We start from the raw sequence: 55736 nt of genomic DNA, 5'->3' as shown, positions 1-55736 counted from the left end.
TATCATGCTTGCCGCTGTACTGGCTGAAGGTAAAACCGTGATAGAAAACGCCGCCAAGGAACCTGAGATTATTGATGTTGCCACATTGCTCACCAGCATGGGCGCAAAGATCAAAGGTGCGGGAACCAATGTAATCAGAATCGACGGCGTAAAAGAGCTGCACGGATGCAGGCATACGATCATTCCGGACAGAATTGAGGCGGGCACCTTTATGATCGCCGGCGCCGCGATGGGGAAAGAAGTCATTATTGATAATGTCATACCGACTCACCTGGAGTCTTTAACGGCGAAGCTCAGGGAAATGGGTTTTCACATTGAGACGAGTGACGATCAGCTTCTTATGCTCGGCGGGCAGAAGCAGATAAAACCGGTCGACGTAAAAACGCTTGTTTACCCGGGATTCCCGACTGATCTTCAGCAGCCGATGACATCTCTGTTAACGAGAGCCAGCGGCACGAGCGTCGTAACCGACACCATCTACTCGGCCCGATTTAAACATATAGATGAGCTGAGACGGATGGGGGCCAACATGAAAGTGGAAGGCAGGTCGGCCATTATCACCGGTCCGGCCGAGCTTCAGGGCGCAAAAGTAAAGGCGAGCGATCTGCGTGCAGGCGCTTGTCTGGTCGTCGCCGGGCTCATGGCTGACGGCGTAACCGAAATTACCGGTCTCGAGCATTTAGACCGCGGCTACAGCAATCTTGAGAAAAAACTTGAAGGTCTGGGCGCCACAATCTGGCGGCAAAGGCTGACGGACGAAGAGATAGAACAGCTCCAAAATTCATAGAAATGCGGACTTTTGAGAGGAGATCGTGTTGAAATGGAAAGAAGCTTATCGATGGAATTGGTTCGAGTCACTGAAGCGGCGGCTTTAGCATCTGCCAGATGGATGGGCCGCGGGAAAAAAGATGAAGCTGATGATGCGGCGACAAGCGCAATGCGTGACGTGTTTGACACGGTGCCGATGAAAGGCACGGTCGTGATCGGGGAAGGCGAGATGGATGAAGCGCCGATGCTTTACATCGGCGAAAAGCTCGGAAACGGATACGGCCCTCGCGTCGATGTCGCCGTCGATCCTCTTGAAGGCACAAACATCGTAGCGAGCGGCGGCTGGAATGCGCTGACGGTGATCGCGGTCGCCGACCATGGAACACTGCTGAACGCCCCGGATATGTATATGGAAAAAATCGCGGTCGGTCCTGAAGCGGTAGGCTGCATCGATATTGAAGCGCCTGTCATTGATAACTTAAAAGCCGTTGCGAAAGCGAAAAACAAAGACATTGAAGATGTCGTGGCAACCATTTTAAATCGTGACAGACACGAAAAAATCATCTCTGAATTGCGTGAGGCGGGCGCCAGAATCAAACTGATCAACGACGGTGATGTCGCGGGCGCCATCAATACGGCCTTTGACCATACGGGAGTAGACATTCTCTTCGGTTCAGGCGGGGCTCCTGAAGGCGTGCTGTCTGCCGTTGCGTTAAAAGCGCTCGGCGGCGAAATCATCGGCAGGCTTCTGCCGCAAAGTGCGGAAGAGCAGGCCCGCTGTGAGCGAATGGGCCTTGATGTATCCAAAGTGCTCCGGATGGAGGACCTTGTGAGAGGGGATGACGCCATTTTTGCCGCAACGGGCGTCACGGACGGAGAGCTGCTGAAAGGCGTTCAGTTCAAAGGCTCCGTCGGCACGACTGAAAGTCTGGTCATCCGGGCGAAATCAGGAACGGTCCGATTCGTTGACGGAAGACACAGCCTGAAGAAAAAACCAAATCTTGTGATCCGGCCATAAATAGAGAAAAGCGGGACGGAAAGTCCCGCTTTTCTTTTGCAATAAAGAGTCAACCCTATCATTTATATGTCAAAGCATTATTTAAGTTGAATAATTTTTTGAAATGAGGTAAAAATAAAGAGTGCTGCGATTTTTCTGTGTCATTCCTTCTTTTGAGTACTGGGAAATTTTCAAATTCTACCGCATACAGACGATATAAATATTGATCTTCTCAAGTTTTTGTCCTCGCTTCCTTCAAAACTCATTAAGACATTCCTTTTTTAAAAAAGCGCCGATCATGGGTGGAAGTGTTACCGATAGAAGTTCCTGAACGTTTTATAAAAGAATGTGCTTTGGCGGAATCATGCGAAGCAGCCGATTTGAATGAAAACAGCAATACATTGACTATGAAAAGCGTGGTGTTTTTATGAAAGACGTATCTATTTCCTCTTTGGAAAATATGAAATTAAAAGAACTATATGAACTGGCCAGACATTATAAAATCTCCTACTACAGCAAACTGACTAAAAAAGAATTAATCTTTGCCATTCTGAAAGCCAACGCCGAGCAGGAGGATCTTCTGTTTATGGAAGGCGTGCTCGAAATCATCCAATCGGAAGGATTCGGCTTCCTCAGACCGATTAATTACTCGCCAAGCTCAGAAGACATCTACATTTCTGCTTCCCAGATCCGCCGCTTTGATTTAAGAAACGGTGACAAAGTATCCGGCAAGGTGCGTCCGCCGAAAGAAAACGAACGCTATTACGGACTTTTGCACGTTGAAGCGGTAAATGGAGATGATCCGGAATCTGCGAAAGAGCGCGTCCATTTTCCTGCGCTGACTCCGCTTTATCCGGACCGCCAAATGGTGCTTGAGACGAAACCGAATTATCTCTCAACAAGAATTCTCGATATGATGGCTCCCGTCGGTTTCGGCCAGCGCGGTCTGATCGTGGCGCCGCCGAAAGCCGGTAAAACCATGCTGTTAAAAGAAATCGCTAACAGCATTACGACAAATCAGCCTGACGCTGAATTGATCGTTCTCTTAATTGATGAAAGACCGGAAGAAGTAACGGATATTGAACGTTCCGTAGCGGGCGATGTCGTCAGCTCGACGTTCGATGAAGTGCCGGAAAATCACATTAAGGTAGCGGAGCTTGTGCTTGAACGGGCGATGCGTCTCGTTGAACATAAAAAAGACGTTATCATTCTGATGGACAGCATTACCCGCCTGGCACGGGCCTACAACCTCGTTATCCCGCCAAGCGGACGTACGCTTTCCGGCGGGATTGACCCGGCTGCGTTCCATCGTCCGAAGCGCTTTTTCGGTGCCGCGAGAAACATTGAAGAGGGCGGCAGTCTGACCATTTTGGCGACGGCGCTCGTAGACACGGGCTCCCGGATGGATGACGTCATCTATGAAGAGTTTAAAGGAACGGGTAACATGGAGCTTCACCTTGACCGTTCTCTTGCGGAAAGACGGATTTTCCCGGCGATCGATATCCGCCGCTCCGGCACACGGAAGGAAGAGCTGCTCGTGCCGAAAGAGCATCTTGACCGTCTATGGGCGATCCGCAAATCGATGTCTGATTCTCCGGACTTCGCAGAGAAGTTTATGAGAAAAATGAAAAAAACAAAAACGAATCAGGAATTCTTCGATCTGATCAACCAAGAATGGAAGCAGGCAAACCTTTCATCATCAGCCCGCCGCTGATAAAAAATGTATTTGCAAATGCAGTAAATGACTGATATAATTCTCTCATATGCGTTCCGGATTACTCCGGAATAATAACTCTGTTTCCACACGGGATTCAGGGCGGAAGGAGATGGATACAATGAAAGCAGGAATTCATCCTAATTTCAAAAAAGCAACAGTTAAATGCGCTTGCGGAAATGAATTTGAAACAGGCTCAGTAAAAGAAGAGGTACGCGTTGAGATTTGCTCTGAATGCCACCCATTCTACACTGGACGTCAAAAATTCGCTTCTGCTGATGGTCGTGTTGATCGCTTTAACAAAAAATACGGTCTTAAGTAATAATAGATTTTACAGGCAGGCAAGAATTGCTTCTTGCCTGTTTTTTATGTCCATAAACAGGAAAAAAAGGGGAGCGGATAGCCTATGTACATAATGAAGCAAAGCGGATGGCTTGAGCTGATATGCGGCAGCATGTTCTCTGGGAAATCAGAAGAGCTGATCCGCAGAGTGAAAAGAGCGACATATGCGAAGCAGGAGGTCAAGGTGTTCAAACCTGCCATTGATAATCGCTACAGTGAGGAGGCCGTCGTTTCTCACAACGGCACATCCATGACAAGCCACGTCATCTCGTCTTCGGCTGAAATATGGGATCATATCAGTGAAAGCACGGACGTCATCGCGGTAGATGAGGTGCAGTTTTTCGGCGAATCGATCATCGGCGACTTATCCTCGCTTGCGGATAAAGGCTATCGTGTCATCGCGGCCGGACTTGATATGGATTTCCGGGGAGAGCCTTTCGGCGTGGTGCCGAATCTGATGGCGGTTGCCGAATCGGTGACGAAGCTGCAGGCGGTCTGCTCCGTTTGCGGGTCGCCGGCAAGCCGTACGCAGCGTTTGATTGACGGGAAGCCCGCTTCCTATGATGATCCGGTCATTTTAGTCGGCGCATCGGAGTCATACGAAGCGAGATGCAGACATCATCACGAAGTGCCGAAAAAAACAGACTGATAAATAACCCTTTTCATGAAAACACCGGTAAAAAATCCGGTGTTTTTTTGACGTTTTTTCAAAAATTGTAGTTAAATAACTTAAAAAAGAGTATGAAAAAATTAAGTAATTTTCATCTCTTGAATTTTCATTTTTACAGGCATAAAATGACTAAGTAATGTAAATAGTTATGAGACATTGTTCGAATAATTGTCAAAAAAAGATATAGCAGATCGCGATCACACTAGCCAAAATGGGTAATTACTTAACTTTGTTAACTATTTGAAGAAAGAAGGAGATTTTCTTGAATAATATTAAAGTAACGAAGGAAGGCAACTTAGAAACTACTTTAAGAGGAAAAGAAGTTCTATCTATCCCTACTTTAAATAAAGGTGTTGCGTTTTCAGCAGAAGAAAGAAAAAGCCTTGGATTAGACGGGCTGCTTCCTCCGACAATTCTGTCTCTTGATGAGCAGGCAAAACGCGCATACGAGCAGTTTCAAGCTCAGCCGGACCGCCTTCGCCAAAACGTGTATTTGAATGATTTGCAAAACCGTAACGAAGTTCTTTTCTTTAAATTGCTTCAAAACCATCTTCGTGAAATGCTGCCGGTTGTTTACACACCGACTGTCGGTGAAGCGATTCAAGAATACAGCCATGAGTACAGAAGACCTCAAGGGATTTACCTTTCTATCGACAACGTGGAAGGGATTGAAGAGGCATTTGAAAACCTTCATGCCACTGCCGGAGATATTGATCTGATCGTTGCGACAGACTCAGAAAGCATCCTCGGAATCGGTGACTGGGGTGTAGGCGGTATCAACATCGCCATCGGTAAATTAGCGGTATACACAGCTGCCGCCGGTATTGACCCAAGCCGTGTTATTCCTGTCGTTCTTGACGTCGGTACGAACAATGAAAAACTTCTGAACGATCCTTTATACATCGGTAACCGCCATGAACGTATCCAAGGCGAACGTTACGAAGCTTTCGTTGACGCTTATGTAAAAGCTGCGCTTAAATATTTCCCTAAAGCCCTTCTTCACTGGGAAGACCTTGGAAACAAAAACGCGCGCAATATCATGAAGAAATACAACCATGAAATTCTTACATTCAATGATGACATTCAAGGAACAGGCGCGATTACGCTTGCAGGTGTGCTTGCGGCTATGAAGAAAACAGGCGCGTCTATTAAAGACCAGCGTGTGGTTGTCTTCGGTGCGGGATCTGCCGGAATCGGAATCGCTGACCAAATCCGCGACACTATGGTGCTTGCCGGTCTTTCTGAAGAAGAAGCCAACAAAGCGTTCTACACAATGGATTACAGAGGCTTGTTAATTGAAGGTATGGAAAACATTCTTGATTTCCAAGAGCCGTACCTGCGCACAGCTGAAGAAATTAAAGATTGGAAACGCGATGAAAATGGACAAATTCCTTTCATTGAAGTGATCCGTCAAGCGAAACCGACAATCTTAATCGGTACATCAGGCCAAAGCGGCGCGTTCAGTGAAGAAATCGTCAAAGAAATGGCAAAACACGTTGAGCGTCCGGTCATCATGCCGATGTCTAACCCGACACCGCTTGCTGAAGCCGTTCCTAGCGATCTTTTCAAATGGACTGACGGCAAAGTGCTTGTGGCGACAGGAAGCCCGTTTGACAATGTAGAGTACAATGGCATTTCTCATGAAATCGGACAATCTAACAACGCATTCGCGTTCCCTGGACTTGGTCTCGGTTCAATCGTTGTAGAAGCGAAAGTGATTACTCCTGCAATGTTTGCGGCAACTGCTGACGCAATCGCAGAAAGCGTTGATTTTGAAACACCGGGTGCAGGCCTTCTGCCGAGCATGAGCGACTTACAAGAAGTTTCAATTAAAGTTGCGATCGCCGTAGCGGAAACTGCCATTAAAGAAGGCGTGGCAAACCGCATTCCTGAAAATGTAGAACAAGCCGTTCTTGATGCAATGTGGAAACCGCAATATAAACAAGTTGTCGCTAAATAATTTTTACGATTAATTTTACAGTCCGAGGGAAAGCTTTTATGTAAAGGCTAAAGTATACGGACATTAAGGATTTGGAGGAGAACATTTTGAGCTTCTTAGATATTTTAATCCTCCTGGCGCCGATCTTTTTCGTGATCGTGCTGGGATGGTTCGCAGGTCGCTTCGGAAGTTATGACGCGAAGTCAGCAAAAGGGGTAAGCACCTTAGTTACGAAGTACGCGCTTCCGGCGCATTTTATCGCAAGTATTTTAACCACTTCAAGAAGTGCGTTTTTATCACAGGTTCCTTTGATGGTCGCTTTGATCATTGGGATTGTCGGATTCTTTATCGTCATTCTGTTGGTTTGCAAATTTATCTTCAAGTATGATTTAACGAATTCATCTGTATTTTCTTTAAACTCTGCACAACCGACATTTGCTTTTATGGGTATTCCCGTACTAGGAAGCTTATTCGGAGCAAGCGAAGTAGCGATTCCTATCGCCGTTACGGGTATCGTGGTTAACGCCATCCTTGACCCGCTTGCGATCATTATCGCTACTGTCGGTGAGTCATCTAAGAAAAAAGACACTGAAAACGAGAACTTCTGGAAAATGACTGGTAAGTCTATTCTTCACGGTCTTTCCGAACCGCTTGCGGCTGCACCGCTTATCAGTATCATTCTGGTACTCTGCGGTGTAACACTCCCTGGCTTGGGAGAAAAAATGCTTGATCAGCTCGGAAGCACAACATCAGGTGTTGCGCTCTTCGCCGTCGGTGTAACTGTCGGTATCCGCAACATTAAGCTCAGTCTGCCGGCTTTCGGTATCGCTTTGTTAAAAGTTGCCGTTCAGCCTGCGCTGATGTACTTGATCGCTCTTGCAGTCGGACTTCCGGCTGACCAGATCACTAAAGCGGTATTGCTCGTTGCATTCCCTGGATCTGCGGTAGCGGCGATGATTGCCACACGTTTCGAAAAACAAGAGGAAGAAACTGCGTCCGCGTTCGTGATCAGTGCGATTTTATCTCTCATCTCACTGCCGATCATCATTGCGCTGACTGCATAATGAAAAGCTCCCTGTTTCAGGGAGCTTTTTTGATTAGAATTGAAATTTAAAAGGCGAAAATCTCGTTTTTTTTCTGGGTTTCTTATGTTCTGAAGAAGCGGCTGTTTCTGAGAGGGGAGCTGTCTGGGCAAGTTCCTGGATGCGGGAGGCCAATGTCTGCAATTCGGTATTGAGGTCGTCAATTTCCCGCCTGTGCTGAAGAAGCTGATAAGACACCCCTTCATCCGCCTTTTGTTTCAGCTGGCGTTCAAGCTCCTCTATCCTTGAAAGCAGATGGTTCTCACCTTGTTTCTCTTTCGTGAGAATGTCCAGTTTGCGCTCCAGCTCTTCCAATCTTTGTTCAGCGCCGCCATTGATTTTCGGACGCTGCAAAATGAAGCCCGTCCGTTTTTTCAGCTGCCGGGGCACTTGAACGTCCAGAAGGGCAGTGCCTTCAGAAATTTGCCGTTTGACCGATTTCAGCACATCAAGATCCTCAGGTGTGAAGGAATAATGTCCGAGTTCATTCCGTTCAGCCGGAAGATTCAGCTGCTTGACCCACCTTTGCACCGTTTTTGCGGAGACGCCGAGCTCTTTCGCGGCCATGTTTGTATTCATGATCACATACCTCCTTTTTGCTAGGTATTCGACCATGAGGCGGCGTTCCCTTCATGTTAGACAAAACAAGAAGGAATTCGCCAAAGAAAGCGGCATTTCTTCAAAAAACTTACGCTTCATACAATTCAAGCGGAAGCTTGTCGGGATCAAAGAAAAAGGTAAACCGTTTCCCCGTCAGCGGATCGGTTCTGATCGGTTCTGTGCCGACGCCCTTTTCCTTTAACTCTCTGACGGCTGCTTCAAGATCGTTTACGGTGAAAGCGAGATGCCGGAGACCCGCGGCTTCCGGTCTGGTCGGCCGTTCGGGCGGATCGGGAAAGGAAAACAATTCAATCGCGTACGCGCCGTCCAGCGCAAGATCAAGTTTATAAGATTCCCGTTCCTTTCGGTATGTTTCTTTTATAATGCCGAAGCCGAGAATCTCGGTGTAAAAAGCTTTCGACTTTTCATAATCAGAGCATATGATTGCTATATGGTGGATGGATTTCAGCATATCCGCCCCTCCTTTTTTGCTTCAGTATAACAGAGGCGAATTGCTTTTGACTGGCGATAAGCCCTATACTATAATGAGAATGTTACGCACAGGAAAACAGAGGTGAAGACCGTGTTAGACCGTTTACAGTCAATTGAACAACGATACGAAAAATTAAATGAGCTTTTAAGTGATCCGGAAGTGGTCAACGATCCGAAAAAGCTTAGAGAATATTCGAAAGAGCAATCTGATATACAAGAAACCGTTGAAGTCTATAGACAATACAGAGACGCATCAGAACAGCTTGCCGATGCGAAAGCGATGCTTGAGGAAAAGCTTGATGCCGATATGAGAGAAATGGTGAAGGAAGAAATCTCCGAACTGCAGGGAGAGACGGAAACCTTATCAGAGCGTTTGAAAGTGCTCCTCATCCCGAAAGACCCGAACGATGACAAAAACGTAATCATGGAGATCCGCGGAGCAGCGGGAGGAGAAGAAGCCGCGCTGTTTGCGGGAAATCTCTACAGAATGTACTCCCGTTACGCCGAAATCCAAGGCTGGAAGACTGAAGTCATGGAAGCAAACGTGACCGGAACGGGCGGTTATAAAGAAATCATCTTTATGATTACGGGAAAAGGCGCATACTCCAAGCTGAAGTATGAAAATGGCGCGCACCGCGTACAGCGTGTTCCGGAAACGGAATCAGGCGGCCGTATTCATACATCCACGGCGACGGTGGCGTGTCTTCCTGAAGCGGAAGAAGTAGAAGTGGACATTCACGAAAAAGACATCCGCGTCGATACATTCGCATCAAGCGGACCGGGCGGACAAAGCGTAAACACGACGATGTCGGCCGTACGCCTGACGCATTTACCGACTGGTGTTGTCGTTTCCTGTCAGGATGAAAAATCTCAGATTAAAAACAAAGAAAAAGCGATGAAGGTGCTCCGCGCCAGAATCTATGACAAATTCCAGCAGGAAGCTCAGGCTGAATATGATCAGACCCGTAAATCAGCCGTCGGTTCAGGCGACCGTTCCGAGCGTATCCGCACATACAATTTCCCGCAAAACCGTGTGACGGATCACCGCATCGGCCTGACGATTCAAAAGCTGGATCAAATCCTGGAAGGCAAGCTTGATGAAGTGGTTGAAGCGTTAATCGTAGAAGACCAGTCAAGCAAGCTCCAGCAGGCGGAAAATTAAGATGAAGACCGTTTTTGAAGCCCTAAGCTGGGCTTCTTCTTATTTAACCGAAGCGGGAAGAGAAAAAAACGCGGCCGAGCTGCTGCTGTTAAATGATACCGGAATGGATCGGAGCAAACTTCTCGCAAGTCTGCAGGAGCCCGTCGGCGAGGACGAGCTTTATCGATTCAGACGGCACGTGGAGATGCATAAAGAAGGTATTCCGATTCAATATATTATCGGGAAAGAACAGTTTTACGGCAGGGAATTTTTTGTGAATGACGATGTTCTCATTCCGCGTCCGGAAACGGAAGAAGTCGTCTTTCATCTGCTGGACAGACAGAAGCGGGCATTTTCCGAGGCAGAACGACTGAACGTCATTGATATCGGTACGGGGAGCGGAGCCATTGCGGTGACGCTCGCGCTGGAATGCGGACATTTTTCAGTATCGGCTTCGGATATTTCAAAAGAAGCGCTGCAGGTGGCGGAAAGAAATGCGCAAAACCTCGGAGCGGACGTCTGTTTTTTGCAGGGAGATCTGTTAACTCCTTTTATTTCATCAGGGAAAAAAGCGGATATTATTGTTTCCAATCCGCCGTATATTTCTGAAGAAGAAATGGCGGATTTGTCGGATATCGTCCGTTTCCATGAGCCGCTTCATGCTCTTACGGACGGCGGTGACGGTTTGAAATTCTACAAGCGGTTTATGGAGGAGCTGCCTCTTGTCATGAAAGATAAAGCGCTTGTCGTCTTTGAAATCGGATATAATCAGGGGAAAGCCGTGAAAGACCTGTTCCGTCATTCCTTTCCGAATGCGGAAGTGGAAGTCGTACAGGACATCAACGGAAAAGACAGAACCGTATCCGCGGTCATCACATCATGAAAAAAGCCCGCCGGTGACGCACACGGCGGGCTTTTGTTACAATGGAAAGAAAATGAAAGGGGCATCCGCCTTGAAAAAAGCGTTCGCCTTCGGATGTATACTCGCCGCCGCAGCTTATGCGGCGGGGGTTGTTCTGCCGTTTGGCGTTGATATCATTTTCGGCGCCGTTACGGCTGTTCTTATCGTCACAGCGATCATCGTTTCCGGGTTGGCCGTAAGCGGAGCGGAGCAGCGGGCCAATTATCATTCTGAAACAGAAGAAGGACGGCACGCCCGTTTAAAGATGGCCGCCGTTTTCTTTTGCGCCGCTCTCCCTTCAGCCGGCTGTCTGCTGATTACGCTTCTGTAGCCGGATTTTGTCTTTGCAGCAATACGGAATCCCATACCCAATAGACGACGGCTGTTAAAACCGCAAAGATATAAAAGGCTGAATTAGAAAACAGAGATTGGCCTGACGGCTGCAAAAGACCGAAGATGATCCCGTTTGCAATGAATGACACCCCTAAATAATAAAGAAAATACAGCGGATGAAATCTCTTCGGCTTTTTATTCAGAAAGTATTGAAGCGGCAGTGCAAAAATCAAATAAGGAAACAAAAAATAAAACGCCATCGAAATGAAAGCCGCGATAATGAATTGATGAACATACAAAATAGAATAAATGACAGACATACATGCCGCCGACAGCAGCACGGTGTAATTATATTTCATCTGAAAACCTCCTATCAAAATAATATCGTACCATATTTTGAATCTGTCAATGCAGATTATCAGCTTGCTAGATTTTTTTCTTCCCGCCGGTTTAAACCTTTTCCGTCATGTCCATAATGGGACTAGATAAAAAAAGCACGGAGAGGAACGGTGGGGACCGATGAAACAGACAATGATGATCTGCATATATATTTTTCTTTTATTATCAGGAGCGCTTGCGGGTTTGACAAAAGAAGAAACGGCGCGGGCATCAGCCGATGAGCCCGTCGTCATACCGGATGAAGCGATCCGGCTCAGAATTTTGGCCAACAGTGATAACGATGAGGATCAAAAGCTCAAGCGCCAGATCAGAGATGCTGTAAACAAGCAAATCACGGACTGGGTGAAAGATATCACTTCCATTGAAGAAGCGCGGCGGCTCATTCGTTCGAAGCTTCCTGAAATTAAAGAAATCGCCAAACAAACGATGAAAGAAAAGGGTGCGCATCAATCCGTTTCAGTTCAATTCAATAAAATCTCGTTTCCGACAAAGCTCTACGGCAATATGGTCTATCCGGCCGGAAAATATGAAGCGATTTTAATTACACTCGGCAATGGCGAGGGCGCCAACTGGTGGTGCGTCTTGTTTCCGCCGCTGTGCTTCCTTGATTTCTCAAACGGCGAAGCGGTGAAAGATCAGGAAGACGGCGGACAGAAGCAGGAAGAAACGCAGAAACAGACTAAAAAAGTGCTGGATGACGTAAAAACAAAGGCTGATAAAGCGAAGAAAGAAAATAAAGATGACGATGATACCGAAGTGAAGTTTTTCCTCGTCGATTGGATTTCAGATCTATTTTCCTGAAGTAAAAGGCATAAATCCGGATTCGATTCATAGATTGGAAGAAAGAGTTGATCGAAACGGAGGGAAATATATGTTTTATCAGCTGAGAGTGGCAAGAGATCAAGATACGGAGGCGCTGGAGGCCTTTTTGAAAAAGGCTGATACGGCACATGCGGAAATCGATCAGCAGATCAGCCGGTTTATCGTACTGGAAGACAGCGAAAAAATGATTGCCGCCTGTCTCGGGATCGAAAAATTCAGCGGCGGAAAAGGGCTTCTCCGTTCACTCGTCATGTCGGACAGGCTGAATCAAAGCCATATCGTTACACTGTTTCAAAGTATGGATGTGCTGTGCAAAAAACATGAGATTCAAGATGTCTACTTAGTCGCCAATCAGCCCTCATCTGCTGAGTTTCTGAATGTGATGGGATTTGAAGCGTGCGCCGATGCGCCTGATGAACTGTATACGTCCGAACATTTCCGCAACTCGTTATGCACAGAAGGTTCGTTTTTAATGGTGAAAACCTCTGCCTGATCTAACTTATACACAAGGTTATCCACTTATTAAAAAGTGTTGTCCACAGTTTGTGGATAACGCTTGTTTTATTAAAGGACATCTTTTATACTTTCAAAAGGAATACACGAGAGAAAATAAAGTTTTACCGCTTTAAAATAAGGAGTTTGGTTATACATGAAAACAAGAAGATGGTTTGTGGATTGTTCCGCAGAATTATCCACAACCGATCCCCAAATTACACAAGCCGCGGAATTGCTCCGGCAGAATGAGGTTGTGGCTTTTCCGACAGAAACCGTTTACGGACTGGGCGCTAACGCTGAAAATACGGAAGCCGTAACGAAAATATATGAGGCGAAAGGAAGGCCGAGCGATAACCCGCTGATTGTGCATATATCCCATATCAGCCAGCTTGATCGTTTTATCAGCCATATTCCTGAGACGGCGAAAAAGCTTATGGAGCTATTCTGGCCGGGGGCGCTGACCCTTGTCCTGCCGTGTAGGCCCGGTGTGCTGTCACCCCGTGTCACCGCGGGACTTGAGACGGTAGCGGTCAGAATGCCTGATCATCCGGCAGCATTAGCCCTCATCAGCTCGGCCGGACTGCCGATCGCCGCGCCGAGCGCCAATTTATCAGGAAAACCGAGCCCGACGAAGGCCGAGCATGTAGCTCATGATTTAAACGGCCGTATTGCCGGTATTGTGGACGGCGGCGCGACGGGAATCGGAGTGGAATCAACCGTTCTGTCCTGTACGGGGAAACAGCCCGTGCTGCTTCGTCCGGGCGGCGTGACAAAAGAGCAGATTGAATCCGCCGCCGGTCCGGTTCTTGTGGATAAAGGGCTGACCGAAGAAGATGAGGTTCCTATTTCTCCCGGTATGAAATATACACATTACGCGCCTTCTGCGCCGATGGCTATTGCCGACGGCGGCGCCCGGAGAATTCAAGAACTGGCAGACGCATATAAAAGCCGGGGAAAACGAATCGGTATTTTGACAACAGAAGAGAACGCCGATAGTTACCAGGCTGATTATATCAAGGTCTGCGGCAGACGCGCCGACCTTGAAACAGTGGCGTCCGCCTTATACGATGCGCTCCGCAGCTTTGATGAAGCGGAAGTGGATATGATTATTTCTGAGTCCTTTCCCGATACCGGAGTGGGGCTCGCCGTTATGAACAGGCTGATGAAAGCCGCAGGCGGCACCGTTATCCATTAACTTGTTCTACCCCTTATCGGACATGCATAAGCTAAACAAGCGGGCACGTCCAAGGGGGTTTTTATTCATGTCGAATCTATTCATCGGGGAACTTGTCTCCTTAAGCATCATGGCATTTGCTTTGGGGACGGATGCCTTTTCCGTCGGGCTCGGAATGGGAATGATTCAGCTGAAGAAAAAACAGATTTTTCATATAGGGGTTGTCATCGGGCTGTTTCATGTCATGATGCCGCTTGTGGGAATGGCGGCCGGGCATCTGCTGTCCGGTTTTCTGGGGATGCTCGCCGTTTACATCGGCGGATCTCTTCTTTTCATTTTAGGGGTGCAGATGATGGTCGCCGCGTTTAAACAATCGGACGGGCCGCTCATATCTCCGGCAGGCTCGGGACTGTTGCTGTTTGCGGTCGGTGTCAGTCTGGACAGCTTTTCTGTCGGGCTCAGTCTCGGGATGAACGGCTCCAATCCGTTTCTGGCCGTTACGCTGTTCGGGGTCTTCAGCACCGTTTTAACATGGGCGGGCCTTTTGGCGGGAAGAAAGGTGCAGTCGTGGCTCGGCTCCTACAGCGAAGCGCTTGGCGGAGCCATTTTGATCGGATTCGGGCTGAAACTGCTTTTACCGATATAAATAAGATACGTAAAAAAAGAAACGAAGATGCCGTTTCTTTTTTCTTCATTTATAATAGGCAGTAAGAGGTGACGGACATGAAAATAATCTTTGTTTGTACAGGCAATACGTGCCGCAGTCCCATGGCTGAGGCTCTTTTTAAATCCATAGCAGAAACGAAAGGGCTGGATGTCAGCGTAAGCTCGGCCGGCGTATTCGCGTCTCCGCACGGAAAAGCGTCGGCTCATGCCGTAGAAGCGCTGTTTGAAAAACGGATCGCCCTCAATCACAGTTCATCTCCCTTATCGGAAGAACATATCGAGACGGCCGACCTGGTGCTGGCGATGACCGAACAGCATAAACAGCTGATTGAAGGCCGATATCAAAACAGTCAGGGCAAAGTTTTTACCATTAAAGAATACGTGACGGGGGAAAGCGGCGATATCTCTGACCCGTTCGGCGGTCCGCTTGATGTTTATAAACAGACGCGGGACGAACTGGAGGAGCTGCTGACCCTTTTGGCTGATCAATTGCTTGACGGGAAAAGCAAGTAATCTGTCAGAAAATCTGCAAACAGGTCATTTGCAAAACGAATGTGAAAGAGTAGAATGAAATCAACGGATTTCGTAATAAAAAGGACAAGCACACTGGGCTGTCTTCGCCCAGCCACACCTAGGAGGTAAATGAATGAAAGTAGCTATTGCGTCAGATCACGGCGGCGTCCATATCCGCGAAGAAATAAAAAGTCTTTTGGATGAATTGCAGATTGAATACATTGATATGGGCTGTGAATGCGGCGCCGGCTCTGTCGATTATTCAGACTACGCTTTTCCGGTAGCGGAAAAAGTGGTGAACGGCGAAGCTGACAGGGGAATTTTAATTTGCGGCACAGGCATCGGCATGAGCATCTCCGCAAATAAGGTAAAGGGCATACGCTGTGCGCTTGCCCATGACACCTTCAGCGCAAAAGCGACGCGTGAACACAATGACACGAATGTTCTTGCGATGGGCGAACGCGTCATCGGCCCGGGGCTGGCGCGCGAAATCGCAAAAGTCTGGCTGACGACTGAATTTACGGGCGGCCGCCACGAACGGCGGATCGGCAAAATCGCAGATTACGAAGAAAAAAATCTGTAAGAGGTGCTGGACAATGGAAGAGATGAAGCAAAAATGGACGGACATGCTGACTGAGTTTCAAGAGCAGGCAGGACTGACGGACGGCAGTCTGCTGGTGGTCGGGTGCAGTACAAGTGAAGCCGCCGGAAGCCGGATCGGCACCGCCGGAAGCGGGGATTGGGCTGAATTGATATACGGCGGACTTAACCGGTTTAAGGAAAAAACGGGTGTGCATCTTGCTTTTCAATGCTGCGAGCATTTAAACAGGGCGCTTGTCATTGAAGCGGAAACGGCCGAGCGGTTCAGGCTCCCCATTGTTTCAGCCGTCCCCGTCCCGAAAGCGGGCGGAGCGATGGCCTCTTATGCATACCGGCAGATGCGTTCTCCAGTGCTCGCTGAATCGATTCAGGCTGACGCCGGGATTGACATCGGTGATACGTTCATCGGCATGCATCTGAAACCCGTTGCCGTCCCTGTCCGGATATCGAGCCGTGAGCTTGGAGAAGCACATGTGACGATGGCCCGGACAAGACCGAAGCTGATAGGCGGATTTCGCGCCGTATATGAATGCGAATGATGAAAATACTTTTCCTCTATAATGTTCGTGTTTTCTAATTAAATTTTGTGATTTTTTTAAATAAGCTGTTACATTCACCTGAAAAACCATGTACAATAAGGTGGTAAAAATAAAGAACAGGAAACGGATAGGAGAGGATCTCGCTGATGAAACATTTACCTGTACAAGATAAACAAGTGTTTAACGCCATCAAAGATGAGCGTAAGCGTCAACAGACTAAGATCGAATTAATTGCTTCTGAAAACTTCGTGACGGAAGCGGTAATGGAAGCACAAGGCTCTGTTTTAACAAACAAATATGCTGAAGGCTACCCCGGCAAACGCTACTACGGCGGCTGTGAGCATGTTGATGTCGTTGAGGACATCGCCCGCGACCGCGCGAAAGAGATTTTCGGAGCTGAGCATGTAAACGTTCAGCCGCACTCAGGCGCTCAGGCGAACATGGCTGTTTACTTCACGATTTTAGAGCACGGCGACACGGTGCTCGGGATGAACCTCTCCCACGGCGGCCACTTAACACACGGAAGCCCGGTTAATTTCAGCGGCGTTCAATACAACTTTGTAGAATACGGTGTCGATAAAGACACGCAATATATAGATTATGAAGATGTGCGTGAAAAAGCGCTGGCGCATAAGCCGAAACTCATCGTTGCCGGAGCGAGCGCATACCCCCGCACGATCGACTTTAAAAAATTCCGCGAAATCGCTGATGAAGTCGGCGCTTACTTCATGGTAGACATGGCGCATATCGCGGGTCTTGTCGCAGCCGGTCTTCATCCGAATCCGGTTCCTTACGCTGACTTTGTAACGACAACGACTCACAAAACACTTCGCGGACCCCGCGGAGGAATGATCCTTTGCCGTGAAGAGTTCGGCAAAAAGATTGATAAATCCATTTTCCCTGGAATCCAAGGCGGACCGCTTATGCATGTCATCGCGGCCAAAGCCGTTTCTTTCGGAGAAGTGCTTGAAGATGATTTCAAAACATATGCGCAAAACGTCATCTCGAACGCGAAGCGCCTGGCTGAGTCTCTGAACAAAGAGGGCATTCAGCTCGTATCAGGCGGAACGGATAACCACCTTGTGCTTGTCGACCTCCGTTCTCTCGGTCTGACCGGAAAAGTCGCTGAACACGTTCTTGATGAAATCGGCATTACATCTAATAAAAACGCGATCCCTTACGATCCGGAAAAACCGTTCGTCACAAGCGGAATCCGTCTCGGTACGGCAGCTGTGACAAGCCGCGGCTTTGACGGTGACGCGCTTGAAGAAGTCGGCGCTATCATCGGCCTCGCGCTGAAACATCATGAAGACGAAGCAAAACTTGAAGAAGCGAGACAGCGCGTATCTGCCTTGACTGAAAAGTTTCCTTTATATAAAGAACTGGACTATTAATAAGGAAGAAACCCGCCGGAACCTTAATCCGGCGGGTTTTTTTATGATTTTCTTGAAACTGTTTGTCTTTTTCTGTAGAATCAATAGAAGTGTGAAAAAGTCACTCGGACAACAAAAAAGGAGCTGAACACAGTATGGGAAAGGTTTACGTATTTGATCATCCTTTAATCCAGCATAAGCTGACATATATTCGGAATGAAAATACAGGCACAAAGGATTTCAGAGACCTTGTGGACGAAGTCGCATCACTGATGGCGTTTGAAATTACACGTGATCTTCCTCTTAAAGAAGTGGAAGTGAAAACACCTGTTCAAACAGCGACATCCAAAGTGATTTCAGGGAAGAAACTCGGTATCGTGCCGATCCTGAGAGCGGGTCTCGGAATGGTTGACGGCATGCTGAAATTAATCCCGGCCGCTAAAGTGGGACATGTCGGATTATACCGTGATCCGGAAACCTTAAAACCGGTGGAATACTATGTCAAGCTTCCTTCTGATGTAGAAGAACGCGAATTTATTGTCGTGGATCCGATGCTTGCTACGGGAGGCTCTGCGGTGGAAGCGATAAACAGCCTGAAAAAGCGCGGCGCGAGAAACATTCGTTTTATGTGTCTTGTAGCGGCTCCGGAAGGCGTGGAAGAGCTGCAGAAACATCATTCTGACGTTGATATTTACATCGCAGCCCTTGATGAAAAACTGAATGAAAAAGGCTATATCGTTCCGGGCCTCGGTGACGCGGGTGACAGACTGTACGGAACCAAATAAATCGGAAAACCTCATTCAGGGGTTTTCTTTTTTTATCCAGATATTTGCTGAATGGGAAGAGTTCATACATTTATAGGTGAAATTGTGAACATTCTGTGTATGCTTCCGGTATAAAAAGTTTTTTAACTTTAAACAGATTGACACATGTTAGGGGCTATTGTATGCTAAACGAGGGTATTATGAGAAGGTTTTCATTCCTTTCATTTCTAGTATCCATCCTCATTTTAAATCCTCCAAAAAACCCGTTATATGAGGATTTATCTAAGCGAATGAAACAGCATCCCGTGGCATCAGGAGGATGAGTGGTTTTTTCGAACAGGCCGTTTTGCGGGACAAAAAAAGGCCTTCTGCAAAGGGTTAACCGCATGTTTTGCCGTATCCAGGAATTATATTACATTTTCATCAGGAGACAGATAGTTGATGGACGATCCCAATCTTACATTCAGCAGACAACGGAGATATGTATTTGTAATCTTAGCAATCTATTTGCTGGGATATGGTCTTACGGCGTATAAAACTGTTTTTTTAGGCCTCTTTTTGGGAACTGTTTTCAGTTTGTTTAATTTGTGGCTCTTGACCAGAAGAATGAATGCTTTTGACAAGGCCGTGGCGAAAGGAAAGTCCATACGATCACTCGGGAGCGCAGCGCGTTGGTGCAATGCGATACTTGCGATGGCTGTCGCCTTTAAATATCCCGATAAAGTCAGTGTGGCAAGTGTGATTATTGGATTAATGACAATTTATCCCGTCATTATGATAGATTCCATTATTCAGCTCAAACGTTCATCAATGGAAGAGAGGTGAAAACCCATTGAATCACGATTACAGAACTATTGATTTGTTTGGTCTTACTTTTAATCTGACAAACATTCTGATGATTACTGTGGCAAGTGTGATTGTGCTGCTGATTGCGATTCTCACTACGAGAACGCTGTCTATCCGTCCGGGAAAAGCCCAGAACTTCATGGAATGGATTGTTGATTTTGTCCGCAATATTATAGGCAGTACAATGGATTTAAAAACAGGGGCTAACTTCTTGGCGCTTGGTGTAACCTTGCTGATGTACATATTTGTATCAAATATGCTGGGGCTGCCGTTTTCTGTAACGGTCGGACACGAGCTTTGGTGGAAATCACCGACGGCCGATCCGGCTATTACTCTGACTCTAGCCGTTATGGTTGTGTCGTTAACGCACTATTACGGCGTGAAGATGAAAGGTTTGAAGGAATACTCTAAGGATTACCTCAGACCGGTTCCGCTTATGTTCCCGATGAAGATCATTGAGGAGTTTGCGAATACGCTGACACTCGGACTTCGTCTTTACGGTAACATTTTCGCCGGGGAAATTCTTCTTGGCCTGCTTGCGAATCTGGCGACGAATTTCTACTCAAACAGCTTCTTTCTCGGTTTGGTCGGCACAGTCGGAGCCATTCTTCCGATGCTTGCATGGCAGGCGTTCAGCTTGTTCATCGGTACCATCCAGGCATTTATCTTTACGATGCTGACGATGGTGTACATGTCACACAAAATCAGTCATGATCATTAAAATCATATATCCATTCGGATAACATTTTAAAGGAGGAACTTTTTCATGAATTTAATAGCAGCTGCAATTGCAATCGGTTTAGGTGCACTTGGTGCAGGTATTGGTAACGGTCTGATCGTTTCACGTACGGTAGAGGGAATCGCCCGTCAGCCGGAAGCAGGAAAAGAACTTAGAACTCTTATGTTCATGGGTATCGCATTGGTTGAGGCCCTTCCGATTATCGCTGTCGTTATCGCGTTCTTAGCGTTCTTTGGCTAAGCAAAAAAGCCTTATATGAACTAAAAATGGCGAAGATCACTCTAAGAGAACCTTCGCCATTGCTTTATGTCTGATAAGCACGCCGTCCCGAAACGGCTTTTTATCAGCAGAGAAAACCTGCAGAAGGGAGTTGCCGTAGTAGATGTCTCAATTACCTCTTGAATTAGGACTGTCGTTTAACGGCGGAGATATCCTATTCCAATTGTTAGCTATGTTAGTTTTATTAGCGCTTCTCAAGAAATTCGCTCTTGGACCGCTATTAAATATAATGAAACAGCGTGAAGATCATATCGCCGGCGAAATTACGTCCGCTGAAGAAAGAAATAAAGAAGCGCAGAAGCTGATTGAAGAGCAGCGCGTTCTTTTAAAAGAAGCGAAACAGGAATCACAATCACTCATTGAAAATGCGAAAAAACTGGGTGAAAAGCAGAAGGAAGACATTATCCAGGCTGCACGCGCCGAGTCTGAAAGATTGAAAGAAGCGGCGAGAACCGAAATTGTCAAAGAAAAAGAACAAGCGGTTTCCGCACTTCGCGAGCAAGTCGCATCACTTTCTGTCTTAATCGCATCGAAAGTGATTGAAAAAGAGCTTGATGAACAAGCCCAGGAACAACTGATTCAGGACTATCTTAAAGAGGTAGGAGAAAGCCGATGAGTGGATCTGCTGTCTCTAAACGATACGCGTCAGCGCTTTTCGACATTGCCGTTGAGACTTCTCAAATCAATGAAATCGAAGAAGAGCTTACCGTACTAAAAGAAGTGTTCCGGAACGAAGCCGGATTACAGGAAGTGTTAAGCCATCCGAAGGTATCGGCCGCTAAGAAAAAAGAGCTGATTCAGCAATCGTTCGGCGCACTGTCTGAGTCTGTGCTGCATACGATTTTTCTTCTGATTGACCGCCGCCGGTCTTCGATTGTGCCTGATCTCACAGACGAGTTTATCAAACTTGCCAATCAGGCCCGTCAGACAGAGGACGCGGTTGTTTATTCAGTAAAACCGCTGTCAGAAGCGGAAATGTTATCATTGTCTCAAGTGTTTGCAAAAAAAGCCGGAATCGCTTCGCTCAGAATCAGAAATGAAGTGCAGACGGATTTAATAGGCGGCATTAAAGTCCGCATTGGAAACCGGATTTATGACGGAAGCGTAAGCGGAAAGCTTGAGCGCATGGAACGTCAACTTGCCGGAGGAAATCGATAGAAGGGGTGAAACCTAAGTGAGCATCAAAGCTGAAGAGATTAGCACGCTGATAAAGCAGCAAATTCAAAATTACCAATCTGAAATTGAAGTTCATGACGTAGGTACAGTCATCCAAGTCGGAGACGGTATTGCGCGTGTGCACGGCCTTGACAATTGTATGGCCGGTGAACTTGTTGAGTTTTCAAACGGCGTTTTGGGTATGGCTCAAAACCTTGAAGAATCCAACGTAGGTATCGTTATCTTAGGACCTTACAGAGATATCCGCGAAGGTGATGAGGTCAAAAGAACGGGCCGCATCATGGAAGTTCCTGTAGGTGAAGAATTAATCGGACGTATCGTCAACCCGCTCGGACAGCCGGTAGACGGACTGGGTCCGATTCTGACAAGCAAAACACGTCCGATCGAAAGCCAGGCTCCAGGCGTAATGGACCGTAAATCGGTACATGAGCCGCTGCAAACGGGTATCAAAGCGATCGACGCGTTAATTCCGATCGGCCGCGGACAGCGTGAGCTGATTATCGGTGACCGTCAGACAGGTAAAACATCTGTTGCGATTGATACAATCTTAAACCAAAAAGATCAAGACATGATCTGTGTGTACGTAGCGATCGGCCAAAAAGAATCTACAGTGCGCGGCGTGGTGGAAACACTTCGTAAGCATGGCGCGCTTGATTACACGATTGTCGTGACAGCGTCCGCTTCACAGCCGGCTCCGCTTCTGTACCTTGCACCGTATGCAGGGGTGACAATGGGTGAAGAATTCATGTACAACGGCAAGCACGTTCTCGTCGTATATGATGATTTATCCAAACAAGCGGCCGCTTACCGTGAGCTGTCATTGCTTCTTCGCCGTCCGCCGGGCCGTGAAGCATTCCCTGGGGATGTATTCTATCTTCACTCCCGTCTGCTTGAGCGCGCAGCTAAGCTGAGTGACGCAAAAGGCGCAGGATCAATTACGGCGCTGCCGTTCGTCGAAACACAAGCAGGAGATATCTCCGCTTATATCCCGACAAACGTCATTTCCATTACTGACGGACAGATTTTCCTTCAATCCGACCTATTCTTCTCAGGCGTGCGTCCTGCGATCAATGCCGGATTATCCGTATCCCGTGTCGGCGGATCAGCCCAAATCAAAGCGATGAAAAAGGTAGCGGGAACATTGCGTCTTGACCTGGCTTCATACCGTGAACTTGAAGCGTTCGCCCAATTCGGATCTGATCTTGACCAGGCGACTCAGGCGAAACTGAACCGCGGTGCGCGTACAGTTGAAGTGCTGAAGCAAGACTTGAATAAACCGCTTCCGGTTGAAAAACAGGTAGCCATTCTTTATGCGCTGACAAAAGGATATCTTGATGATATTCCGGTTGCGGATATCAGACGTTTTGAAGAAGAGTACTACATGTACCTTGATCAAAACCATAAAGATCTGCTTGACGGCATTGCGAAAACAGGAAACCTTCCTGCTGATGAAGACTTCAAAGCTGCAATCGAAGGCTTCAAACGCACATTTGCACCAAGCAACTAACCCTTAGAAGATGAGAGAAAAAGGTTCTCTTTTTCTCTCTTTTTACGCAAATGAAGAATAAAGGTGGTGAAATCTTTGGCCTCATTACGCGATATTAAGTCAAGGATCACGTCAACGAAAAAAACAAGCCAGATTACAAAAGCCATGCAGATGGTATCCGCTGCGAAGCTGAACCGTGCGGAAACCAACGCGAAGTCATTTGCTCCGTATATGGATAAGATCCAGGAGGTTGTGTTTAACGTCGGAAAAGGCGCGAAAAACGCGAAACACCCGATGCTTGTCTCAAGAGAAGTGAAAAAGACGGCGTATCTCGTCATTACGTCTGACCGCGGGCTTGCGGGTGCGTTTAACAGTTCGGTTTTGCGAAACGCTTACCGCACCATTCAAGAACGCCATCAGTCTAAAGATGAATACACGGTGATTGCAATTGGCAGAGTCGGCCGCGATTTCTTCAAAAAACGGGAAATGCCGATTTTGTCTGAGTTAGTGGGGCTTGGCGACGAGGTCACTTTTGCTCAGATTAAAGATTTGACCCGTCAGACGGTTCAAATGTTTATCGACGGCGCTTTTGATGAACTGCATTTGGTGTATAACCATTTCGTCAGTGCGATTTCACAGGAAGTGACGGAGAAAAAAGTGCTGCCTTTAACGGATTTCGGAACGAGCGGCGGGAAGCGCAAGGCTTCTTACGAGTTCGAACCGGATGAAGAAGAGGTGCTCGAAGTGCTGCTTCCTCAATATGCGGAAAGCTTAATTTACGGCGCGCTTCTTGACAGTAAAGCAAGTGAACACGCTGCGAGAATGACAGCAATGAAAAATGCGACTGATAATGCGAAAGAACTCATTGATTCACTTTCGCTTTCATATAACCGCGCGCGTCAAGCGGCGATTACACAAGAAATTACCGAAATTGTCGGCGGTGCAGCCGCTTTAGAATAGAAAGATTTTGTCAGGAGGGATAGCGATGAAGAAAGGACGCGTAAGTCAGGTGCTTGGACCGGTTGTCGACGTACGTTTCGAGGACGGCCACTTGCCTGCGATTTATAATGCGATTAAAGTTTCACAGCCAGCTACAGGCGAAAATGAAGTAGGCATCGACCTAACGCTAGAGGTTGCTCTTCATTTAGGCGATGATACAGTCCGTACAATTGCCATGGCATCTACGGACGGAATTCAGCGCGGAATGGAAGCTGTTGATACAGGTGCGCCGATTTCCGTTCCTGTCGGTGATGTGACTCTCGGACGCGTATTTAACGTACTGGGAGATAAAATTGATTTAAATGAACCGCTGCCTGCGGATGCTCAAAAGGACCCGATCCACAGATCAGCTCCTTCATTCGATGAGCTTTCAACTGAGGTTGAAATTCTTGAAACGGGAATTAAGGTTGTTGACCTGCTCGCTCCTTACATCAAGGGCGGTAAAATCGGATTGTTCGGCGGCGCCGGCGTAGGTAAAACCGTATTAATCCAGGAATTAATCAACAACATCGCGCAAGAGCACGGCGGTATTTCCGTATTCGCCGGTGTAGGAGAGCGTACTCGTGAAGGGAACGACCTTTTCTACGAAATGAGCGATTCAGGCGTTATCAAGAAAACAGCCATGGTCTTCGGACAAATGAACGAGCCGCCGGGCGCACGTATGCGTGTAGCACTGACGGGGCTTACAATGGCTGAGCATTTCCGTGATAAACAAGGACAGGACGTACTGTTCTTTATCGATAACATTTTCCGTTTCACACAAGCGGGTTCAGAGGTTTCCGCGCTTCTCGGCCGTATGCCTTCTGCGGTTGGTTATCAGCCGACGCTTGCGACAGAAATGGGTCAGCTTCAAGAGCGTATTACGTCTACAAACGTTGGTTCAGTTACATCTATCCAGGCGATCTACGTGCCTGCCGATGACTATACTGACCCGGCTCCGGCGACAACGTTCGCTCACTTGGATGCGACGACTAACCTTGAGCGTAAATTAACTGAAATGGGTATCTACCCTGCGGTTGATCCGCTGGCTTCCACTTCCCGCGCGCTTGCTCCGGAAATTGTCGGAGAAGAGCATTATGCGGTGGCGCGTGAAGTCCAGTCAACGCTTCAGCGTTACAAAGAACTTCAGGATATTATCGCGATTCTCGGTATGGACGAATTAGGTGAAGAAGACAAGCTTGTCGTTCACCGCGCACGCCGTATCCAGTTCTTCCTTTCTCAAAACTTCCACGTAGCTGAGCAGTTTACGGGACAAAAGGGTTCTTACGTGCCTGTTAAAGAAACGGTACGAGGCTTTAAAGAAATCCTTTCCGGTAAATATGACCATCTTCCGGAAGATGCATTCCGTCTTGTGGGACGCATTGAAGAAGTCATTGAGAATGCAAAAGAGATGGGTGTAGAAGTTTAATCTGGTCCTAGGAGGGTAAAAGCATGAAGACCGTTAAAGTCAATATCGTTACTCCCGACGGCCCAGTATATGATGCTGATATTGAAATGGTAAGTGTAAGAGCCGAGAGCGGTGATCTCGGTATCTTGCCTGGCCATATTCCGACCGTGGCTCCGCTTAAAATCGGCGCTGTCCGCCTTAAAAAAGACGGACAGACCGAATTGGCGGCTGTCAGCGGCGGATTTTTAGAAGTCCGTCCTGATCAGGTCACTATCCTTGCACAAGCCGCTGAAACAGCGGAAAGCATTGATAAAGAGCGCGCCCTTGCTGCGAAAAAGCGGGCGGAAGACCGTTTGAACAAACGATCAGATGATACTGACATTCGTCGGGCTGAGCTTGCGCTACAGCGGGCTGTAAACAGATTGGATGTTGCAGGAAACTAAAAAAGAATCCTTCTCGGCTGTCTGAGAAGGATTCTTTTTCTATATTAACGCATAAGAGATTCATAGACGCCGATAAGCGGATGATCCTCTTCTTTTTGCAGATATAAATGTTCGCAGCAGTTGTCGGTGTGCCACGTTTTGTTTCCTCTCCGCACACCCGTCGTATAGGCGCCGTCCGTATACGGATAAGGTTTGACGACCCATGCGGCATCGTCATGGTGTCTGATGGCGCAATCGATGACATACACACTGAGCATTTTCTCAAATTCGTCAATCGGCAGGTTCCAATCCGCCAAAAGCAGCTCTTGTATGCTGCGGAAGTAAAGAGCTTCCACTTCCAGCAGGCTGCCGCGTGAATAATCAAGAGAAATGTTGAAAAACTGACATAATTCTTTCAGTTCCTCTGTTTGAGACTGTCTATAATCATAGTAGAATGCTATCGCTTCCCACTCGTGGTCAAATACGGGAAGTGTTTCTCCATACTGCTTTTCCGGATGAAAAAAGGAATGATTCATATTCCCATCTCCTTTCCAAAAAAGTATATCATGCCGGAGAACGGACATTTAAGCGGGGATTGCCCCTAATTTTGGATAAAAATTCTGATGTAAAAATGATCATCTTTCTCTCTTCTTCTTATATAATAAGAGAGGATATGAGGGGCGGAAAAAATGAAAGGAGATGGAATTTGTGAATGTATTGGGGCAGCAGGCCGCAATCAGCATCCTGGTTCACCTGGTATGCATTGCGGTGACATGGTGGGCGCTTCAGGCCGTCAACTTTGATCCGCTGATCCGAAAAGGAAAAATAGTGCAGGCGAGGCTGCTGATCATTCTTCTTACCATTGCGATCGGTACGGCAGTCGCTGACTTCTTTTTAGATTATCTTACCTATTCGAAACAGCTTCCATACTTATTTTAAGATGTTTCGTCTGTTGAAATGAAGGGAATCGCTGGGTGAGAAACCAATTTTCTTCACCCGCTTGGCGAGTTTTGACGAAGTTTTCCATGTATTGCTTTCCCCGGATCCGGCAAAAATGGGAGTAAGGGGGAGAGATCGATATGAAGAAAAAAAGAGCAGGCCGCATCATCTTATTTTTTGTTTTTTTAAGCGCCTTAATAGCGGTATTTCATTCCATTCATGCAAGTGAGCTGTCTCCGCTTGCCCAGATTGCCGAAGGAATGGAGCGGCAGCAGGTCACTGTAGATGAATGGACGCTTCATGCGAAAAAAAATCTGAACCTGTCACTGAGTGAATTTGATGACAAGGTAAAAGAACTGAAGACGCAGTATCCGCAATATCATTGGGAATCCGCGCGGGAAGATAAAATCGTAAAGGCCGTCGGCACGTATTCTGACAAAAAAAATCACACAACTTTTAAACTGCAGCTCGTCACTACCCTCAAAAACCAGAACCCAACTTCGTATTTATTATATGAGCAAATGAGCCCGGAGCAACCGGAAAACTGGAATGATACATATGAACAGTTTGAACGGCAGGCACATGACATATTTCAAAATAAAGTATTTATTTTTACTTGTCTTAAGGGTCATTTAAATGATAATATGAGTATTGTTTTGCAAAAAAAAGCAGAACAGCTCATGAAAGAATTTGAAGCAAGTCCAGTTGAACATGTAGTTGAGCCTCATTTCGTTTCTGTTTCTGCATTTACATATAAGTGGACAGATTACATCATGACATCGAAACATAAGATGAATGTGCAAGTTGCGCTTAGAAGTGCGGGAATGGGCGAAAAACATACCGTTACGGTTGGCACACCAATCGTGACGACTGAATATTAATATAGAGAATATAGGGACGCGGAGGGGAATACCTTGGAAAAAATCATCGTCCGCGGCGGTCAGAAGTTAAACGGCACAGTGAAAGTTGAAGGAGCAAAAAATGCCGTTTTACCAGTTATCGCTGCATCTTTATTAGCAAGTGAAGAAAAAAGCGTAATATGTGATGTACCTACGCTCTCCGATGTATATACAATTAATGAAGTGTTGCGTCATTTAGGAGCAGATGTGCATTTTGAGAATAATGAAGTTACCGTAAACGCTTCTTACGCTTTAGAAACAGAAGCACCTTTTGAATATGTGCGCAAAATGCGCGCGTCAGTGCTTGTTATGGGCCCTCTGTTAGCCCGTACGGGTCATTCAAGAGTAGCGCTTCCGGGCGGCTGCGCAATCGGCTCAAGACCGATTGATCAGCATTTAAAAGGCTTTGAAGCAATGGGTGCAAAAATCAAAGTAGGCAACGGCTTTATTGAAGCAGAAGTGGAAGGCCGTCTGCAGGGCGCAAAAATCTATTTAGATTTCCCAAGTGTGGGTGCGACAGAAAACTTGATTATGGCAGCTGCTTTAGCTGAAGGAACAACAACGCTTGAAAACGTGGCAAAAGAGCCTGAAATCGTTGACTTAGCGAACTATATCAATGCGATGGGCGGAAAAATCCGCGGAGCCGGCACAGGCACCATTAAAATTGAAGGTGTCGAGAAGCTTCACGGCGTAAGACACAACATCATTCCTGACCGTATTGAAGCGGGTACTTTCATGGTGGCTGCGGCGATCACGGAAGGAAATGTATTAGTCAAAGGTGCGGTTCCAGAGCATCTTACGTCTTTAATTGCGAAGATGGAAGAAATGGGAGTCAAAATTACGGATGAAGGAGAAGGCCTTCGTGTCATCGGTCCTGCCCAGCTGAAGCCGATCGACATTAAAACGATGCCTCACCCAGGATTCCCGACTGATATGCAGTCGCAAATGATGGCGCTGCTTCTCCGTGCGAGCGGAACAAGCATGATTACTGAAACTGTGTTTGAAAACCGTTTTATGCATGCTGAAGAATTCCGCCGGATGAATGGCGACATTAAAATTGAAGGACGTTCTGTGATCATTAACGGTCCTGTACAGCTGCAAGGCGCAGAAGTTGCCGCTACGGACCTGCGTGCGGGCGCGGCGCTGATTCTTGCGGGATTAGTGGCTGAAGGTCATACACGCGTCACGGAACTGAAGCACTTGGATCGCGGTTATGTGAATTTCCATCAAAAACTTGCGGCTCTTGGCGCTGACATCGAGCGTGTCGTTGATGAAACGGCCGCTGAACAAGAAAGCAAAGAAGTCGTAACTGACCTAAACGCATAATGGCTGTAAAAACAGTATGTCAATCTGGCATACTGTTTTTTTATGGTTTATCATCATTATTATGCTCTGATTTCCAAAAAAGAATACGTTTTTCGCGTGAAAAATGGAATAAAGATTCTGTCCAAAAGGAAGTCATATTAGCTTGTCCCTGCCCATAAGATGAAGTAGAGTCGAATCCCAAGCAGGAGGCAGCTGATATATGAAACCGATTGTATTTCTACTATCCGGGCTGTGTATACTTATTCTTCTAGTCCCCACCATTCTCGTCCTTCCGTTTCAGGCAGAAAAAGGAGCAGCCGTAAACAGAGAGCCCGGACACAAAACAGCACACACCACACGAGAAACAAAAGGAGCAGAAACATTGAAAGAATCACCTGTATCCATTCCGGTTTATCGGACATCCAATCATTCTGTAGAAAACATTCCGCTTGAAGAGTACGTGATCGGTGTCGTGGCTTCCGAAATGCCCGCAAACTTTAAACCGGAGGCCTTAAAAGCCCAGGCGCTCGCCGCCCGTACATTCATCGTCAGACTGATGGTCGCTGACTCAGCCGTTCAGGCGCCGAAAGGATCACTGGTGGATGATACGCAAATGTTCCAAGTCTATCAAAGCAAAAGCCAGCTGAAAAAAGAATGGGGTTCTAAGTACGCACACAACCTCAAGAAAATCACAAACGCGGTGGCCGGCACGCAAGGAAAGATTTTAACGTACGATAACAAGCCGATTGAGGCATCTTTCTTCTCTACGAGCAACGGGTATACGGAAAATGCGGAAGCCTATTGGACAAGCGCCATTCCTTATTTAAAAAGCGTGAAAAGTCCGTGGGATAAGCAATCGCCGAAATATCTTGCCACCCAGACCTTCAGTGTGCCGGAGTTTCAGCAAAAGCTCGGCGTACAGCTCTCGGGACAAAACACGGTGGGACAGATTACAGCCAGAACGCCGGGCCATCAAGTGGCAACGGCCGTCATCAACGGCAAAAAGCTGAAAGGAAGAGACATCCGGGAAAAACTCGGACTCCGTTCTGCCGACTTTGAATGGAAACGAAACGGCGGCAGCATCACCATTACGACAAAAGGATTCGGCCACGGCGTCGGCATGAGCCAGTACGGGGCCAATTACATGGCGGAGCAGGGAAAATCAGTGGCGGACATCGTCAAGCATTATTATCAGGGAGTAGACATTTCCGAAGCAGATTCATTTTTAAACAAATATATGGCGAAAAAATAGACGCTTTCTTGAGCGTCTGTTTTTTTGAAAACTATTCCATAAACGGTAAAGCAACCAACAGACTCATATAACGAAAGCCTAAAGGCTGACAAATGTCGATTGAAGGCTGAGCGCCGGGTGTAAATCACTGATAAAAATGCCGCTTCTATGTGAATATACGCAAAAATAATGAGGAACGCCGTCCTATTTATTTCCCTTTTCATCTCATTTACGATAAATATTGTTCGGCGTTGAACGTAAATCTATTGAAAAGGGGAAAAAGCAATGAAAAAAACATTTTCACTCATACTCATGCTCGGATTGATGCTGACTGTTGCATCTCCTGCTTTTGCTGCCGAGAATGCAAACGAGAAGACTCTTTCATTTAAAAACAATACCGCCATTTTACTTGATGCGAGCGGCAGTATGGCAAAACGGATTGACGGTGTTTCTAAATACAACATGGCAAAAGAAGAAATTGTCCGTTTTGCGGATCAAATTAAATCTAAATCACAGGTCAGAATGACAGTTTTCGGTTCGGAAGGCAATAATAAAAACTCCGGAAAGGTTCAATCTTGTGAATCCATTCGCGGTGTGTATGGATTCCAAAGGTTTGACAGACAGAGCTTCCTTAACTCTCTTAACGGAATCGGGCCTACGGGCTGGACACCGATTGCAAAAGCATTAGAGGATGCGAAGGCTTCCTTTACCGGTTTGCACAAACTAGGCAGTAAATCCGTTTTCCTGTTGACGGACGGCGAGGAGACATGCGGAGGAGATCCTGTTAAGACAGCGAAAGAACTTCGTAAACAGCATATTAAAGTCAACGTGATCGGCTTTGACTTTAAGGAAGGCTTCAACGGCCAGCTTCACGAGATTGCCAAAGCGGGCGGAGGAAAATATTACGAAGCTCACAGCCAAAAGGATATGAACCGCATCTTTACAATGGCAGCGAGTTCATTAGCGGAATAAGAAAAGGTGCCGTTTATCGGCCCTTTTTTTTATTTTTATTTAACAAAAATTTCAAGAAAAGATGAAGAGAAAACTGTAAAAAGAATCAGATTCCGGACTTATATTACAAAAAGGGCGAAAAAGGCATTAAATCTGTCATCATTTATCCAATCTTTTTAGGATGATGCGCATAATTCTGTTCATTTTTAACGGCGTACAGCCGCTTATACAAAAGGAATCCCGCCCTATATCTTTTTGCATACTCGTCATCTAGCATAGAGAAGAGCCGGGGGCCCATCGGCCAAAAACAAACGGAGAGGAATGAAGGAAATGAAAAAAATGTTCACTGCGGGGATTGTCGGACTTTTGACGCTTTCACTCGGATCACCTGTTTTTGCAGCTGAGAAAAAGCACGAAGAAACAAACGTTGCTGTGCTGTTTGATGCAAGCGGAAGCATGATACAAAAAACAGGGGGAGAGCGTAAAATAGATGTTGCGAAAGAGTCTGTCACTTCTTTTGCGGAAGTTCTTCCTGAAGACACGAATCTGATGCTTCGGGTATTCGGGCATAAGGGCAATAATAAAAACTCAGGCAAAGCCGTATCATGTAATGCGACAGAAACGTTATACGGCCTTCAGCCGTACGCCGTGACTCCATTTGAGCAATCACTCAGCAAGATTAAACCGACCGGCTGGACACCGATAGCGAAAGCGCTTTCTGATACGCGTGAAGAATTTGAGCGGGCCGGCGCCACAGGGAAAAACGTCGTATATCTGATCACAGACGGTGAAGAAACATGCGGCGGTAATCCTCAGGCCGAAATTCAAAAGCTCCGTAAAGCGAACGTCAACACGATCGTCAATATCATCGGCTTCAACTTCGGCATGAAAGGAAGCGAAAGCCTTGAAAAAGCGGCGGAAGCGGGAGGCGGCACATATGTCTCAGCTGACAGCGCGGACGAGTTCAAACAGGCTTGGGAAGACGCTGCAAAGGATTTAGCAAAAGAATAGGTTAAAAAAGGACGCCCGCGCGGCGTCTTTTTTGTTTAGAAAACGGAACCGCGGGAATGATACGGATAAAAGGAGATGAACGCTGTTGTTAAAAGGAGCAGGCATTATATTAGTGCTGGCGGCAGTCGTTTTTGTTCTGATGGGAATTTTTCTGAAGCTTGCCGCCTTCATATTCGTCAGTATATTGGCCATTATCGCCGCAGTTATTTTATTCACCATTCTGAGCAGACATCATCGCAATGAAACATAGAGTCCTAAGAGGGCTCTTTTTTTAAACCGCAAATTCGACAAAATACAGGGATTGTGGAAGAATAAAAGAGAAGGATACTGCGGAGGGGAAAACAGTGGATGAAAAAACAACAGCGGTTAGAGACATATACCGCTATGAAAAAGGGGTATTAACAAAGACGGCAGATCGGATGGTTTCAGAGTATCCGCTGACCGTCATGGTGAACGGACAGGAATTTGTTACGCTCGTCTGCACGCCTGACCATTTAGAGGAACTCGTCATCGGATTTCTCGCATCAGAAGGCGTCATTCGTTTTGAAAAAGAAATCAAAAGCTTTACTATAGATGAAAGTCTCGGGTTTGCATATGTTGAACTGACGAATCCCGGAGTGCTTGAGCAAAAAGACTATACGAAGAGGGTCATCGGTTCATGCTGCGGGAAAGGCCGCCATTTTTACTTTCAGCAGGATGTGAAAACGGCCAAAACCGCCGTCAGCCGTATCACTATAACTCCTGAGACGTGCCTTCGCCTGATGAAGGAGATGCAAAGAGGAAGCGGCACCTTCCAGGAAACGGGCGGCGTCCATAATGCGGCGCTGTGCGATACGGAAAAGCTGCTCTTCATGAGGACGGACATCGGGCGCCACAACGCGCTGGATAAGCTGTACGGCTGCTGTTTGAAAAACGGAATGCCGGTCCGTGACAAGCTGATCGTCTTCAGCGGCCGGATTTCCTCAGAGGTTTTATTAAAAGCCGCAAAAATCGGCGTGTCGATTGTCATTTCAAAATCGGCGCCGACGGAGCTCGCGCTGCAAATGGCGGAAGAGCTGAACATAACCGCGATAGGTTTTGTCAGAAACGGATCATTTAACGTATACACACATCCTGAACGGGTTGAACAATAGAAAGGGGTCTTGGGCTTATGAATACAGAAACGCGCCGGGTGACAGACAAAAGGGAAAGGCCGCTCAGGGATCTTCGTATCTCTGTAACCGACCGCTGCAACTTCAGATGCACGTACTGTATGCCAGCCGAATTATTCGGACCGGATTATCCATTTTTAAAAAAGACGGAATTGCTCTCCTTCGAGGAGCTTGAGCGGCTTGCGAAGCTGTTTGTCGGCCGCTTCGGCGTTGAAAAAATCAGGCTGACGGGCGGAGAGCCGCTCATGAGAAAAGATATGCCTGAATTGATCAAAAAACTTGCGCGCATCCCCGGACTTAAAGATATCGCGATGACGACAAACGGCTCTCTGCTTCCCGTGTATGCGGAAAAACTGAAGCAGGCGGGGCTGCATCGCGTGACAGTCAGCCTCGATTCTTTAGAGGATGAGCGGTTTAAGGCCATTAACGGCCGCGGGGTTTCGGTGAACAAGGTGCTTGAGGGCATTGAGGCGGCAAAAGCGGCCGGACTCGGTGTGAAAATCAACATGGTTGTTCAAAAGGGCGTCAATGAAAAAGATATCCTGCCGATGGCCCGCTATTTTAAAGAAAAGGGTCATATTCTCCGGTTTATTGAATTTATGGATGTAGGCAATACGAATCAATGGAATAAAAAAGATGTGATCACGAAGGCAGAGATTATTGATCTGATCAACCAGCACATGCCGACGGAGCCGATAGAAGCGAATTATAAAGGAGAGGTCGCTTCCAGGTTCCGCTATCTTGACGGTTCCGGCGAAATCGGCGTGATTTCCTCCGTCTCGGATGCATTCTGCGCCTCCTGCAACAGAGCGCGCCTGTCGGCGAGAGGCGAGCTGTTTACGTGCCTGTTTGCGTCAAGCGGCTATGATGTTCGGAAACTCGTGCGCGGCGGTCTGACCGATGATGAATTGACGGAATCCATCGCTTCTGTCTGGAGAAATCGCACGGATCAGTATTCAATTGACCGCGCGCTTTCTAAAACGGATGGGAAAAAGAAAGTGGAAATGTCTTATATAGGCGGATGAAGAAAAGCTTGCCCGGACAAGGGCAGGCTTTTTTATTCACTATATGAGAGCGGTCTGTTCAAAAAATACCGGTGACAGCCGAAATATATGATAGGAATTTTGATGCAGGACAATCAAGTTATGCAATTCCAAAGCCATACAATATGTTAAAATATAACCAATAGAAATTAGAAAAGGTTGTGAAAGGGGCATGACCGCATACGAGATTCCGTCATCTCAAGTTGGAGTCAAGATCAACAAATGGTACAAGCACATTTTAGCGTTTCAAGCGGCTGATGCCATAAAGCTGAAAGAGGAAATTGATGAGGATATACAACGTATGGAGGAAGACCAGCTGCTGCTGTTATATTATCAGCTGATCAGCTACCGCCATCATATTATGCTTGATTACGTCAAGCCGGAATGCACCGAACAATCACAGATTCAGTACAGCGAGCTGCAAAAGACGATCGAAAGCACGGACAGCATATCGGGACTGTCTGAGTATTATTTCCATTTGTTCAGAGGAATGTATGAATTCGATCACAATAACTATGTTGCGGCTATTTCTTTTTACCGGAAAGCGGAAAAACTCCTTTCATTTGTCGAGGATGATATAGAGAGGGCGGAATTCCATTTCAAGATGTCTGAAGTGTTTTATGTCATGAAGCAGACTCATTTTTCCATGAATCACGGGATTCAGGCGCTGGATACGTATATGAAACACGATTTCTACAGAGTGCGGAGAATTCAATGCCATTTCGTCATCTCAGGAAACTACATCGACTGCAAAAACTACGACAAAGCGCTTGAGCATTTAGACGAAGCCCTCCGCCTTTCTTTGCTTGAAGGACAACCCCGCCTGATCGGGTCTTCGCTTTACAATCTGGGGAATTGTTATTCTGAAAAGCGGGATCTGGATGAAGCGGCCCGGTACTTTAGAAAAGCGGTTCCCGTTTTTGAAGAGCATCAGCTTGAACAGCTTCCGAAGGCGCTGTTCAGCTTAACGCACACCCTTTTCAGGCTGCGTGATGACCAAGCGGCCCTTACCTATTATGAAAGAGGGGTTATGATCGCGAAAGAACGGGGCGACCGATTCAGTTTAGAGAAATATAAGTTTTTACAAGCGCTTTATTTGGAGTCACTCAATATGGATTTAATCCATGAAGTGTTTGACTATATGAATGAAAAATCGCTGTATGTGTATATTGAAGATTTCGCCTTAGAGGCCGCCGTTTACACGAGCGCACATGAGCAATATAAAGAAGCGGCGTATTTTTATGAAAAAGCGATTCGCATGAGAGAAAACATTCAAAAAGAACAGTGTTTATACGATATATAATTTTTCTTAACCATCTGATCAGCAGATGGTTATTTTTTTATGCACATCATAACGTTTGACCATAGAAAAAAACGGAAAAATCGCAAAAGAGAGAAAAAAGTATGATGGGAAGGAGGGATTTGTTGTTCGGATTCAATGATATGATAAAGTTTTTCGTATCATTTCTCATCATTCTGCCGATGGTGTCTGTCATCCATGTGTCGGGTCACAGCTTTATGGCCATGCTGTTCGGAGGCAAGGCATCATTGGATATCGGAATGGGGAAACGTCTTTTAAAAGTAGGGCCGATTCAGGTTCGGCGTATCTACTTCATAGATTCTTTCTGCAAGTTCGGCGAATTGCGGATAGATAACCGTCTGACGAGCGCGCTCGTCTATTCCGGAGGCTGTCTGTTTAATCTCGCTTCTATCTTTTTAATAAATCTGCTGATCATAAAAGATGTCCTTGAGCCAAACTTATTTTTTTACCAATTTGTCTATTTTTCAACTTATTATGTTTTCTTTGCCCTTCTGCCGGTGCAATACGGGGATAATAAGCTGTCAGACGGATTGGCTGTTTACAAAGTGCTCCGCTACGGGGAACGCTGTGAAATCAATAATTGAGAGTTTACATGTTTGCTATCAGGCTGAAAGGGAAGAAAACAAGTACACAGAACAAAAAAGGAGCTGAAGAGATCATGAGTCAAGATAACGGTTTAAAAGACAAAGTAAAAGGCGGCATGAACAAAATGAAAGGGGAAGCAAAGGACAAAGCAGGCGACATGGCAAACAAGTCCGACTTAAAAGCGGAAGGTAAAAAAGACAAAGCGAAAGGCAGCCTGCAAAAGGGTGTCGGCAAAACGAAAGATAAACTCAGTGATGATTAATTTGATAGTGAAACACAGCAAAAGCCCAAAATATTTTGGGCTTTTTGTTATGAGAAATGACAAAAATTCCAGTTCATTTGGTTAATATTCACTAAATTTTTAAATATTCTATAAATTCACCGGCGATTTCTTTATAATATTCACAAAGAATGTAACCTTTCTTCACATTTGATTAAACGTTTGTTGAAGAAAAAAATGAGAAATCGGTAATTTCTGCAAAAGGAATCGGGTCGTTCACCGTCGAATAACTTTTATCACTTAACATTTCATGAGGTGAAGGGGGTGACGGCCGCCTGCATCGTTTCGGTATGACCATGCGGATTGTGTTTGACTATCACTAAGGGGGAATACAGATGAAACTGACACCGGTTGAACAAGAAAAATTGCTTATTTTTACGGCGGGAGAGCTCGCTAAGCAGCGGAAGGCGCGCGGCGTTCTGCTGAATTATCCCGAAGCCGCCGCATATTTGACCTGTTATCTGATGGAAGGCGCGAGAGACGGAAAAAGCGTTGCTGAGCTGATGGAATCCGGCCGCAATGTATTGACGGAAAAAGACGTTATGGAAGGCGTTCCGGAAATGCTGGACAGCATTCAGGTGGAAGCGACGTTCCCGGACGGGGTTAAGCTTGTCACCGTTCATCAGCCGATCAAGGCGGAGGTGAAGTCATGAAGCCGGGAGCGATTCAAGTCGCAAAGGGGATCATCACCATTAACGAAGGCCGGAAGACGCTGGAGGTGTCAGTCACCAATAACGGAACACGGTCAGTGCAGGTAGGATCGCATTTTCATTTTGCCGAAGCCAACGGCGCCCTTTCCTTCAATCGGGACAAAGCAATCGGCATGCGCCTTGATATCCCGTCAGGCACATCTGTCCGTTTTGAACCGGGAGAAGAGAAAACCGTCACGCTCGTGGAAATCGGAGGGCGAAAAACGGTCAGAGGTCTCAACGGCATGGCCGATACGTATATGGATGAGCGGGGAAAAGAGAAGACTCTGTCAAATCTTAAAAAAGCCGGATGGATGGAGGAGGCGATCCGATGAAAATGTCACGTGAGCAATACGCAGAACTGTTCGGACCGACAACGGGAGACAAAGTCAGACTCGGAGATACGGATTTATGGATTGAAGTCGAAAAAGATTTCACGAATTACGGTGAAGAAATGATTTTCGGCGGAGGGAAAACAATCCGGGACGGCATGGGGCAGAACGGGCGTATCACCGGGAAAGACGGAGCGCTTGATCTGGTCATTACAAACGCGGTTATCCTGGATTATACCGGAATCGTCAAGGCGGATATCGGGGTGAAGGACGGCCGGATTGTCGGCGTCGGAAAAAGCGGCAACCCTGATATTATGGATGGGGTGGACCCGCACATGATTATCGGTGCCGGAACAGAAGTCATTTCCGGCGAAGGGAAAATCGTAACGGCCGGCGGGGTGGATACGCATATCCACTTTATCTGCCCGCAGCAGATGGAAGTCGCGCTTTCTTCAGGCGTGACCACGCTTCTCGGCGGCGGAACGGGTCCTGCGACGGGAAGTAAAGCGACGACTTGTACATCCGGTGCATGGTACATGTCGAGAATGCTGGAAGCGGCCGAGGAGTTTCCGATCAACGTCGGTTTCTTAGGAAAAGGGAATGCATCCGATAAAGCGCCGCTGATCGAGCAGGTGGAAGCAGGCGCGATCGGCCTGAAGCTGCATGAAGATTGGGGATCAACGCCAAGCGCCATTAAAGCTTGCATGGAAGCGGCGGATGAGGCGGACATTCAGGTGGCAATCCATACAGACACGATAAATGAAGCGGGCTTTTTAGAAAATACGCTTGATGCGATCGGCGACCGGGTTATCCATACATATCACATAGAGGGAGCCGGCGGAGGCCACGCACCGGATATTATGAAACTCGCATCTTACGCCAATATCCTGCCGTCCTCTACGACGCCGACGATCCCGTATACCGTCAACACGATGGACGAGCATCTTGATATGATGATGGTCTGCCATCATTTAGATTCAAAAGTGCCTGAAGACGTGGCGTTCAGTCATTCACGCATCAGAGCGGCCACCATTGCGGCGGAGGATATTCTGCACGATATCGGCGCGATCAGCATGACGTCATCTGACTCGCAGGCGATGGGCAGGGTGGGAGAAGTGATTATCCGGACATGGCAGGTGGCCGATAAAATGAAAAAACAGCGCGGCGCTCTATCAGGAGAAAACGGCAATGACAATGTGCGCGCCAAACGCTATATCGCCAAATACACGATCAACCCGGCCGTCACTCACGGCCTGAGCCATGAAGTCGGTTCCGTTGAAAAAGGAAAGCTCGCCGACCTTGTACTATGGGACCCGGTTTTCTTCGGCGTCAAACCTGAACTTGTGCTCAAAGGCGGCATGATCGCCCGCGCCCAGATGGGAGATCCGAATGCTTCCATTCCGACGCCTGAGCCCGTGTTTATGCGGCAGATGTACGCATCATACGGTAAAGCAAACCGAAATACCTCTATTACATTTATGTCCCAGGCCGGTATCGCAAACGGTGTGCCGGAAAAGCTCGGCCTTGAAAAAATGATTTCTCCCGTACGGAATATCCGTAAGCTGAGTAAGCTCGACATGAAGCTGAATGACGCGATGCCGAATATACAAGTCGATCCGAAAACCTATCAGGTGTTCGCCGACGGAGAAGAGCTGGCATGCCAGCCCGTCAGCTATGTTCCGCTCGGACAGCGTTATTTCTTATTTTAATCCCTCTTCGGCCGGTTTCCCGCCGGCCTGTTTACACCTCTATTGCCAACTTGATTTCATCCTGCCGCCCGTTTTAGTGTATATTAGTAGTTGACAAACAAATGAAATGTAACTATTGCGGTTACAACGGTGGTGAAAAACATGATTAACAGCCGTCTTGCTGTGGCCATTCACATTCTATCGCTGATCTCAACGGATGAACGGGCGTCATCGGATATGATTGCGGGCAGCGTAAACACTAATCCCGTCGTCGTGCGGAGAACGATCAGCCAGCTGAAAAAAGCGGGTATTCTGACATCCCGAGCGGGTGTTCCGGGAGCCAGCCTGAAAAAAGATCCGTCGGAGATCACCCTCTTAGAGGTTTACAGGGCGGTGCAGAATAAGGAAGAGCTTTTTGCGGTTCACGACAATCCGAACCCCGACTGTCCGGTCGGCAAAAATATTCAGCGCGCGCTCGATGAGACGTTCGGAAGCGTACAGCGGGCAATGGAGAATGAACTTGCGAGCAAGTCCCTTTATGATGTAATGAATCATCTCTTTTGTTAAAAAGAGATGGGTTCATGCCGCTATATGTGTAACAAAAATAGTTACAAGTTATAATGAGGAAATCACGGTTTTGGCTCCATATTCAGACAAGCCTGGATGCGGATTGCGATCTGTTTAATGAAGAAATCCTTCGAAACTAAAGGAGGTGGTTACCGGGATATTTATATTTTGCTTAAGACTTATGTGAAGGTGTCAGCTGTGAGCTAGTTAAACAAAAAATGATACCCTGCCTCCAGCAATGCCAAAACCGTTCGCCTCTTAACAATCATTATAAAATTTCTCTAGGAACGATCAGCAGCCCGTTAGCTGCCCCTAATTAAAGATGAGCTGTTACCACACTGTTACATTAGAACTTCCGCTGCTTTTATATCCTTCTGTCGCTAAGACTTGATAAGCCCAATTACTGCCCAGATTCATTCCATGGCTCTTCCATGCGTTAACATGATTGCTGAAAGTGATTGCAGCGTTGCTTCCGGTCGGTCTCTTCGACTGGCGAACACTCCAGTACTGCGTAAAAGTAGTGTTATCGCCATCAATGGAAGGTGCGTTATAACGTGTCGTTGTATATATGTCATATGTACCTCCATCACTGTTTACAGTACCTTTATACGTTCCGGTAGGTCTGTAAGTACCCCATGAATCCACTACATAATATTCGATGAGAGGTGCTCTCGTCCAGCCATATAAAGTCAAATATCCATTGCCATTCGGCGCCCAGACTCCGGCATTATAGTTTATTGTTCTAAATGGCGAGCCTGTAGTCCAGCCTTTACCAACAACGAAATTTCCGGTATTAGACCAATTAACACTGTAATTCCCGCCAGATCCATTGACTGCGTTTACTGTTCCGCCCCCATCAGTCCAATTTTGCCAGTAATCTGTACCAGCTGCAGAGGCGGTTGCCGAAAACATGCTGATACTCATGAAAGCTGCCGTTAATCCAACTAAGAATTTCTTTTTAAACTTAAACATATGTTACCTCCTATACTATTTTTTCTGACTTTGACATGAGGCAGCACTCGTAAATATTTAACGAACGCCAACGCTTTTGATCGTTCCTTTCAATATAATAGCATGAATACATGAGTGAATATTAAGAACAATTGTAATTTAATTACAAAGACCCAAAAAACTGTATGATAAGTGGTCTTGTTCCATCAGGGCTTTTATCCTTATTTTGCAGAATCACAATTCTTGCTTCTAAACCTGATCAGGAACAGTCGAACAATTGAGTGATTTCAGTTGAAACTCTGAGGAAAAGCTTTATTTGAATAAACTTTTTTGAGCTGAAGCCGGAATGTCTGAAAGAATATTTGCAGACAGCTGCATCAGCTGCGCCATTATGCCATCGTCGTATTGAACGAATTGGATAATCCGAAGCACAAAAACGAACGCTTTACCGTTATTGAAGAAGCGGAATAAGAAAAAATCCCGGGCGGATGCGCCGGGATTTTCCTTTTTAATATGTATTGGCATCAATATTATTAAACACGCCGTCCACGATGCCGAGCGTCATGAGGACAATGAAGAGAACGATACCGAGAACGGACAAGCCGACCGTCACAATCAGGTAGATCCCCTGCATTTTCACGAACTTTGCATAATTCTCCAGCATATGTTCCTCTGTCAGTTCATTGAACTGCTCCGCCATCTGTCCCGCTTCATTTGCCGAGCGCATCAGAAAAATGCCGGCAATGATCTGCAGAACGCCGGGAATGGCTCCGATTAAAAAGAAAAACGCGCCCGACAGCGCCGCAAACGCACCCACGATAATAAATAAAATACCTGTCGCTTTTCCCCATTTCGAAATAGAAATAAGCGAACGATTCACTGATTCAGGTTTCAAACTATGGCACTCCTTTACAAAAAAATACTCACTTTTCATTTATACACTATTCGGTCATTCTTTTGAATATAAAATGTGTTTTTTCATGCCGTGTCCGTTTTTATATCAGAAAATTCCCGAGAAAACACCCCGGGAATTACAAAATCGGCGAAAGAAGTCTTGAAATCGATTCTTTAATGCGGATCCGCAGCGAACGCTCCTGATATTCTTCATACGTATATTTTCTGGAGACGAGCAGATCTTCTTTAAATGAGGAAATGAGTTTTTTCGCAATGGTGACGTCATAAATAAAGGCGTTGACTTCAAAATTAAGTCTGAAGCTTCTGACGTCGATATTCGCCGTACCGACTGAAGCCGTCTCATCATCGACGACAATCGTTTTTGCATGAATAAAGCCGTTATCGTAAATGTAGACTGAGGCTCCGGCTTTCAAAAGATCGCCGATGTAAGATAAAGTCGCCCAGTAAACGAAAGCGTGATCCGGCTTGTTCGGAATCATGATTTTGACGTCGATGCCTGACAGACAGGCGATCCTGAGGGCATCTAAAAGACTTGAGTCAGGAATAAAGTAAGGCGTCTGAATCAGGATTGACCGTTTGGCCGTTGAGATCATCTTGATATAGCCGTTTTTAATTTGTTCCCATTCTGAGTCCGGTCCGCTCGTGACAATCTGCATCCCGACATTGCCCTTCGGCTCGCATTCCGGAAAATGATTCGGAACGTATGTGAGCGTATGATGATGGGAGGCTTGGTTCCAATCGAGGATAAACCGTGTCTGAATGGCGTGTACCGCCGTGCCTTGAAGCCTGAGGTGCGTATCGCGCCAGTAGCCGAATTTCGGATTCAGGCCGAGATATTCATCTCCGACGTTAAAGCCGCCGACATAGCCGGTTTCGCCGTCAATGATGACGAGCTTGCGGTGATTCCGATAATTGAGCCGCAAATTAATCGGACGAAGCCTGGAAGGAAAAAAGACTTCCACATGGCCGCCGGCGTCCCGCAGCGGTTTGAAGAATTTTTTTCTGAGTGATCTTGAACCGAGTTCATCATATAACACTCTGACTTTTACGCCTTCGCGTGCTTTTTTCACTAAGGCATCGCGCAATTTTTTTCCCAGTTCATCACCTTTATAAATATAGTATTGAAGGTGAATGTGATCTTTTGCGTTGGAAATGTCCTTCATTAAGCGTTTGAACTTATCGCGCCCGTCCGTCAAAATCTCCACCGAATTATCCTCTGTAAAGACTGCGTGGTTGTTCATGACAAGCATATAGATGAGGTCTTTATTATCCACAGTCGCCCTGTTGTTAAATTGGAATTGCCTCGACTTCAGATCTTTCAGCTGAAACTTCAGCAGCTTTTCTATCCCGATTTTTTTACGGTCTTCCCACTGAAACAGATGCTTGCGTCTCAGGTTATGGCCGAATAACAGGTATAAAATAAACCCTAAAATGGGAATAAAAAAAAGAACCAAGAGCCAAGCCCATGAAGCGCTGGCATCGCGTCTTTCTTTGAAAATCATGATGACGGCCAAAAGTATATTTAAAACGAAAAAAAATCCGAATAAAATAAATGAAATGCTCACTTTGCAACCCCGCTATATCATATTTATCAAGACTGTGCCCATTAGTATTCCGACAAGTGCAGCAATCTGATTCCCATTTCAAATTATAACATTGACATTTTGAAAGAATAAAGAGCCGGAATCAAAGATGAATGCAGTTTTCTTTCAAAGAAAGTTCCGGGTGCGGTAAAATATGCATATATGAAAAAGAAGACAAAAATGACAGCAAAGGGGAGAGGGCATGAAGCTGGAGCATGCGGAACAATTGCCGGGATTCATAAAAAAAGAAATTCAGAAAATACAAATCGCCATCGCGCCGCTGATGAAAAAAAGCATCATTTACCGTTTTCTTGCTTTCCCGCTCGCCGCTTTTAGTCTGTTTCATCTGGCATCGCTTTTGATTCAGGCCCCTTCCGGGAGAGGAGCTCTCGTATCGGCCGGCATTTTTGCCCTCCTTGCGGCTCTGGGTCTTGCGTTTTTTAAGGAAGCCGGCCATCAGCGGAAACAGGTGCAAAAAACGATCCGCCTTTATATGCTGAACAGAATCAGAAAAAGCGACATTCTGTCCGAGGAACGGAAAAGCGCCTATACCCGGCTGATTGCCGAGGAGCCGTCTGCGATGAAGAGCTTTATTGAATTTTTAACGGAAGAAGACCGGAAAAAAGAAATGCTTTATTAAAAAAGAGCTGACGCGCGATCAGCTCTTTTTGTCATTCAAACACCGGGTCGTTCTCATAGTAATATGAATCAGGCGTGTCATACGTATCAGTGCTGTGATAAGCGATAATTCCGATGACAGCGAAGATGACGACTAAAATAAAAGCAAGAATGCCCAATACCACACTGGATGCCGCGTAAAAAAACTGCATTTTGATAAATGACGCGTAATGTGCAAGCATATTTTCTTCCGCGTTTTCTTCTAGTCCTTCCTGAAGGGCGGCAGCCGCTTTTGCCGAGCGCATCAGCATGACGCCGGAAATGATGAGCAGAACCCCCGGAATGGCTCCAAGCAGCGTCACAATGGCTGACAGAGCGGAAAGAGAGCCCGTGATGATCAGAAACACGGCGGTGATCTTTCCCCATTTGGCGATGTCGGCAAGGGAACGGGCTTTTTTATTGAGCGGCTGGTTTTCGTCTTTGTCTTTATCGATGGTGATCATGACAGTTCTCTCCCTAAAATGTTCAAGTCATATCGTTTTCCGTCCATTTCGGCGATACCCGGGAATACGCCCCATTCGGTAAAACCGAATTTTTCAAACAGCTTAATGCTCGGCACATTATGTCCGAAGATAAAAGCCATCAGGCTGCGGATGCCGATTGCCGGAGCGAGTGCCAGGGCTTCTTTCAGCAAAAAGCTTCCTGCTCCTTTGCCGCGGCAATCCTGATGCAGATAGATGCTGATCTCCGCCGTTTTGTCATAGGCCGGACGGCCGTAAAACGTTTCAAAGCTGATCCAGGCCGCCACTTTGCCGGTCTCATCTTCCGCGACCATCAGCGGGCGCCGGTCCGTGTGCCGCAGAAACCAATCCATCCGGTCTTCGGGCGTCACTTCTTCCGTATCAGCCGTTACCATTCGTGAGGCAATCGTCGAGTTGTATATGGCCACCACCGCATCTAAATCCTCCAATACGGCTTTGCGCAGGGTCAAATTCATATTCCGGGATCTCCCTTCACATTTTATTACATAATCAAGTGCAATCTGCACATACTATTTCCAAAAAAGTTTTTTATGGATGTGTATATATTTTCAGAAAAGTGTTCAGAATGTTGCTGAGGTGATGAACAAATGAGAGAGGAAGAAAAGAAAACTTCTCAAGTCAAAAAACTTCAGCGGTTTTTTCGCAAACGCTGGATATTCCCTGCAATCTACTTAGTCAGTGCGGCCGTCATTTTAACAGCTGTCCTTTGGTATCAATCCGTTTCGAATGATGTGAAGGACAATCTGACGAACAACGGCGGAAACTCCGCGTATGACAGCGGCAAAGACGATGCCGTCGAAGTAGGCAAGTCAATGGAAAACGTCGCAATGCCGGCTGCTCATTCTGAAAATGTTTCTGTTGTGAAAAAGTTTTATGAAACTGATGCCGCAAAAAAAGAGAAAGAAGCAGCACTTGTTAACTATAATAACACGTACAGCCTCAGTAAAGGAATTGACTTAGCTGAGAAAGACGGAAAATCATTTGATGTTTCTGCTTCTCTGAGCGGTACGGTTGTTAAAGCTGCTAAAGACCCGGTACTGGGATATGTGGTTGAAATTGAACACTCAGACGGCCTGTCTACTGTCTATCAGTCTTTATCTGAAGTCAGCGTGGATCAGGGCGACAAAGTAAAGCAGAACCAGGTCATCGGTAAATCCGGAAAAAACCTTTACAGTGAAGAAAGCGGAAATCACGTGCACTTTGAAATCCGCAAGGACGGCGTAGCGATGAACCCGCTCAATTTTATGGACAAGCCGGTAACATCTATTGAAAAAGCGGCGGCTGAAGAGAAAAACGCTGTGACAGAAGAAACGGAAGGGTCAATTCAGCAGTCTTCCGAGAAAAAAGATGTGACGCCTAAAAAAGAAACCGAAGAAAAACCAGGTGACAAAGAGGACGGCACAAAAGACAAGACAGATGGTAAAGATGACGGCTCAATGAAAGATTCGGGCAAGTAATCTTGATCCCAAAGCGCCTATCAGCTCAGATAGGCGCTTTTCATATTGCCGCATGTGCCTTTATACTAGTAGAAAACGAAGGAGATGCTGAATGAATAAATGTCTGGCGGCCGGGTGGCTCGTCTTTGTTTTCGTTTCTGCTTTGACGGAAAGCTTTCACGATATGATTGTGTCGCAGACGGTGTCCTTCCGTTTCACGCCGCATCCGGATGTGTCCGGTTTCTTTGTGTTCGATATGGCGGAGCTCGCCATACCGGAAGCGGCGATTCAAAAGCTCGGGCACGCGTTTTCATTTTTTGTGCTCGCCTATTTGTTTTTCAGAGAGCGCAGGCGCATGAAGAGGGCGGTGCTGTATGCATTGGCCGCCGCTTTCCTGACAGAAATCGTCCAGCTCTTTTTCGGCAGAAACGGATGCCTCCGCGATGTGCTGATTGACAGTCTCGGCATTGCCGCATTCTGTGCTTTACAAAGGAAAAAGCATACAGCCAAACATACAAAAACCGGCAGTCTGTGACAGACGCCGGCTTTTTTTATATATTATGGTTTGTCGATTTGCTTTTATGAACGATACTTTCATAGATTCGCACGATCAGATCGACAATCGGACGAAGCACATTTGAAAATCTGAACAGCAGGAATCCGACAATGAGGGAAACGATAATGCTTCCGAGCACATCGATCGGATAATGGTGGCCGACCCAAATTCTTGAGAAGCCGGTCAAAAGGCCGAAAATCACAAGCGGCCAGCCGAGTTTTTTGTTGCGGAACAGAATTGCAATTGAAATCGCCAAAGCGCCTGTCGTATGGTCACTCGGAAATGAAGCATCCGCGGCATGAGGGATCAGCGTATGAACCGTATGTTCGACAAAGGGGCGCGGCTCGACATAGACTTTCGTGATGAGGTAGTTGACGATAAGCGCTGCAACACCCGTAAAGCCCGCGTACAGGGCGTTTTGTCTGCCTTTTGTGCTTCCGAACAGCCACATGGCAAGCAGGAAAAGGGCGTAGGCGTAAATGGCGTATTCCGTAATAAATACCATGATAGAGTCGAGAATGGCACTATGGTGCGACAAACCATTGATCGCTTTAAATAGTTCGTAATTCACAAATATCACCTTTTATCTTTATTTTATATGAACAGTGTAATGCTTTTTTCTATGAGACACAATTGGTATTAAAAATAATCATAAAAAAGTAAACAGAATGAAACGTGACTGTATTACTGTGCGTCAAGTATGCGGGAAAAGAATAGCCGAAGGAGTTTTGTCCGTTGCTGAAACGTTTGAAAAACGCCGATCTGCCGCTTGTGTTTGTCATTATGCTGCTTTGCGGATTCGGCTTGTTAATGGTGTACAGCGCCAGTGATGTGATGGGGTCTCAGCGGTACGGAGATCCATCCTATTTCTTCCATAAGCAGAGTGCCTCTTTACTGATCGGATTATGCTTATTTCTATTTGCCGCCTGTCTGCCGTATAAGCGGTATGCGCGGCTTGTACCGCTGTTTGTGGTCGGTTCGCTGGTATTGCTGCTGCTCGTATTGATACCGGGAATCGGGCTGGAGCGGAATTTTTCCCGCAGGTGGCTGGGAGCGGGCCCGCTTGTCGTACAGCCGTCTGAATTGGCGAAGATCGCGATGATTTTGTATTTCGCTTCGATTTATACGAAAAAGCAGCCGTACATTCATCAATTTGTGAAAGGGGTTCTGCCGCCTTTAGTGATTTTGGGAACTGCTTTTCTGCTGACATTGGCGGAGCCTGATTTAGGGACGGCTTCCTTAATCCTGGCGGCGTGCGGGTCGATTTTATTATGTGCCGGCTTGAAAAAGCGCCATCTGTTCGTGCTCGGCGCGACGGCGGTGTCCGGGGTTGTTTATCTCGCATTTTCCGCTTCCTATCGTGTGAAGCGCCTCGTTTCCTTTACCAATCCGTTTGGTGACGCGAACGGGGACGGCTATCAGCTGATTCAATCCTATTTTGCTATTTCCGGAGGCGGGTTTTTCGGAAGAGGGCTTGGAAACAGTGTTGAAAAAATGAACTATCTGCCTGAGGCGCATACCGATTTCATTATGGCCGTGATCAGCGAAGAGCTGGGGATATTCGGTGTTCTGATCGTTTTGGGATTATATTTTGCGTTAATGCTTCTCGGCGTAAAAACGGCCGTGCGGGCTGATGACCCGTTCGGGAAGCTTCTTGCCATCGGAATTACGTTTCAATTAATGTTTCAGGTTGTATTGAATTTGGGAGCGATGAGCGGACTTCTCCCGGTTACGGGTGTGCCGCTTCCGTTTATCAGCTACGGCGGTTCTTCATTGATTATGACGCTGTTTTTGTGCGGCATACTGGTCAATATCAGTACATATGCGAAAAAACAACCCGTACGGCATAAGCGGGCTGTCCCGCATGAAAAAAAGGTTTCTTCTTTTTAATGAAGCTGGAAAAAACGCCCGGGACATTTCTGTCTCCGGGCGTTCTGCCTGTTTATAAAGCTCCTGGTCCTTCTTCTCCGGTGCGGATATTAATCGTGTTTCCGATTTCATAGACGAATATTTTTCCGTCTCCGGGCTCTCCCGTTTTCAGCACTTTTTTCGCCGTTTCCACGACTTGATCAACGGGGACCTTGCTGACAACGATTTCCACTTTCAGCCGTTCATACACATTGCTTTCAATTTTGACTCCGCGGTACAGTTCGGTGTGGGCTTTTTGAAGGCCGCAGCCGTGTACGTTGGAGAAGGTCAGCGATGTGACTCCGATTTTACCGAGTTCCTGTTTCAATGTTTCAAACTTAGCCGGACGCGTAACGATTTCTACCTTGAACATTTGACCGCTCATCTAAGCCACTCCTCACTTTATAAGTCCTGATATGCTTTTTCCCCGTGCATCGTTAAATCAAGCCCAAGTGACTCTTCTTCTTCACTGGCGCGCAGGGGAATGAACAGACCTACAATTTTAATGATAACGAAAGTGACAATAAATACAAATACATAGGTTGCCGCAATGGCCGCAATCTGCTTCCAGAGCAGTCCCGGATCGCCGTAAAACAGCCCGTTTGCCCCGCCGTCATTGACGGAAGTGGTGGCGAATAAACCGGTCGCGATGCCGCCCCATGTCCCGCCGATCCCATGCAGGCCGAAAGCGTCAAGCGCATCATCATAACCGAAAGTCTTTTTGAGCCAATAAACGCCCCAAAAGCAGACAAGCCCGCCGATGAAACCGATTACGATGGAAGAGAACGGCGTAACGAACCCGGCAGCCGGCGTAATGGCGACAAGCCCGGCGATTGCGCCTGATACAGCACCCAGCATGGTCGGTTTTTTATTCAGCATCCATTCGATTAAAATCCAGCCGATAATTCCGGCTGCAGCCGCGGTGTTTGTGTTAATGAAGGCAAACATCGCGATACTGTCAAGCGTGAGGGCGCTGCCGACATTGAAGCCGAACCATCCGAACCAGATGAGCGCTCCGCCCAAGAACGTGTAAATTAAGTTGTGAGGCGAAGCCGCCGTGCCGTCCTTGCGTTTCCCGAGCACAATCGCCAGCACAAGCCCGGCGACTCCGGAAGAAATGTGGACGACGTTTCCGCCTGCGAAGTCAAGAGCGCCCATTTGGCCGATCCAGCCGCCGCCCCATACCCAGTGCGCAACGGGCGTATATACGAGGGAAGCCCACAAAAAGGAAAATACAAGAAAAGCACTGAATCTCATGCGTTCAGCAAATGCTCCGGAAATAATGGCCGTCGTCAGTACGGCAAACGTCATTTGGAACATCATGAACAAGGAATGCGGGATCGTATCACTGTAACTTCCGGGTTCAAAGCCGACCCCCTTCAGCCCGGCCCATTCAATCCCGCCAAGCCATGTATTGCCGGGGGCAAAAGCAAGTGAATATCCGTACAAAACCCAAACGACGGATACGATGGCGAGAGAAGAAAAACTATGCATCGCCGTGCTGAGCACGTTTTTGCTTTTTACCATTCCGCCGTAAAACAAAGCCAGCCCGGGGGTCATCAGCCACACGAGTAAAGCGCAAAAGAACATAAATACTGTATCGCCCATCTGCATGTTGTATTCCTCCGTCTCATTCAGAATGTAATTGTGATTAATTCATTATTATAGAGAAAAAAGAACGATAAAACATTTTCGTGTAAGGTTATCTGACATGGTTTTTTGCGTTCATAATGCTGCTTTTTCAAATGGGTGCCGTGCGACTTTATATCCATAAAAAGAGCGCCGGAGCACGGCGTAAGAAATCCTGTCCGGGAAAGAGTAAAATAAACGGGGTGAGAAACACTAACTGCATCAGGAGGAATCATTATGACAACATCATTAAATCTGCAATTTGAAAAAACGGCTTTGGTCCTTATTGATTTACAAAAAGGCATTGTGCCGATGGATAAAAGCGGTACCGTTGTGCCGAACGCGAAAAAATTAATTGATGTGTTCCGGGAAAAAGGCGGATTTATCAGCTTTGTGAACGTGGATTTTCATGACGGAGCGGATGCGCTGAAGCCGCTGACGGATGAAGAGGCGGCGGGCCATTCGGCTCCGCCGGCGGACTGGGCTGAATTTGTGCCTGACATCGGAGTGAAAGAAAATGATTATACGGTAACAAAACGGCAGTGGGGCGCGTTTTTCGGCACGGACCTGGACCTTCAGCTCAGGAGACGGGGAATCGACACAATTGTGTTATGCGGGATTGCGACAAACATCGGTGTGGAAAGCACGGCGCGAGAAGCTTTTCAGCTCGGGTATCAGCAAGTTTTCGTAACTGACGCGATGGCGACATTCAGCGATGAACAGCACGAAGCGACACTCAAGTTTATCTTCCCGAAAATCGGCAGAAGCCGGACGACGGAAGAATTTATCGCACAGACAAAATGACAATCTCCAAAAAAAGCCGCGTCCTGTTCTTGACGGCCGTGGCTTCGGGGACGATGCTGAACCCATTGAACTCGTCGATGATTTCTCTTGCGCTTCACAGTATTCAGCATGAATTTCACCTGTCGTTTACAACGGTGTCCTGGCTGATATCGTCCTTTTATCTGGCCAGCGCGGTGGCGCAGCCTGTTACCGGGAAGCTCGGTGATATGCTCGGCAGGAAGAAGCTGTTTTTGATCGGGCTTCTGCTTGTTGCCGTCTCAGCGGTCGGCGCGCCGTTTGCGCCGACTTTTATGACTTTGCTGGTCATGCGGCTTTTTCAATCGATCGGAAGCAGCGCGATATATCCGTCCGGCGTCGGATTGATCCGTTCAAATATACGGGAGAAGCAGGCTTCGGCGCTGGCCGTCCTGTCAATCTTTGCATCAGCCATGACGGCGCTCGGTCCGACTCTCGGCGGTTTTCTGATCGTTTGGGGAGGGTGGCCGGCAATCTTTTTCGTCAATCTGCCGTTTATCATTCTCAGCTTTTTTCTCGGAATGTATATGTTTCCGAAAGATAAAAAACGCGAGATCGGCGGCTTGAAAGGTGTGCTCCGCCAGCTTGATACGATCGGGATACTCCTGTTTGCCGGGGCGATTATCCTTCTCCTGTCGTTTTTATTGTCCTTCAGTACGAAGCCTCACTATACAGAAGGCGTATTCGGGCTTTTGTTTGTCGGGCTGTTTATCTGGCGCGAGCTGAAAACAGAGAAACCGTTTATTGATGTCAGGCTGTTTAAAACGCATCGGAAACTATCGTCGGTGTATATTCAATTTATTTTGCTGAATATATTCTTTTACTGCATCTTTTTCGGGCTTCCGAGCTATTTTCAGGATGAAATGCATTTGTCCGTTCAGACAAGCGGGTTGATTATGCTGTTTATGTCGGGCATGAGTATTCTGGTGTCGCCTCTGACCGGAAAATGGATAGATAAGAAAGGGCTTCTTCAGCCGATTGTTGCCGGAACCTGCCTGACCGCGATCGGAGCGGTGCTGTTAACGTTTTTCTTTCTTCAGGCGCCCATGATAGGAAAAGGGCTGATCCTGTCCGTGCTGGGTGTCGGCTACGGCTTCGGAAATGTCACGTTTCAGGCGGCCATGCTGACAACGAGCCCCGCCGACATGGTCGGAACAACGTCCGGCCTGTTTCAGACCTGCCGGTATCTCGGTTCGATTTTGTCTTCTGTCATTTTGGGCATTCTTTTCGGAAAAGAAATTACCGCCGGCCATTTTCATATGCTTGGGACGATTCTTATCGTTGTCGGCGCTGTAAGCCTTTTGATGGCGTTCCGGTTTTCGGTTCTCCTCAAAAAAGCCTCTTAACAGGCGCAACAAAAAGAGACGGGCTCTCCCCGTCTCTTTTTTTGTGTAATGTGCTCAAAAATCAAAACGATTATTGTCGATAGCGACCAATGTTATTTACGGAATTTTCAGTTATATTTTTTCACATGTGATGTAAGAAAAACGTACATGTGGGAGGGAGAAAATGAAAAAAACAACGAGTGATCGGCTAAGCAATAAAGATTTACTGCCTTTAGAAGACGGCGAACGGACATGGAAAGCGGTGAATTTTGCATCCATCTGGATGGGTTGTATTCATAATATCCCGACCTACGCGACTGTGGGCGGGCTCATTGCGATCGGCCTTTCTCCGTGGCAGGTGCTCGCCATTATCGTGACGGCGTCACTGATTTTGTTCGCCGCTTTGGCCTTGAACGGCCATGCCGGAACGAAATACGGCCTGCCGTTTCCGGTCATTATCAGGGCTTCTTACGGAATATACGGGGCTAACATTCCGGCGCTTCTCAGGGCGTTTACAGCCATCATGTGGCTCGGAATTCAAACATTTGCCGGGAGCACGGCTTTGCACATTCTGCTTTTGAACATATGGCCGGGCTGGGGGAGTCTCGGCGGAGATTGGAATATACTCGGGCTTCATCTGCCGGGTTTTCTGTCGTTCATTTTCTTTTGGGGCATTCATCTGCTTGTACTGCGGCACGGCATGGAATCGATCAAAAAATTTGAAGTGTGGGCGGGCCCGCTTGTTTATCTCGTCTTCGGCGGCATGGTCTGGTGGGCGATAGATATTGCCGGCGGGCTCGGACCGATTTACTCACAGCCGGGAAAGTTCCATACCTTTTCTGAAACGTTTTGGCCGTTTGCCGCTGGAGTGACGGGCATTATCGGAATATGGGCGACGCTGATCCTGAATATCCCTGACTTCACCCGGTTCGCCGCGTCGCAAAAAGAACAGATTCGCGGCCAGTTTTACGGGCTGCCGGGAACGTTTGCGCTGTTCGCGTTTGCAAGCATCACGGTGACATCCGGATCACAAGTAGCATTCGGAGAACCGATTTGGGATGTGGTGGAGATTTTGGCCCGGTTTGATAATCCTTTTGTTATCGCTCTTTCGGTCATCACACTTTGCATCGCCGCCGTCTCGGTTAACGTGGCGGCAAACATCGTGTCACCGGCCTATGACTTGGCGAATGTCCTGCCGAAGTATATTACATTCAGGAGGGGAGGGTATTTGACCGCCGTTTTGGCCCTGTTCACAATACCGTGGAAGCTGATGGAGAGCGCCACGAATGTTTATGCGTTTCTCGGGCTCATCGGCGGGATGCTCGGACCGGTGGCCGGGGTGATGATGGCTGATTATTTTATCATCAGAAAAAGGCAGCTCTCAGTTGAAGACCTTTATTCGGAAACCGGACAGTACACTTATTACAAAGGCTATAATTACCGGGCCTTTGCCGCGACTTTTCTCGGCGCGTTTATTTCTTTAATCGGGATGTACGTCCCGGCGTTCGCCGGCATCTATGATATCTCCTGGTTTGCGGGTGTCATTTTGTCATGTCTCGGTTATACGGCGCTTATGTATATTCATCCTCCTTATGTAAAAGCGGCGGGACGAATCGCGCAGGAAAGAGCGGCCGAATAAAAAAAGCCGGGGCTGCCCCCGGCTTTTTGTCATATCAGTCTGCGATTGAAACGTTTCCGTCCGCTTCAAGCGGCGTTCTTTTTTTCTGGCTCCAGCCATACAGGAGTAAAGCAATCAGGACGAACAGCCCCGCTGCCAGATAAATCGAATGGAATCCGGCCGAAGCGACAAAGAGGCCGAATACATAGGATCCGCCGGCAATCCCGCTGTCAAAGAAAGTGAAGAAGGTAGCCGTCGCAAAGCCTGAACGGTGTCCGGGCGAGTTCTGAATCGCCAGCGTCTGCATACACGGTACGATAGAGCCGTATCCGAGACCGATTACGGCACCGGACAAGAGAAGCATGAGGGCGCTGTTTGTCATCGCCAGCATGCAAAGCCCCGCGGAGAACACGATAATCGACGGATAGATGACGATTCCCGGCCCCACTCTGTCAAACAGCTTTCCTGTGAAAGGACGGGCGGCCATCATCGTCACTGCGAAACAGACGAAGAAATAGCCGCTGACATCCAACAGGTGGATCGTCTTGGCATAAACGGATAAATATGAAGTCACACTTGAATAACAGAAAGAAATGGACAACCCGACAATCGCGATTTTAAGCGCGCCTTTTTCAAACATGTCGGAGAAAGAAAAACGGAAGACAGTCGTTCCGCTGTTGTTTTGATCCGGCACACGAATCATAAAAGCAATCAGCAAGCCTAAAGAAACAAATACGGCAAAAATCGTAAAGAAAACCGGGAACGAAATGACTTTCACAAGACTCAGTCCGAGAAAAGGACCGATCGCCATGGCAAGGTTCATAGACATCGCAAAATAACCGAGCCCCTCGCCGCGCCGCTTGGCGGGAATAATGTCAGCGGCAATTGCGCCCGTAACCGTCGTTAAAATGCTGAACCAGATGCCTTGGAAAAAACGCAGTCCGAGCAGCAGATAGAAATTGTGTAGCGGCAAATACAGATAAGAAGACAGGGCGAACAGCGCCAAGGATACAATCGTCATTCTTTTCTTGCCGAACCGTTCAATAATCGCCCCTGAAAAAGGACGGGTGATAATAGCAGATAACAGGAACAGGCTGATCAAAAGCCCTCCTTGCGATTCACTGCCGCCAAGCTCCTGAATCATATAGATAGGCAGCACGGCCAAAAATGTATAAAAGAACACAAAGACAAATAAATTCACGAGTACGACCATAATAAAATCTTTGGTCCAGATCGAGTCAGATTTACTCAAAAGTACAGCACTTCCCTTTCTTTTCTATTTCGTTAAAAACACATTCAGAAACTCAGAAAAAACTTCCTTATCTCCATCTTGGAAATCCGCAAGCATGTCTTCCTCGAACTTCAGCATCTCTTGATTGATGCTGTCGTATTTCAATTCAGCTTCCTTCGTCAGGACGACGAGCTTTTCCCGCTTGTCTTCTCCCTGTTCCCGCTGAATCCAGCCGTTTTCTTCAAGGCGTTTGATCGTTCTGGTAACGGTCGGCGCCTCTACGTTCAGATAGGACCAGATTTCTTTTTGGGTCATCGGTCCGATCGTTTTTAAGCAATATAGGATTGACCATTGAGAGGAGTACAAGCCGAATGGTTCCAGCCGTTCATTGGCTTTCTTCGTAATCAGGCGGGCGCATTGATTGATTTGGTGAATGAGGCGTCTGTTGACGTGGATCATTTCCGTTCTCCTTTTCAAAAAACTTACCTAAGTAACTAATTGTGCTGTTTCATTCTACAGCAGGATCACGCGGATGTAAACCCCCCGACCAAAAAGCAGAAAATTATGACCCACCCCTTGTCCTTATTGAGTTTTTAGCATATTCCCAATTCATTGCTAATACACTGTTACAAACCTATCAAAGAGAGTGTTTGAGGTGAGGGATCGTGGGCATATTTCTAAAACCTTCTTATATAATCGGACAACGAAGAAGCTGCATCATCAGTGAATCTGTTACAGAATACGGATCTCATTTCACACTTCTCACATCCAACTGGGGAGGTCGAGTGGTGTGCACGATTACATCAAAGAGCGAACAATCAAGATTGGCAAGTATATCGTGGAGACGAAAAAAACCGTTCGTGTCATTGCGAAAGAGTTTGGTGTTTCCAAAAGTACCGTACACAAAGATCTGACAGAGCGCCTGCCTGAAATCAATCCTGACTTGGCGAATGAA

General features: G+C 47.0%; 66 protein-coding genes and 2 pseudogenes (2 of these 68 running past the window's edge). 54 read left to right on the top strand and 14 right to left on the bottom strand.

What is annotated here, in order from left to right; genetic code table 11:
* The 8 genes and pseudogenes from JNUCC22_RS17295 to JNUCC22_RS17265 form a co-directional block, all read left to right on the top strand.
* Positions 1-787, top strand: partial view of a UDP-N-acetylglucosamine 1-carboxyvinyltransferase gene (locus tag JNUCC22_RS17295; protein ID WP_007407612.1) — the 3' portion only. 503 nt of this gene lie to the left of the window's left edge; only the last 787 of its 1290 coding nucleotides appear in the window; its start codon lies beyond the left edge, outside the window; the stop codon is at positions 785-787.
* 33 nt (positions 788-820) lie between these two features.
* Entirely contained in the window at positions 821-1786 is a 966-nt protein-coding gene (gene glpX, locus JNUCC22_RS17290; protein WP_003151105.1) for a class II fructose-bisphosphatase, read from the top strand.
* 201 nt (positions 1787-1987) lie between these two features.
* Positions 1988-2093 (top strand): annotated as a pseudogene (locus tag JNUCC22_RS19570) (hypothetical protein); the annotation flags it as partial.
* 99 nt (positions 2094-2192) lie between these two features.
* Complete coding sequence (gene rho, locus JNUCC22_RS17285; RefSeq protein ID WP_003151107.1) at positions 2193-3479, top strand: transcription termination factor Rho; 1287 nt, start codon at positions 2193-2195, stop codon at positions 3477-3479.
* Positions 3480-3600: 121 nt separating this feature from the next.
* Complete coding sequence (gene rpmE, locus JNUCC22_RS17280; protein WP_003151132.1) at positions 3601-3801, top strand: 50S ribosomal protein L31; 201 nt, start codon at positions 3601-3603, stop codon at positions 3799-3801.
* A gap of 84 nt (positions 3802-3885) precedes the next feature.
* On the top strand, positions 3886-4470 hold the full coding sequence (locus tag JNUCC22_RS17275) for a thymidine kinase (protein WP_007614390.1): 585 nt from the start codon (positions 3886-3888) through the stop codon (positions 4468-4470).
* Positions 4471-4753: 283 nt separating this feature from the next.
* Complete coding sequence (gene malS / locus JNUCC22_RS17270; protein ID WP_042635562.1) at positions 4754-6451, top strand: oxaloacetate-decarboxylating malate dehydrogenase; 1698 nt, start codon at positions 4754-4756, stop codon at positions 6449-6451.
* A gap of 86 nt (positions 6452-6537) precedes the next feature.
* On the top strand, positions 6538-7494 hold the full coding sequence (locus tag JNUCC22_RS17265; protein ID WP_007407608.1) for an AEC family transporter: 957 nt from the start codon (positions 6538-6540) through the stop codon (positions 7492-7494).
* Positions 7495-7527: 33 nt separating this feature from the next.
* Here JNUCC22_RS17265 and racA read toward each other — a convergent pair whose 3' ends face one another.
* On the bottom strand, positions 7528-8091 hold the full coding sequence (gene racA, locus JNUCC22_RS17260) for a chromosome-anchoring protein RacA (protein ID WP_007407607.1): 564 nt from the start codon (positions 8089-8091) through the stop codon (positions 7528-7530).
* 109 nt (positions 8092-8200) lie between these two features.
* Positions 8201-8584, bottom strand: a complete 384-nt coding sequence (locus JNUCC22_RS17255; protein WP_003151138.1) for an SMU1112c/YaeR family gloxylase I-like metalloprotein — start codon at positions 8582-8584, stop codon at positions 8201-8203.
* A 111-nt stretch (positions 8585-8695) separates the two neighbouring features.
* On the opposite strand from JNUCC22_RS17255, the gene prfA reads away from it, so the two are divergent.
* From prfA to JNUCC22_RS17240, 3 genes are all read left to right on the top strand, one after another.
* On the top strand, positions 8696-9766 hold the full coding sequence (gene prfA / locus JNUCC22_RS17250) for a peptide chain release factor 1 (protein WP_003151139.1): 1071 nt from the start codon (positions 8696-8698) through the stop codon (positions 9764-9766).
* Position 9767: 1 nt separating this feature from the next.
* The gene (gene prmC / locus JNUCC22_RS17245) at positions 9768-10628 is read left to right on the top strand and encodes a peptide chain release factor N(5)-glutamine methyltransferase (protein WP_015240760.1); all 861 of its coding nucleotides are present in this window, start codon (positions 9768-9770) and stop codon (positions 10626-10628) included.
* A 70-nt stretch (positions 10629-10698) separates the two neighbouring features.
* Complete coding sequence (locus tag JNUCC22_RS17240; protein ID WP_007407605.1) at positions 10699-10977, top strand: DUF5316 family protein; 279 nt, start codon at positions 10699-10701, stop codon at positions 10975-10977.
* On the opposite strand, the gene JNUCC22_RS17235 is transcribed toward JNUCC22_RS17240, so the two are convergent.
* Positions 10964-11338: a UPF0715 family protein gene (locus JNUCC22_RS17235; RefSeq protein ID WP_003151143.1), complete on the bottom strand. Its 375-nt coding sequence runs from the start codon at positions 11336-11338 to the stop codon at positions 10964-10966. The genes JNUCC22_RS17240 and JNUCC22_RS17235 overlap by 14 nt on opposite strands.
* Positions 11339-11498: 160 nt before the next feature.
* On the opposite strand from JNUCC22_RS17235, the gene spoIIR reads away from it, so the two are divergent.
* The 18 genes from spoIIR to JNUCC22_RS17145 all read left to right on the top strand — a co-directional run bounded on the left by spoIIR (position 11499) and on the right by JNUCC22_RS17145 (position 25679).
* Complete coding sequence (gene spoIIR, locus JNUCC22_RS17230; RefSeq protein ID WP_059367634.1) at positions 11499-12179, top strand: stage II sporulation protein R; 681 nt, start codon at positions 11499-11501, stop codon at positions 12177-12179.
* A 70-nt stretch (positions 12180-12249) separates the two neighbouring features.
* Complete coding sequence (locus JNUCC22_RS17225; protein WP_007407603.1) at positions 12250-12693, top strand: GNAT family N-acetyltransferase; 444 nt, start codon at positions 12250-12252, stop codon at positions 12691-12693.
* A 156-nt stretch (positions 12694-12849) separates the two neighbouring features.
* On the top strand, positions 12850-13890 hold the full coding sequence (locus tag JNUCC22_RS17220; RefSeq protein ID WP_072589661.1) for an L-threonylcarbamoyladenylate synthase: 1041 nt from the start codon (positions 12850-12852) through the stop codon (positions 13888-13890).
* Positions 13891-13957: 67 nt separating this feature from the next.
* The gene (locus JNUCC22_RS17215; RefSeq protein WP_072589660.1) at positions 13958-14515 is read left to right on the top strand and encodes a manganese efflux pump MntP; all 558 of its coding nucleotides are present in this window, start codon (positions 13958-13960) and stop codon (positions 14513-14515) included.
* Positions 14516-14592: 77 nt separating this feature from the next.
* Positions 14593-15048 (top strand): low molecular weight protein arginine phosphatase, encoded by a 456-nt coding sequence (locus tag JNUCC22_RS17210; protein ID WP_029325731.1) that lies wholly within the window; start codon positions 14593-14595, stop codon positions 15046-15048.
* A 133-nt stretch (positions 15049-15181) separates the two neighbouring features.
* Positions 15182-15631 (top strand): ribose 5-phosphate isomerase B, encoded by a 450-nt coding sequence (gene rpiB, locus JNUCC22_RS17205; RefSeq protein WP_003151149.1) that lies wholly within the window; start codon positions 15182-15184, stop codon positions 15629-15631.
* Positions 15632-15644: 13 nt separating this feature from the next.
* On the top strand, positions 15645-16187 hold the full coding sequence (locus JNUCC22_RS17200) for a TIGR01440 family protein (protein ID WP_072589659.1): 543 nt from the start codon (positions 15645-15647) through the stop codon (positions 16185-16187).
* A 146-nt stretch (positions 16188-16333) separates the two neighbouring features.
* Positions 16334-17581, top strand: a complete 1248-nt coding sequence (glyA, locus tag JNUCC22_RS17195) for a serine hydroxymethyltransferase (protein WP_015418416.1) — start codon at positions 16334-16336, stop codon at positions 17579-17581.
* 134 nt (positions 17582-17715) lie between these two features.
* Positions 17716-18345: a uracil phosphoribosyltransferase gene (upp, locus tag JNUCC22_RS17190; protein ID WP_003151154.1), complete on the top strand. Its 630-nt coding sequence runs from the start codon at positions 17716-17718 to the stop codon at positions 18343-18345.
* A 420-nt stretch (positions 18346-18765) separates the two neighbouring features.
* A complete protein-coding gene (gene atpI, locus JNUCC22_RS17185) occupies positions 18766-19149 on the top strand; it encodes an ATP synthase subunit I (RefSeq protein WP_003151155.1) in 384 nt (127 codons plus the stop codon).
* A gap of 7 nt (positions 19150-19156) precedes the next feature.
* Positions 19157-19891: a F0F1 ATP synthase subunit A gene (gene atpB / locus JNUCC22_RS17180; protein WP_014419099.1), complete on the top strand. Its 735-nt coding sequence runs from the start codon at positions 19157-19159 to the stop codon at positions 19889-19891.
* Positions 19892-19936: 45 nt separating this feature from the next.
* A complete protein-coding gene (atpE, locus tag JNUCC22_RS17175; RefSeq protein ID WP_003151167.1) occupies positions 19937-20149 on the top strand; it encodes a F0F1 ATP synthase subunit C in 213 nt (70 codons plus the stop codon).
* Positions 20150-20291: 142 nt separating this feature from the next.
* Positions 20292-20804, top strand: coding sequence for a F0F1 ATP synthase subunit B (gene atpF, locus JNUCC22_RS17170; protein WP_003151168.1), 513 nt, complete (start codon positions 20292-20294; stop codon positions 20802-20804).
* Complete coding sequence (locus JNUCC22_RS17165; RefSeq protein WP_003151169.1) at positions 20801-21346, top strand: F0F1 ATP synthase subunit delta; 546 nt, start codon at positions 20801-20803, stop codon at positions 21344-21346. Before atpF ends, JNUCC22_RS17165 begins: the two co-directional genes overlap by 4 nt.
* A 16-nt stretch (positions 21347-21362) precedes the next feature.
* On the top strand, positions 21363-22871 hold the full coding sequence (gene atpA, locus JNUCC22_RS17160; protein WP_003151170.1) for a F0F1 ATP synthase subunit alpha: 1509 nt from the start codon (positions 21363-21365) through the stop codon (positions 22869-22871).
* A gap of 75 nt (positions 22872-22946) precedes the next feature.
* Positions 22947-23810 (top strand): ATP synthase F1 subunit gamma, encoded by an 864-nt coding sequence (gene atpG, locus JNUCC22_RS17155; protein ID WP_216061946.1) that lies wholly within the window; start codon positions 22947-22949, stop codon positions 23808-23810.
* Between the two features lie 25 nt (positions 23811-23835).
* Positions 23836-25257, top strand: a complete 1422-nt coding sequence (gene atpD / locus JNUCC22_RS17150) for a F0F1 ATP synthase subunit beta (RefSeq protein ID WP_003151173.1) — start codon at positions 23836-23838, stop codon at positions 25255-25257.
* Between the two features lie 23 nt (positions 25258-25280).
* Positions 25281-25679, top strand: coding sequence for a F0F1 ATP synthase subunit epsilon (locus JNUCC22_RS17145; protein ID WP_003151176.1), 399 nt, complete (start codon positions 25281-25283; stop codon positions 25677-25679).
* 44 nt (positions 25680-25723) lie between these two features.
* On the opposite strand, the gene JNUCC22_RS17140 is transcribed toward JNUCC22_RS17145, so the two are convergent.
* Complete coding sequence (locus JNUCC22_RS17140) at positions 25724-26194, bottom strand: hypothetical protein (RefSeq protein WP_060562437.1); 471 nt, start codon at positions 26192-26194, stop codon at positions 25724-25726.
* Positions 26195-26366: 172 nt separating this feature from the next.
* Here JNUCC22_RS17140 and JNUCC22_RS17135 point away from each other — a divergent pair, with 172 nt between their 5' ends.
* From JNUCC22_RS17135 to JNUCC22_RS17060, 16 genes are all read left to right on the top strand, one after another.
* Positions 26367-26597, top strand: coding sequence for a DUF1146 family protein (locus JNUCC22_RS17135; protein ID WP_007614366.1), 231 nt, complete (start codon positions 26367-26369; stop codon positions 26595-26597).
* Positions 26598-26737: 140 nt separating this feature from the next.
* Positions 26738-27478 (top strand): YwmB family TATA-box binding protein, encoded by a 741-nt coding sequence (locus JNUCC22_RS17130; protein ID WP_007614364.1) that lies wholly within the window; start codon positions 26738-26740, stop codon positions 27476-27478.
* Between the two features lie 33 nt (positions 27479-27511).
* A complete protein-coding gene (gene murA, locus JNUCC22_RS17125) occupies positions 27512-28822 on the top strand; it encodes a UDP-N-acetylglucosamine 1-carboxyvinyltransferase (protein ID WP_007614362.1) in 1311 nt (436 codons plus the stop codon).
* 199 nt (positions 28823-29021) lie between these two features.
* Complete coding sequence (spoIID, locus tag JNUCC22_RS17120) at positions 29022-30053, top strand: stage II sporulation protein D (protein WP_012118658.1); 1032 nt, start codon at positions 29022-29024, stop codon at positions 30051-30053.
* Between the two features lie 264 nt (positions 30054-30317).
* Positions 30318-31004, top strand: a complete 687-nt coding sequence (locus tag JNUCC22_RS17115; protein ID WP_038460165.1) for a VWA domain-containing protein — start codon at positions 30318-30320, stop codon at positions 31002-31004.
* Positions 31005-31313: 309 nt separating this feature from the next.
* Entirely contained in the window at positions 31314-31994 is a 681-nt protein-coding gene (locus JNUCC22_RS17110; RefSeq protein WP_012118657.1) for a VWA domain-containing protein, read from the top strand.
* 85 nt (positions 31995-32079) lie between these two features.
* Positions 32080-32244, top strand: a complete 165-nt coding sequence (locus JNUCC22_RS17105; protein WP_007407587.1) for a hypothetical protein — start codon at positions 32080-32082, stop codon at positions 32242-32244.
* Positions 32245-32338: 94 nt separating this feature from the next.
* Positions 32339-33127, top strand: coding sequence for a formate dehydrogenase accessory sulfurtransferase FdhD (fdhD, locus tag JNUCC22_RS17100; protein WP_007407586.1), 789 nt, complete (start codon positions 32339-32341; stop codon positions 33125-33127).
* Between the two features lie 17 nt (positions 33128-33144).
* Positions 33145-34170, top strand: a complete 1026-nt coding sequence (gene moaA / locus JNUCC22_RS17095) for a GTP 3',8-cyclase MoaA (protein ID WP_007407585.1) — start codon at positions 33145-33147, stop codon at positions 34168-34170.
* A 190-nt stretch (positions 34171-34360) separates the two neighbouring features.
* Complete coding sequence (locus JNUCC22_RS17090) at positions 34361-35491, top strand: response regulator aspartate phosphatase (protein WP_020956464.1); 1131 nt, start codon at positions 34361-34363, stop codon at positions 35489-35491.
* Between the two features lie 122 nt (positions 35492-35613).
* On the top strand, positions 35614-36093 hold the full coding sequence (locus JNUCC22_RS17085) for a hypothetical protein (RefSeq protein WP_007407583.1): 480 nt from the start codon (positions 35614-35616) through the stop codon (positions 36091-36093).
* 74 nt (positions 36094-36167) lie between these two features.
* Positions 36168-36356, top strand: coding sequence for a CsbD family protein (locus JNUCC22_RS17080; RefSeq protein ID WP_012118653.1), 189 nt, complete (start codon positions 36168-36170; stop codon positions 36354-36356).
* Between the two features lie 353 nt (positions 36357-36709).
* Entirely contained in the window at positions 36710-37027 is a 318-nt protein-coding gene (gene ureA, locus JNUCC22_RS17075; protein WP_007407581.1) for an urease subunit gamma, read from the top strand.
* Complete coding sequence (ureB, locus tag JNUCC22_RS17070; RefSeq protein ID WP_012118652.1) at positions 37024-37398, top strand: urease subunit beta; 375 nt, start codon at positions 37024-37026, stop codon at positions 37396-37398. Before ureA ends, ureB begins: the two co-directional genes overlap by 4 nt.
* A complete protein-coding gene (gene ureC, locus JNUCC22_RS17065) occupies positions 37395-39104 on the top strand; it encodes an urease subunit alpha (protein WP_007407580.1) in 1710 nt (569 codons plus the stop codon). The genes ureB and ureC overlap by 4 nt, the downstream gene beginning before the upstream one ends.
* A gap of 141 nt (positions 39105-39245) precedes the next feature.
* A complete protein-coding gene (locus tag JNUCC22_RS17060) occupies positions 39246-39650 on the top strand; it encodes an Rrf2 family transcriptional regulator (protein ID WP_003151203.1) in 405 nt (134 codons plus the stop codon).
* A gap of 330 nt (positions 39651-39980) precedes the next feature.
* On the opposite strand, the gene xynA is transcribed toward JNUCC22_RS17060, so the two are convergent.
* Positions 39981-40622 (bottom strand): endo-1,4-beta-xylanase XynA, encoded by a 642-nt coding sequence (xynA, locus tag JNUCC22_RS17055; RefSeq protein WP_020956463.1) that lies wholly within the window; start codon positions 40620-40622, stop codon positions 39981-39983.
* A gap of 346 nt (positions 40623-40968) precedes the next feature.
* Between xynA and JNUCC22_RS19715 the strand changes: the two are divergent.
* Positions 40969-41072 (top strand): annotated as a pseudogene (locus tag JNUCC22_RS19715) (NAD(P)-dependent oxidoreductase); the annotation flags it as partial.
* A gap of 37 nt (positions 41073-41109) precedes the next feature.
* On the opposite strand, the gene JNUCC22_RS17050 reads toward JNUCC22_RS19715, so the two are convergent.
* A complete protein-coding gene (locus tag JNUCC22_RS17050) occupies positions 41110-41496 on the bottom strand; it encodes a DUF5362 family protein (RefSeq protein ID WP_007407576.1) in 387 nt (128 codons plus the stop codon).
* Between the two features lie 136 nt (positions 41497-41632).
* Positions 41633-43081 carry a cardiolipin synthase gene (cls, locus tag JNUCC22_RS17045; protein ID WP_003151210.1) on the bottom strand — a complete coding sequence of 483 codons (1449 nt, stop codon included), beginning with the start codon at positions 43079-43081 and terminating at the stop codon, positions 41633-41635.
* A 220-nt stretch (positions 43082-43301) separates the two neighbouring features.
* On the opposite strand from cls, the gene JNUCC22_RS17040 reads away from it, so the two are divergent.
* Positions 43302-43739: a DUF5392 family protein gene (locus tag JNUCC22_RS17040; RefSeq protein ID WP_007407574.1), complete on the top strand. Its 438-nt coding sequence runs from the start codon at positions 43302-43304 to the stop codon at positions 43737-43739.
* Between the two features lie 31 nt (positions 43740-43770).
* On the opposite strand, the gene JNUCC22_RS17035 is transcribed toward JNUCC22_RS17040, so the two are convergent.
* Positions 43771-44220: a DUF5362 family protein gene (locus JNUCC22_RS17035; protein ID WP_007407573.1), complete on the bottom strand. Its 450-nt coding sequence runs from the start codon at positions 44218-44220 to the stop codon at positions 43771-43773.
* Entirely contained in the window at positions 44217-44708 is a 492-nt protein-coding gene (locus JNUCC22_RS17030) for a GNAT family N-acetyltransferase (RefSeq protein WP_089072492.1), read from the bottom strand. The genes JNUCC22_RS17035 and JNUCC22_RS17030 overlap by 4 nt, the downstream gene beginning before the upstream one ends.
* Before the next feature lie 138 nt (positions 44709-44846).
* Between JNUCC22_RS17030 and JNUCC22_RS17025 the strand changes: the two genes are divergently transcribed.
* A complete protein-coding gene (locus JNUCC22_RS17025; RefSeq protein ID WP_007407571.1) occupies positions 44847-45716 on the top strand; it encodes a stage II sporulation protein SpoIIQ in 870 nt (289 codons plus the stop codon).
* Positions 45717-45807: 91 nt separating this feature from the next.
* Positions 45808-46230, top strand: a complete 423-nt coding sequence (locus JNUCC22_RS17020) for a VanZ family protein (protein ID WP_007407570.1) — start codon at positions 45808-45810, stop codon at positions 46228-46230.
* A 16-nt stretch (positions 46231-46246) separates the two neighbouring features.
* On the opposite strand, the gene JNUCC22_RS17015 is transcribed toward JNUCC22_RS17020, so the two are convergent.
* Positions 46247-46822, bottom strand: coding sequence for an undecaprenyl-diphosphatase (locus JNUCC22_RS17015; RefSeq protein WP_007407569.1), 576 nt, complete (start codon positions 46820-46822; stop codon positions 46247-46249).
* A 164-nt stretch (positions 46823-46986) separates the two neighbouring features.
* Between JNUCC22_RS17015 and ftsW the strand changes: the two genes are divergently transcribed.
* Positions 46987-48141 carry a putative lipid II flippase FtsW gene (gene ftsW / locus JNUCC22_RS17010; RefSeq protein WP_216061945.1) on the top strand — a complete coding sequence of 385 codons (1155 nt, stop codon included), beginning with the start codon at positions 46987-46989 and terminating at the stop codon, positions 48139-48141.
* Positions 48142-48193: 52 nt separating this feature from the next.
* Here ftsW and JNUCC22_RS17005 read toward each other — a convergent pair whose 3' ends face one another.
* Both JNUCC22_RS17005 and JNUCC22_RS17000 read right to left on the bottom strand, forming a co-directional pair.
* On the bottom strand, positions 48194-48544 hold the full coding sequence (locus JNUCC22_RS17005) for a P-II family nitrogen regulator (protein WP_003151222.1): 351 nt from the start codon (positions 48542-48544) through the stop codon (positions 48194-48196).
* 17 nt (positions 48545-48561) lie between these two features.
* On the bottom strand, positions 48562-49773 hold the full coding sequence (locus JNUCC22_RS17000; protein ID WP_003151223.1) for an ammonium transporter: 1212 nt from the start codon (positions 49771-49773) through the stop codon (positions 48562-48564).
* A 252-nt stretch (positions 49774-50025) separates the two neighbouring features.
* On the opposite strand from JNUCC22_RS17000, the gene JNUCC22_RS16995 reads away from it, so the two are divergent.
* From JNUCC22_RS16995 to JNUCC22_RS16985, 3 genes are all read left to right on the top strand, one after another.
* Positions 50026-50592 (top strand): isochorismatase family protein, encoded by a 567-nt coding sequence (locus JNUCC22_RS16995; RefSeq protein ID WP_039063775.1) that lies wholly within the window; start codon positions 50026-50028, stop codon positions 50590-50592.
* Positions 50589-51953 (top strand): MFS transporter, encoded by a 1365-nt coding sequence (locus tag JNUCC22_RS16990; RefSeq protein WP_216061944.1) that lies wholly within the window; start codon positions 50589-50591, stop codon positions 51951-51953. The genes JNUCC22_RS16995 and JNUCC22_RS16990 overlap by 4 nt, the downstream gene beginning before the upstream one ends.
* Positions 51954-52116: 163 nt before the next feature.
* The gene (locus JNUCC22_RS16985; protein ID WP_216061943.1) at positions 52117-53571 is read left to right on the top strand and encodes an NCS1 family nucleobase:cation symporter-1; all 1455 of its coding nucleotides are present in this window, start codon (positions 52117-52119) and stop codon (positions 53569-53571) included.
* A gap of 34 nt (positions 53572-53605) precedes the next feature.
* Here the strand turns inward: JNUCC22_RS16985 and JNUCC22_RS16980 are convergent, their stop codons facing one another.
* The gene (locus JNUCC22_RS16980) at positions 53606-54802 is read right to left on the bottom strand and encodes an MFS transporter (RefSeq protein WP_012118641.1); all 1197 of its coding nucleotides are present in this window, start codon (positions 54800-54802) and stop codon (positions 53606-53608) included.
* Between the two features lie 24 nt (positions 54803-54826).
* On the bottom strand, positions 54827-55240 hold the full coding sequence (locus tag JNUCC22_RS16975) for a MarR family winged helix-turn-helix transcriptional regulator (protein ID WP_216061942.1): 414 nt from the start codon (positions 55238-55240) through the stop codon (positions 54827-54829).
* A gap of 331 nt (positions 55241-55571) precedes the next feature.
* Here JNUCC22_RS16975 and spoIIID point away from each other — a divergent pair, with 331 nt between their 5' ends.
* Positions 55572-55736, top strand: the 5' portion of a protein-coding gene (spoIIID, locus tag JNUCC22_RS16970; RefSeq protein WP_003151236.1) for a sporulation transcriptional regulator SpoIIID. The gene runs 117 nt beyond the window's last position; the window shows 165 of its 282 coding nt (coding positions 1-165); the start codon lies at positions 55572-55574; its stop codon lies beyond the right edge, outside the window.

It is taken from the genome of Bacillus sp. JNUCC-22 (assembly GCF_018861275.1).
Taxonomy (GTDB): domain Bacteria; phylum Bacillota; class Bacilli; order Bacillales; family Bacillaceae; genus Bacillus; species Bacillus velezensis.
The sequence above is the reverse complement of the archived record's forward strand: the minus strand, read 5'-3'. Positions and strand labels throughout refer to the sequence as shown.

Bases quoted from the DNA above. Each gene is read 5' to 3' on its own strand.
- JNUCC22_RS17220 (WP_072589661.1), top strand. From the start codon at position 12,850: ATGAAAACAAGAAGATGGTTTGTGGATTGTTCCGCAGAATTATCCACA.
- JNUCC22_RS17115 (WP_038460165.1), top strand. From the start codon at position 30,318: ATGAAAAAAACATTTTCACTCATACTCATGCTCGGATTGATGCTGACT.
- ureC (WP_007407580.1), top strand. From the start codon at position 37,395: ATGAAAATGTCACGTGAGCAATACGCAGAACTGTTCGGACCGACAACG.
- atpI (WP_003151155.1), top strand. From the start codon at position 18,766: ATGGACGATCCCAATCTTACATTCAGCAGACAACGGAGATATGTATTT.
- spoIIR (WP_059367634.1), top strand. From the start codon at position 11,499: ATGAAACAGACAATGATGATCTGCATATATATTTTTCTTTTATTATCA.
- ureA (WP_007407581.1), top strand. From the start codon at position 36,710: ATGAAACTGACACCGGTTGAACAAGAAAAATTGCTTATTTTTACGGCG.
- atpD (WP_003151173.1), top strand. From the start codon at position 23,836: ATGAAGAAAGGACGCGTAAGTCAGGTGCTTGGACCGGTTGTCGACGTA.
- JNUCC22_RS17005 (WP_003151222.1), bottom strand. From the start codon at position 48,544: ATGAGCGGTCAAATGTTCAAGGTAGAAATCGTTACGCGTCCGGCTAAG.
- JNUCC22_RS16975 (WP_216061942.1), bottom strand. From the start codon at position 55,240: ATGATCCACGTCAACAGACGCCTCATTCACCAAATCAATCAATGCGCC.
- rpmE (WP_003151132.1), top strand. From the start codon at position 3,601: ATGAAAGCAGGAATTCATCCTAATTTCAAAAAAGCAACAGTTAAATGC.
- JNUCC22_RS17000 (WP_003151223.1), bottom strand. From the start codon at position 49,773: ATGCAGATGGGCGATACAGTATTTATGTTCTTTTGCGCTTTACTCGTG.
- prmC (WP_015240760.1), top strand. From the start codon at position 9,768: ATGAAGACCGTTTTTGAAGCCCTAAGCTGGGCTTCTTCTTATTTAACC.
- JNUCC22_RS17130 (WP_007614364.1), top strand. From the start codon at position 26,738: ATGAAGAAAAAAAGAGCAGGCCGCATCATCTTATTTTTTGTTTTTTTA.
- glpX (WP_003151105.1), top strand. From the start codon at position 821: ATGGAAAGAAGCTTATCGATGGAATTGGTTCGAGTCACTGAAGCGGCG.
- rho (WP_003151107.1), top strand. From the start codon at position 2,193: ATGAAAGACGTATCTATTTCCTCTTTGGAAAATATGAAATTAAAAGAA.
- JNUCC22_RS17025 (WP_007407571.1), top strand. From the start codon at position 44,847: ATGAGAGAGGAAGAAAAGAAAACTTCTCAAGTCAAAAAACTTCAGCGG.
- JNUCC22_RS17140 (WP_060562437.1), bottom strand. From the start codon at position 26,194: ATGAATCATTCCTTTTTTCATCCGGAAAAGCAGTATGGAGAAACACTT.
- JNUCC22_RS17035 (WP_007407573.1), bottom strand. From the start codon at position 44,220: ATGATCACCATCGATAAAGACAAAGACGAAAACCAGCCGCTCAATAAA.
- JNUCC22_RS16990 (WP_216061944.1), top strand. From the start codon at position 50,589: ATGACAATCTCCAAAAAAAGCCGCGTCCTGTTCTTGACGGCCGTGGCT.
- JNUCC22_RS17215 (WP_072589660.1), top strand. From the start codon at position 13,958: ATGTCGAATCTATTCATCGGGGAACTTGTCTCCTTAAGCATCATGGCA.
- xynA (WP_020956463.1), bottom strand. From the start codon at position 40,622: ATGTTTAAGTTTAAAAAGAAATTCTTAGTTGGATTAACGGCAGCTTTC.
- JNUCC22_RS17020 (WP_007407570.1), top strand. From the start codon at position 45,808: ATGAATAAATGTCTGGCGGCCGGGTGGCTCGTCTTTGTTTTCGTTTCT.
- JNUCC22_RS17145 (WP_003151176.1), top strand. From the start codon at position 25,281: ATGAAGACCGTTAAAGTCAATATCGTTACTCCCGACGGCCCAGTATAT.
- spoIID (WP_012118658.1), top strand. From the start codon at position 29,022: ATGAAACCGATTGTATTTCTACTATCCGGGCTGTGTATACTTATTCTT.
- atpE (WP_003151167.1), top strand. From the start codon at position 19,937: ATGAATTTAATAGCAGCTGCAATTGCAATCGGTTTAGGTGCACTTGGT.
- atpF (WP_003151168.1), top strand. From the start codon at position 20,292: ATGTCTCAATTACCTCTTGAATTAGGACTGTCGTTTAACGGCGGAGAT.
- ureB (WP_012118652.1), top strand. From the start codon at position 37,024: ATGAAGCCGGGAGCGATTCAAGTCGCAAAGGGGATCATCACCATTAAC.
- JNUCC22_RS16995 (WP_039063775.1), top strand. From the start codon at position 50,026: ATGACAACATCATTAAATCTGCAATTTGAAAAAACGGCTTTGGTCCTT.
- JNUCC22_RS17165 (WP_003151169.1), top strand. From the start codon at position 20,801: ATGAGTGGATCTGCTGTCTCTAAACGATACGCGTCAGCGCTTTTCGAC.
- JNUCC22_RS17235 (WP_003151143.1), bottom strand. From the start codon at position 11,338: ATGAAATATAATTACACCGTGCTGCTGTCGGCGGCATGTATGTCTGTC.
- JNUCC22_RS17225 (WP_007407603.1), top strand. From the start codon at position 12,250: ATGTTTTATCAGCTGAGAGTGGCAAGAGATCAAGATACGGAGGCGCTG.
- JNUCC22_RS17090 (WP_020956464.1), top strand. From the start codon at position 34,361: ATGACCGCATACGAGATTCCGTCATCTCAAGTTGGAGTCAAGATCAAC.
- glyA (WP_015418416.1), top strand. From the start codon at position 16,334: ATGAAACATTTACCTGTACAAGATAAACAAGTGTTTAACGCCATCAAA.
- rpiB (WP_003151149.1), top strand. From the start codon at position 15,182: ATGAAAGTAGCTATTGCGTCAGATCACGGCGGCGTCCATATCCGCGAA.
- JNUCC22_RS17040 (WP_007407574.1), top strand. From the start codon at position 43,302: ATGAAGCTGGAGCATGCGGAACAATTGCCGGGATTCATAAAAAAAGAA.
- moaA (WP_007407585.1), top strand. From the start codon at position 33,145: ATGAATACAGAAACGCGCCGGGTGACAGACAAAAGGGAAAGGCCGCTC.
- upp (WP_003151154.1), top strand. From the start codon at position 17,716: ATGGGAAAGGTTTACGTATTTGATCATCCTTTAATCCAGCATAAGCTG.
- JNUCC22_RS17080 (WP_012118653.1), top strand. From the start codon at position 36,168: ATGAGTCAAGATAACGGTTTAAAAGACAAAGTAAAAGGCGGCATGAAC.
- JNUCC22_RS16985 (WP_216061943.1), top strand. From the start codon at position 52,117: ATGAAAAAAACAACGAGTGATCGGCTAAGCAATAAAGATTTACTGCCT.
- JNUCC22_RS17060 (WP_003151203.1), top strand. From the start codon at position 39,246: ATGATTAACAGCCGTCTTGCTGTGGCCATTCACATTCTATCGCTGATC.
- JNUCC22_RS17255 (WP_003151138.1), bottom strand. From the start codon at position 8,584: ATGCTGAAATCCATCCACCATATAGCAATCATATGCTCTGATTATGAA.
- JNUCC22_RS17200 (WP_072589659.1), top strand. From the start codon at position 15,645: ATGGAAGAGATGAAGCAAAAATGGACGGACATGCTGACTGAGTTTCAA.
- JNUCC22_RS17275 (WP_007614390.1), top strand. From the start codon at position 3,886: ATGTACATAATGAAGCAAAGCGGATGGCTTGAGCTGATATGCGGCAGC.
- racA (WP_007407607.1), bottom strand. From the start codon at position 8,091: ATGAATACAAACATGGCCGCGAAAGAGCTCGGCGTCTCCGCAAAAACG.
- JNUCC22_RS17110 (WP_012118657.1), top strand. From the start codon at position 31,314: ATGAAAAAAATGTTCACTGCGGGGATTGTCGGACTTTTGACGCTTTCA.
- JNUCC22_RS17210 (WP_029325731.1), top strand. From the start codon at position 14,593: ATGAAAATAATCTTTGTTTGTACAGGCAATACGTGCCGCAGTCCCATG.